Genomic DNA, 57,671 nt, shown 5'->3' on the forward strand with positions numbered 1-57,671 from the left:
TTCAGGATTTTTTAAAACATCTTCAAAATAATACTGTCCAAAACAAGCCAAGGTTTCTTCTTTACTAAACCCCTGTTGTATAGCAAACGAAAACACTTTACATGAACCTTGATTTTTTTCAGCTTCATTGTATAAATCTCCATTTTTAAAGGCAGTGGGTGTAAAATTATATACGTTTTCAATCACTGACATAGTATCAGAAAACTCTACTTTTTCTGGTGTACTTTGTATTGTTTGTTTAAATATGTCTAGTCTCATTTAAAAAAGGTTTTATGCTGCAAAACAAAAGATTAAAACTCATAAAAACTAACCCGTAGTAATTTTTTACAAACTAACATTTATAGTTAAATTTGCACAGCAAAAATTTCAAGAAATGTACAGAACGCATACTTGTGGTGAACTAAGAGCATCGCACATCAATACTGAAGTAACCCTTTCTGGTTGGGTACAAAAATCACGTGATAAAGGTTTTATGATTTGGGTAGATTTACGTGATCGTTACGGAATTACACAGTTAATTTTCGACGAAGAACGTACTTCTAAAGAGTTAATGGATAAAGCAAAGACCTTAGGACGTGAGTTTGTAGTACAAGTAACTGGTAAAGTTATTGAGCGTCAATCTAAAAATGCCAATATTCCAACAGGTGATGTAGAAGTTTTAGTATCAAACTTGGAAATTTTAAACGAAGCTAAGTTACCACCTTTTACTATTGAAGATGAAACTGACGGTGGTGAAGATATTCGTATGAAATATCGTTATTTAGATATCCGTCGTAACCCAGTAAAAAACAGCTTGGTTTTCCGCCATAAAGTATCGATGGAAGTTCGTAAATATTTATCTGACAAAGGATTTATTGATGTAGAAACTCCATATTTAATTAAATCCACTCCAGAAGGAGCACGTGATTTCTTAGTGCCTTCACGTATGAATGCAGGACAATTTTACGCATTACCTCAATCACCACAAACCTTTAAGCAGTTATTAATGGTAGGTGGAATGGATAAATACTTTCAGATTGTTAAATGTTTTAGAGATGAAGATTTACGTGCCGATCGTCAACCAGAATTTACACAGATAGACTGTGAAATGGCGTTTGTTGAGCAAGAAGATATTTTAGAGATTTTCGAAGGAATGACGCGTCATTTACTAAAAGAAATCAACGGAGTTGAAGTGGAAAAATTCCCAAGAATTACGTTTGATGAAGCAATGCGTAAGTATGGAAATGACAAACCAGATATTCGCTTCGGGATGGAATTTGGCGAGTTAAACGAAGTTGCACAACACAAAGACTTTAAAGTATTTAACGATGCTGAGTTGGTAGTAGGAATTGCAGTACCAAGAGGAAACTCATACACTCGTAAAGAAATTGATAAATTAATCGATTGGGTAAAGCGTCCACAAGTAGGAGCTTTAGGAATGGTATATGTTAAATGCAACGAAGATGGAAGCTTTAAATCATCGGTAGATAAATTCTACGATCAAGACGATTTAGCAAAATGGGCTGAAGCTACTGGAGCTAAAGCAGGAGATTTAATCTGTATCCTTTCAGGAAATAAAAATAAAGTTCGCGCACAATTAAGCGCTTTACGTATGGAAATGGCAGAACGTTTAGGTTTACGTAAGTCTGATGAGTTTGCTCCATTGTGGGTAATTGACTTCCCGTTATTAGAGCTAGACGAAGAAACAGGTCATTACCACGCAATGCACCACCCATTTACGTCTCCAAAACCAGGTCAATTAGCATTATTAGACACAGAACCAGGAGCTGTTAAGGCGAACGCTTACGATTTAGTATTAAACGGAAATGAAATTGGTGGAGGTTCTATCAGAATCCACGATAAAGAAACTCAGGCTATCATGTTTAAACACCTAGGATTTACCGAAGAAGAAGCAAAAGCTCAATTCGGATTCTTAATGGATGCTTTCGAATACGGAGCGCCACCACACGGAGGATTAGCTTTTGGCTTAGATAGATTGGTAGCTATTTTAGGAGGTCAAGAAACAATTAGAGATTTTATTGCCTTCCCAAAAAACAATTCAGGTCGTGATGTAATGATCGATGCACCTGCAACTATAGACGATGAACAACTACAAGAATTAAGCATCAAACTAGATGTAAAAGCCTAAAAATAAAAACCCTGCAAATTATGCAGGGTTTTTTATTACCTTTAATGTACAAATCGTTACACTTCTTGAAAAAAACTAAACCTCAGAAAAACTAATCAATAATATTATGAAACAAATCGTTTCAAAAAAACTGAATGAACTAGAATCAACTGCTATTTGTGGTAATGACATCAGCTCTTCTGTTTTGTATGTATCTGCTTTAGCAATAGCCTTTGCTGGTCAATATGCTTGGATAACTCTTTTAATTGTATCGGTTGTACTTTTCTTATTTCGGAAAATTTATGGTGAAGTTGTTGGTGCGATGCCTCTAAACGGAGGAGCCTACAATGCTCTATTGAATACGACAAGTAAAATGATGGCCTCATTTGCTGCAACATTAACCATCCTTTCTTATATGGCTACTGCTGTAATTTCTGCCAATGAAGCTATTCATTACCTACATCATTTAATTCCTTCTATGCCTATTATAATAGCAACCATAGGTCTTTTATTATTTTTTGCTTTATTAACTATTGGTGGTATTACCGAATCGGCTAAAGTAGCGGTTGGTATATTTTTATTTCATTTATTATCACTAGTTGTACTAACCTTATTTATTGTATTTTATTTATCTCAAAACGGTATAGATATTCTTTTTAAAAACTGGGGACATCAATCAGAAAACAGTATTTGGTATGCTATATTTTTTGGTTTTGCAGCTTCAATGTTAGGAGTTTCTGGTTTTGAAAGTTCAGCAAATTTTGTTGAAGAACAGCAAAAAGGGGTGTTTCCAAAAACACTAAAAAACATGTGGATAATCGTAAGCATTATCAACCCTTTAATGGCAATTTTTGCTTTATCTCTATTCGCAATTCCTGTATTACAAAGTGCAGATTACCAAAACACTTTACTAGTTCAAATGGGGGATTTTGTTGGTGGTGAATGGGTAGCTGCTATTATTGCTGTTGATGCTTTTTTGGTTTTGAGTGGTGCTGTTTTAACTAGTTTTGTGGGTGTTACAGGACTCTTAGAGCGTATGACTCTAGACCGTATCATGCCTCGATTCTTTTTAAAGAAAAACAAAAGAGGAAGTTCATACCGAATCATTATTTTATTCTTTATTCTAGCAGTTTCTGTATTAATCATAACTAATGGAAATGTAGGTTTACTGGCTGGTGTATATACAATTTCATTTTTATCAGTAATGGCTTTATTTGCCATAGGAAACATTCTATTAAAAATAAGAAGAAACCAATTACCTAGACCAGAAAAAGCTACTTGGGCATCTGTTATTTTAGCTATTATAGCCGTGTCTTCTGCCCTTGTTGGTAACATCTTAATGGATCCTAAAGGCGATTTACCAAGCAACACTGTAGTCTTCTTAGATTATTTTATTCCTACAATTATTTTTGTCATTATTATGCTAAACCGTACGGTTTTACTAAAACTAGTACTACAGGTAATTTATGCAATATTTAATCCATTAAGAAGGTTCGTTTTTAACGTAGATAAAAAAATTACACAAACTGTAAATAAAATAAATGATCAAGAATTTGTGTTTTTTACTAAAGGCGACAATATCGCTACTCTTAACAAAGTAATGTTATACATTATTAGAAATGAACATACTAAAAAAATAAAAATTGTACTGGCTTTAGAAAAAGGGCAAACTATCCCTAAAAACCTACCAAGTGAAATTACATTCTTAGATAAAGAATACCCTGAAATTAAAGTTGATTTTCAAGTAATTGAAGGAAAATTTTGCCCAGAATTAATCAAAGAATTATCCGAAAAATGGAATATCCCAATTAATTTCATGTTTATAGGAGCTCCTAGTGAAAAGTTCCCTTATAAAGTAGAAGAACTAGGCGGTGTACGCTTAATTGTATAATAAATTATTAATAAATTAAAAAGATGGTATTATCTTTATTTATTCATAACTAGGTTTTCATATATCAACTAAGGCTCTGAAGCACAATGCTATCATCAAAAGAAATTTACAAGAAAATACTTGTTTGGAGGTATAAACATATTTCTGAACGTCAATTTATCTATATATTGAGTGTTTTAGTGGGTTTTTTAGCGGGTTTAGGTACGTTAATCTTAAAAAACCTTACTTTCTTTTTCCATAATATTTTGGAAGACGGTCTTATTGAAGAATACCATCATTCACTATACTTTATATTTCCTATTATCGGACTATTTTTAGTGTACGGCATTAAAAAATATGTGATAAAAAAAGATATTGGTCACGGTATTTCTACCACCCTACAATCTATTTCCAAAAAAAACGGAATTATAGAACGTTACAAAATGTATGCGTCACTTATTACCGCACCTATAACTGTTGGTTTTGGAGGATCAGCAGGACTACAAGGACCTGCTGTAAGTACAGGAGCAGCTTTGGGATCTGGAGTAGCACAGCTATTTCATATGAACATGAGAACCCGAATGTTATTAATTGGTTGTGCAACCGCTGGGGCTATGTCGTCTATGTTTAAAGCACCCATTGCTGCTATTATTTTTGCAGTAGAAATTTTCAGTTTAGATATCGCTTTTGCATCCTTAGTTCCGTTATTATTAGCTTCAGTTTCGGCTGTAATAACGTCTTATTTCTTTTTGGGGAAAGATGTATTATTTAGTGTAAAACTACAACAAGCTTTTGAAATTAACGACCTAATGTTTTACGTTGTTCTAGCCATTTTTACAGGTTTTTCATCAGTATATTTTTCAAAAATATATTTCAGAATTACAAATTTTTTCAAAAAATACACTCCTTTTAAACGTTTGGTTTTTGGGGGCATTGCTATTGGTTTAATGCTTTTCTTAATTCCTCCGTTATATGGTGAAGGATATGGAATCATCAATAACCTACTCTCAGAAAATGCTCCTGAAGCATTAAAAAGTATTCACTACAATATCGATTTTGAAAATGTATGGATGGTCATCATTTTTTTGTTAATTATCGGAATTTTTAAAGCGATTGCTATGACCACCACTTTTGCTGCTGGTGGAGTTGGAGGAATCTTCATTCCTACATTAGTAATGGGAAGCACTTTAGGAAACGTGGTTGCAAAAGTCATCAATCAATTTGGATTTGATGTTTCTGAAACCAATTTTACATTGATTGGTATGACAGGCTTAATGGCAGGAGTACTACACGCCCCCTTAACCGCAATTTTCTTAATTGCTGAAATCACGGGAGGTTACGATTTATTCGTTCCTCTTATGTTGGTTGCCGCCGTTTCATTTGCTATCACCAAATATTTTGTGTCAAATTCTATTTATACAATTGAATTAGCCGAACGTGGAGAATTATTTACACATAACAAAGACAAAAATGTGATGATGATGATGAGAATGAGTCAAGTTATTGAGAAAAACTTTGTAAAAATCCATCCTGAAATGAATCTTGGCGACATGCTAAAACAAGCCGTAGCAAAATCGAAACGCAATATTTTTCCCGTGGTTGATGATGAAAACAAATTTATAGGAATTGTTTTGTTGGATGATATCCGTCCTATGATGTTTAATCAGGAATTGTACGAAGCCACCAAAGTGAGAGACATCATGAAAATTGCCCCGGCCATTATTTTTTACAACGATACCACCGAAAAAGTGATGGAAAAATTTAAAGAAAGTGGCGCGTGGAATCTACCCGTAGTTAAAAACGGGGTATATGTTGGCTTTATCTCTAAATCAAAACTACTTTCGGTTTACCGTAAAAAATTATTAGAAGTTACTGTTTAGCTAAAAACTGAACCATTTTATCTGGAAAATCGGTAAAAGCACCATCAATATTTGCTTCAAAAAAGAGTACTTGCATCATTTCTTCAAAAGAAGAAAACTCTTCTAACTGATCAGCTCTAAACGTATACGGATGTATTTGTAACTTGAGTTTATGAGCATCTTCAACTAAGGTTGTGAACTGCCACTTCCCGTCTACTTTTTTATCTAATATTTGTTTGTACCAAGGCCCTAATCCGTCTGCATAGGTTGCAAAGTGTGATAATTGTTTCGTCTCCTCAGGAAACTCAATTAATTGCACTAAAAATAAGTCTGATTGTAATTCAGTACGCACTCGCTCTAACTCTTTTGCATCAAAACACTGAAACATACATTTATCTTTCTTTGTTTTATATCCGTATTCAGAAAGAATATCTAAAGTGATTTTAGCAATATCCTTCCCATTTTCATGATGAAATCTTGGATTCTTTATTTCAGGGTAAATCCCGATATTTTTTCCAGTAGAAGCATTTAATCCCTGAATCAATTCTATTTCTTGTTGTAAAGAGTGAAGTTTAAAATTTCCTTTCCCTTTCGGAAATCGATTCGGGTACACTTGCTCTCCCGTCTTCGTATTGAAACGTTCTGTAACATTTAGTTGCTGCAATTCATCAAAAGTAAAATCAACCACATAAAAACGTCCATCTTCTCTTTTTCTTTCAGGAAATTTTTGGGCAACATCTGTAACATCATCCAACTCAATATCATGAATTACAATAGGAACATCATCTTTACTCAATACCAAATCTTGTTCAATATAATCAGGATTCATTGCATAGGCCATTGCTTTGGCTTCCATAGTATGTTCAGGTAAATATCCTGAAGCTCCTCGATGTGCTATGACTATTTTTGTATTCATATTTTTTGTTTTTTTTACAGGTGTACATCCGAAGAAAATACTAAAAAAAAGAAAGGTACAAATTCGTTTCATTGGTTATAAATAGACTTGAACGGTTAAAGCTATCATTGTAAAAACAGTTAAAATAATTACTAATGGAATTACAAATTTTAACCATTTATCGTATCCTACTTTTACTATGGCCAACGAAGCTAAAATTAACCCTGTAGGATTGATAAAAGCAAACAGACCCATTCCATATTGATAAGCATTTACAATTACTTCTCTACCTACTCCAACCGTATCTGCCAAAGGCGACATAATTGGCATCGTTAACACCGCCATTCCTGATGAACTCGGAATAAAAAATGATAATCCTGAGTAAATAAAAAGCATCACATTTGTGAAAATTCCTTTGGACATTCCTGTGGTAAACTCACTTGCATGTTGTAAGATGGTGTCACTTATCAATCCTTGCTCCATTAACACCGAAACACCACGAGCAATACCAATAATAAAAGCTACTCCTAATAAATCGTTTGCTCCTTTTATAAAAGTCGTCACAAAATTTTCTTCCTTCATTTTTGCTAAGAAACCAATTAAAATAGCTCCGATTAAAAATACCACTGTCATTTCTTCAAACCACCATCCTAAACGAGAAACTCCGTAAATCATAATCACAAAACATATTGCAAAAACAGTTAATATGATACGTAATCTTCCTGTTAATCTGTGTGTATTTGATGTTGAGCTCCCAAAAAGACCTTCTATCATTTCTTTTTGATCATAAATAATTGATTTTGTTGGGTCTTTTTGAACCTTGTTCGCATAACGCAAAATATAAATCACACAAATAATTATTCCTCCGATTAACATTAATAACCTTCCTGTAAAACCTGTTGTCCAATTAATTCCAGCTGCATCTGAAGCGATAATCACACTAAACGGGTTTACTGTTGAACACATAGTGCCAATTGAAGAACCAATATATACACAAGCTAAAGCTACAATTGCATCATATTTTGCTGCTAAAAATATCGGAATTAGAATTGGATAAAAAGCAATGGTTTCTTCAGCTAACCCAAAAGTTGTTCCTCCAACAGCAATTAAGGTAGTTACTACAAAAATTAACCAATATTCTTTTCCCTTCAGTGTTTTTGCTAACCACGAAATACCTGCGTCAAAAGCTCCGGTGAAGTTCATTATTCCTATAATACCTCCTAAAATTAACACAAACAAGATAATATCTGAAGATTGAATAATTCCTTTTATTGGTGATTTAAAAAAATCTAAAAATCCTTGAGGCTTTGGATCTAATTGAGTGTAAGTTCCTGGTACACTAATTGGTTTCGCAATATCTCCATTCGTGAATTTTTCTAACGGAATTTTAATTCCCAAACCTTCCAAGGTTTCTTGGTTTGCGGGCATTGTTTTTTCTTCTTCTAAATGTTTATAAACAAAAGAGTTTCTAGCTTCTTGATACTGCAAAGTATCATACTTACCCGCAGGTATAAACCATGTTAAAATAGCAACAAAACCTGCTATTAATAACAAAATAGTGTGTGGCGTTGGGAATTTTATATTTTTCAATGTGCACTGTTTTATTTGAGCTGTTAAAAATATAAAAAAAGCCAAGAGCTTAATATCTCTTGGCTTTATAATAATTAAAAATAATTATTGAGAACGTCTTTTTTAAAGACTTTGGTTTATTTTCTAGTTTAACATAGAAGCTCTCGCACCTCCTGAAGCAAATAAAGCTCTCATTCTGTTACGTTGACCATCAGTAAACATGTACATACAAGCATCGTTAGTATAGTCCATGTAGTTCATAGTCATGTCAGCAGTTTGACAATTAACTGTTGGATAAGTTGGACATCCGTAGTTTGCACCATCAGAAGATGGAGTATCAGCTACGAAATCGTCTTGACGACATCTTCCGTCTCCCCAAATGTGACGTAAGTTTAAGTAGTGCCCAACCTCATGCGTTGCAGTTCTACCCATGTTATATGGAGCAGAAGAACCTCCTGGTAAGCTTCCTGCTAATAACACAACTCCATCAGTAGCAGAGTTACCTCCTGGGAATTGCGCATATCCTAAGATACCTCCACCTATTTCACATACCCAAATGTTTAAGTGAGTTGAAGGAGTAATTGGAGGATAAGCAGCCTTTACAGCATCGTTAGTTCCCCAAGAAGACTTAGGATCATCATGTCTAAAAGTACCTGCTAATGTAAATTGAATTCCTGTATTTGTTGCATCATTAATAAAATCAGTAGCTCCTGAAGGTAGTTGATTTGTATTTGTACTACTAAAATCATCATTCAACACATTCATTTGTGCTTGAATTTGAGAATTTGTAACACTATTTGAGTTTGGTAAAACAACGTGTACGTATACAGGAATGTTAATAGTACCTAATCCATCTTCGATTGGTAATACATCTACATCGCTACTTCCTGATCCGCCACCTCCTGGCTTACCTTTAGCTGTTGTTAACTTTCTTGTAGCATACTCAATATCATACATTTTCTTGTATAATCCTGGGTTCTCTTTCACTTGTCTGTTTAAAACTCTCATTGAGTGACATTGCTCACTTCCTCCTTTATGAGAAACTTCTTCAGTTTCTACATAGAAATCGCTCATGTCGATTGCTTCTTGATTAGGTACAGCATCGTCTTTTGAGTTTTCCTGACATCCTACTAGTACAGATGCAGCTACAGCTAGTGTTAAAAAAATTCTTTTCATGTTGTGAAAAATTAAAAAAATTAGTTATACAAAAATGCCCCTACGGCATTAATTCTGTTAAAAAAATATAACAAACAAGAATTACATAATTTAAAGTGTTAAATACTTGTTTTATTAATAATATTTTGAAGGGTTTCTTTAACGATGTGCAATATATGATTTTTTTTCAATGCTAAAAAAAAGTTAAAAAAAAGTTAATTTCTTAGGTTTTATCACTTTGGAACATACATTTTTTAACATTATTTAAATGTTAAAATTTAACAACAACAAAGAAAAAACATCAATTTTAAACAATTTAAATCGTGAATATGGCATTTTTAAGAACTAGAAGATATATTTTCTACAATAAAATACATGAATTTAAAATCATCCAAAAAACATATATTTACATTCAGTTATTAAAAAATAATTATGGAAAACTCATTTGAACCAAAAGTGCTTGTAGCACACGTTTCAGAAGCTGACAGAATAGCTTTTTACAAAAAGACATACACACACGTTGCTGGTGGTGTATTATTATTCGTTTTATTTGAATATTTATTTTTACAAAGTGCCACAATTGTTGAATTCGCCTTATCAATGACCCAAGGTTACAAGTGGCTATTATTACTTGGTGGTTTTATGTTAGTTACTAGCTACGCTGAAAGTACCGCTTTAAAAACTTCGGATAAAAACTTGCAATACTTAGCCTATTCAGGGTATGTTTTTGCCCAAGCTTTTATTTTTATACCCTTAATTTACATTGCTATTTCTTATACCAACAACTTTGATATAATAAAACAGGCAGGAATTGTAACACTTGCATTATTTGTTGGAATATCTTCAATTGTATTTATAACAAAAAAAGATTTTTCTTTTATCAGAGCAGGATTGTCTGTTGGATTTTTTATTGCAATAGGATTAATTATTGCTGGAGTTTTATTCGGCTTTAACTTAGGATTATGGTTTTCAGTTGGAATGTGTGTATTAGCAGCTGGTTCTATTTTGTATCAAACATCTAACTTAGTTCATAAATTCTCTACAGATGATTACATTCCTGCTGCACTAGGACTATTTGCTTCTTTGATGCTATTATTCTGGTATGTATTACAAATATTTATGTCAAGAGATTAATAAGAAACTATTATACTAAAAAAGCCTCCATTCGGAGGCTTTTTTTATTCTTATCTAAATTAAGTTCCTTTTAACTTAACATCATCTGTGCTTTCTTAACAGCACTTACCAATACATCAACTTCTTCTTTAGTATTATAAAAAGAAAAAGAAGCTCGTACTGTTCCTGGAATACAATAAAAATCCATAATAGGCTGTGCACAATGGTGTCCTGTACGAACTGCTACTCCTAGTTTATCTAAAATTGCACCAACATCATACGGATGGATTCCTTCTAAATTAAAAGATATTACTGATGTTTTATTAGAAGTACCGTAAATTTTCAATCCATCTATTTTTTCTAATTCTTGGGTTGCATACGATAACAATTCGTTTTCTTGCTTTTCTATGTTATCAAAACCAACTGAATTCATATAATCAATAGCAACTCCAAATGCTATTCCACCACAAATATTAGGTGTCCCAGCTTCAAACTTATGAGGCAATCCAGCGTAAGTAGTTTTTTCAAAAGTTACAGTTTCAATCATTTCTCCTCCTCCTTGGTATGGCGGTAATAACTGTAACAATTCTTCTTTTCCATACAGCATTCCAACACCTGTTGGCCCACACATTTTATGAGCTGAAGCTACATAAAAATCAGCATCTAATGCTTGAACATCTGGTTTTATGTGAGGTACCGCTTGTGCTCCATCAATCAACACATAAGCACCAAATTTATGAGCAGCGTGGATAATTTCTTTTACAGGATTAATTGTTCCCAATGCATTCGACACGTGGTTACAAAAAACTAATTTTGTTTTTGGATTCAATAATTCATGATAAATATCCATTCGTAGCGAACCATCTTCATCCATCGGAATTACTTTTAAAACAGCTCCTCTTTTTTCGCATAACATTTGCCAAGGCACAATGTTAGAATGATGCTCTAAAGCAGATACAATAATCTCATCACCCTCTTGTAAAATAGACGCAAAACCTGATGCCACAATATTAACCCCATGTGTTGTTCCTGATGTTAAAATAATTTCATAAGAATGCTTCGCATTGAAATGTTTTTGAATCTTAATTCTGGCTTCCTCATACTTATCAGTTGCTTCCTGACTTAATGTATGTACACCTCTATGAATATTTGCATTGTAATTAGAATAATAATCAACAATAGCATCAATTACTACCTGAGGTGTTTGCGAAGTTGCTCCGTTATCTAAATACACTAATTTTTTCCCATGTACTTCTCTATTTAAAATAGGAAAATCAGCTCGAATTTTATCTATACTAAACATGTAAAATATCAAATTTAGCACAAAGGTAGGGCTTGCGTTTCAAATACAAACATCAAACAATTAAATTCTTACATTTGCTAGAAACCGTGTTTTTTATGAAAAATTTTAAAAGAATACTTTTACTCGTTGTAATAGCCTTAGCTATTACGATTTATTACAACTATCCAAAGTTAAATATCCTTGCAGGATACTCTGCCAAAAACACTGCTTCATCAGTTTTTCTAGCAGGAAGAAGTTTAGAATTCACCGATGCAAACGACAATAATTTTTCACCTATCAACGTAACTTCTGATGAAATTAATGTTGAAGAAAAATCAGCTACAGGTTCAGTATACGGTTTACTAAAAAGAAAGGCTGTATACAGAGAAGGACTTGGTGCTGTTTTAGTTACAGATGATTTTGACATCACCAAACCTCAACTCACTCCAAAACGTTCTAAACCAGACAATACAACTCCTTTTCCTTACGGAAATGCAGATCATAAAGACACTATTTTCGCTAACATTGATTATACAAAACTAAATGAGACTATTGATACTATTTTTAATGATAGGAATCAAACACGTTCGGTAGTAGTGGTATATAAAAACAAAATTATTGCTGAAAAATACGATACTGGTTTTACCAAAGAATCGAAACAACTAGGTTGGTCTATGACCAAAAGTATTACGGGTACTTTGTTCGGAATTTTAAAATGCCAAGGAAAAGTTGATGTTCAAGAAAACAACTTGTTTTCTGAATGGGAAAACGACAATCGTAAAAATATTACAATTCATAATTTGTTACAAATGAATTCTGGTTTAGAATGGGAAGAGGATTACAATACCATTTCTGACGTTACAAAAATGTTGTTTTTAGAAAAAGACATGACTAAAACACAAGTGCGAAAGCCTTTAATAGGGCAACCTAATGAAACTTGGAATTATTCTTCAGGAACCTCTAACGTGCTTTCTGGTATTTTACGAACAAAATTCGACACACATCAAGAGTATCTTGATTTTTGGTATACTGGTTTAATTGATAAAATTGGCATGAACTCTATGATTGTTGAAACCGATATGAGTAACCATTATGTAGGTTCATCATATGCTTGGGCAACAACGAGAGATTGGGCTAAGCTAGGTTTGTTATACCTACATAATGGAGAGTGGAACGGAGAACATTTGTTTGACAAAGACTGGGTTAACTACGCCACGACACCTACTCCAACTTCAAACGGAGAATATGGCGCTCAAATTTGGTTAAATGCTGAAGGAAAATATCCTGATATTCCTAAAAATATGTATTCTTTTAATGGTTATAAAGGTCAAAATGTATTTATTTTGCCAGATCAAGATTTGGTTGTCGTTCGTACAGGGCTTACCAAAAATGCAGATGTAAATACCTTATTAAAAGGAATTATAAATTCTATTAAACATTAAAACATGAATCCTTTTTATTACGTGCTTTCCATAAACGGATTGCTTTTTTTATTCAGTGTTGTTTTTCATTTTTTCCCTCCGAAAAAAATCAATGCTATTTACGGTTATCGTACTAACAAAACCATGAAAAATGACACTATTTGGCAATTCGCTAATGCGTTTTTTACTAAGGAGTTTATGAAATATTCGGCAATTTCGTTAGTTGCAGCTTTGGTTTTAGCGTACCTATCAAAAGAATTAACATGGCAACCTATGGCAATTATGTTGTTGTCACTAGCTGTATCTGTTATTAAAACCGAACAAGAAATCAATAAGAATTTTGATAAGGACGGAAATAAGAAGTAATAAAACAGTAAAAATTGCATGGATACAAATGAAAAAAATAACTATATTATTGTTCATATCCTTTATAGCATGCAATAACTCAAAACCATTAAAAATCTACCAAGGTGAGGTTTACATAAAATTAGTCGATGTAGGTAGCTTATATGGGGCTCCAAAAAATGTTATTGAGAAAATTAAAAATTCCTCTAAAGATTCGATTTATGATAAAAAACACAAAGATACTAATGCTAAATACTTTGAGAACCTAATTAATTACGGTTTAATAGACAGACCTTATTTTAAACTCAAGTTTTCTAAAGATGAAATAGTAAATGTTTTTACTAATGAGATTAATTACAAAAAAGTTAACCCCATAATAGATAGTTTAAACCGCGACACTGAAAAGATTATAATAAAATTTAAGGGAGTTAAAAAAGATAAAAGTATTTATTATACAGAAGATATAATTTCTATAAATAAAGTTTCGGGAAAAACAGATTGGGAAAAATAAATTTCTTTGACTATTTAAAAACATCTATCAATTATGAAAATTCTGATAACATTTTTTTTAATCACTTTATCTACTTCTTGCAATCAGGATAATAAGATAATCACGAATAATAACATAGGAAACTACAACCTAAAACATATTTAAAAGATAAAAATTACAATAAAGAGATATTTGATATTACTGTAAATGCTGATGATATAATTACTTCTATTATTATTCGTTCTAATACTTATAAAACCCAAGAAGGCTTTGGGGTGGGAACTAATTTTAATCAACTAAAAAAAGGCACAAAGCAATGGGTATCAAAAGATTTAAGTTTAAACAAAGGTTCTATGGTTATTGGCAGTGTTGGAAACGCTATTATTTATGATAATATACTATTTGTAGATACAAACAATGATGATATAACCGACTTTGTTTGGATAACAACAAACTCTTAAAAAAACTCATCAAGATGTTTTAGCTAAAAGACCTTGATATTTTTGTAAAAACATCAAGGTCTATTTTTCAACTCATACGTGTCTTTTTTATTGACCTCTTAATTGATTATTTTTTATACTCTTCTTTTAACAGAGTAATATCATCTATTATTTTTTGCATATTTTCTTTTTTGGTTCCATCATACGAACCTCTAATACGACCTTCTTTATCTATTAACACAAAGTTTTCGGTGTGAACCCAATCACTCTCTCCTCCATCGCCTTCATCTAACACTGCAAAATAATGTTTGCGTGCTAAATTATAAATATGCTTTTTTTCACCTGTGGTTACATTCCATTTCCCATCAATCACTCCTTTTTCAGTAGCATATTTTCGTAATTGTGGTACACTATCCATAACTGGAGTAACAGAATGCGATAAAAACATAATATCATCATCATTCTTATAATGCTCTTGCAACTCACTCATATTATATGCCATCGCAATACATATTGTTTGGCAACGTGTAAAAAAGAAATCTGCTATATATATTTTGTCTTTATAATCAGCATTGGTGATGGTATCTCCATTTTGATTAATCAATTTAAAATCTCCTACTTTATGGTTTTTGGTTCTATTTCTTACAGAAGCATCAACTAGTTTTGGATTGATATCTGCCGGATTATAAATAGGTAATTTTGTATCAACCTTTACTAAATGATAAAATACAGGAACTCCAATAGCACTAAAAATAAGTATAAAAATTAAGGTGCTTTTTGATTTTTTAAAGAATTTAACATCCACAGTACTAAAATTTTCAACAAAAATACGACTAAAAATACAGGCTTTAATGCAGCAACACTAAAAAGTTTGTTAAAACAAAAGCGCAAGTCAATTACAAACTTTTAGAACTGTACTTAAAAACGTACATTTGTCAGATTTTAAATTTAGACGAACACCATTTATGGAAATTTTAATAAAAGCATCACAATTTATTTTAAGCTTATCGCTCCTAATTGTTTTACATGAATTAGGACACTTTATTCCAGCAAAATTATTTAAAACTCGTGTAGAAAAATTCTACCTGTTTTTCGATTATAAATTCTCTTTATTTAAAAAGAAGGTTGGTGAAACAGTTTATGGTATTGGTTGGATTCCGTTAGGTGGTTACGTTAAGATTGCAGGAATGATTGATGAAAGCATGGATACTGAGCAAATGCAAAAACCTGCACAACCATGGGAATTTCGCTCTAAACCTGCATGGCAACGTTTAATTATTATGCTAGGTGGAGTTATTGTAAACTTTATACTAGGTATTTTAATTTACATCTGTTTAATGTGGGCGTATGGTGAAAAATACCTTCCGAATGATAGCTTAAAAGATGGTGTTTGGGTACAAGATCAATTAGGTAAAGACTTAGGTTTAGAAACGGGAGATAAAATCTTAACAATTGACGGACAAAAAATTGAGAAATTTGGAGAACTTCCTTTAGGATTTATTAATGGTCATAATTATACGATAGAAAGAAACGGAACTGTTCTTGAAAAAGAAATTCCAACAGATTTTATCTCAAAATTAGTTGACAGAGGTAAAGATGCTGGTGCTTTTATAAGTTATAGACAACCTTTTGTAATTGCTCAAGTTCCAGAAGATTCTCCTAACAGTAAAAGTGGTTTACAGAAAAAGGATATTGTAACTTCTATTAATGGAACACCAATAACCTATTTTGATCAGGCTCAAATTGAATTAGACAAAAACAAAGGTCAAAAAATAAATATTACCGTTAAAAGAAACAACCAAAACGTAACTCTTCCTGTAAAAGTAACTGAAGAGGCAAAATTAGGTGTTAGTATAGCTGGTTTGTCTTTACCAGATTTAGAAAGATTAGGGTATTACACTTTAGCTGAAAGAAGTTATTCTTTTGGAGAAGCTATTCCTGCAGGAACAAATAAAGCTTGGACAACCTTAACCAACTATATTAAGCAAATGAAAAAGATTTTAAATCCGAGTACAGGTGCTTATAAAGGTTTAGGTGGGTTTATTTCTATCGGAAGTATATTCCCTTCAGAATTTAGCTGGGAAACATTCTGGAATATTACAGCGTTTTTATCAATCATGTTAGGATTCATGAATTTATTACCTATTCCTGCTTTAGATGGTGGTCACGTAGTATTTACTTTATGGGAAATGATTACTGGTAAAAAGCCAGGGGACAAATTCTTAGAGTATGCTCAAATCACAGGGTTTATCTTATTAATAGCATTATTACTATTTGCTAACGGAAACGATATATTTAGGTTGTTTAAGTAAACCTAATAAACAATACAAAATAAAAAAGCATCGTACTCAAGTAGTACGATGCTTTTTTATTTATGCTATATTTTAACTTTGCTTGATTACTTATTTAAGTTTTCAGCTGCACGACGTTCTAACTCTGCTTGAAACTCTTCCATAACTGGTTTTACAGTACTTTCCGGTATGTCTGCAACTTTAATATACATCAACCCGTCAATAGCATTATTAAACTTCGGATCTACGTTAAAAGCTACTAATCGCGCATTTTGCTTTACATACTTCTTAATTAAAACAGGAATACGTAATTCTCCTGGTTCAAGTTCATCAATCAATTTATCGAACTTTTGCATATCTGCTTCTGTAGCATCAAAAACAAAGTCTTTATCGGCGTCTTTCAACTTCACCTTAAATTCTTTCTTTGGATGAATGTATTGTGCCACATACGGATCGTAGTAATGTGACTTCATAAACTCAATCATCAGCGATTTTGAAAACTCAGAAAACTGGTTACTAATACTTACTCCTCCCATTAAATATTTATGCTCTGGGTAACGTAACGTAACGTGCACAATACCTTTCCATAATAAGAATAATGGCATTGGTTTTTGTTGGTACTCTTTAATGATAAAAGCACGCCCCATTTCAATGGTTTTTTCCATCATTGGGTATAACTCAGGTTCAATTCTAAACAACGTGTGAATGTAAAAACCATTTACACCATGCTTTTTAAAGATATCTTTTCCTAAGCCCATTCTATAAGCTCCAACCAACTTCTTTTGTTCGTTATCCCACAAAAATAAATGGTGATAGTATTTATCAAACCTATCTAAATCAATTGGCTTGTTAGTTCCTTCTCCAACCTCTCTAAAGGTAATTTCGCGTAAACGACCTACTTCATGTAAAATATTAGGAATCTCTTTTGCTGTTGCAAAAAACACTTCATAGTTTTTACTTTCTAACAACCTGCTTCCTTTCTCACGCAAAGCATCTACTTCTTTTATAAATAGCTCTGGCGACTTTTGAGAAGTAATATTTTTAGCTTTCTTCGGAATTTTAAGGTTTTGTGTTGATAAAATCTTTTGAGAAGCTTTCTCATATGGATTCGCCAACATGTACGTTTTTCTACGTAAAAACTGATAAAACTCTGGAATTTCAGGATAAGCATCTTGGTCTTTTACTGATATTGGCTTACCAATCCTTACTTTTATAACTCTATTTTTTTGAGATAATAATTCCGATGGAAGTTTTGCTGTTCTTAGCGTATCACTAATTTTAGATAACGTATAAAACAACTGGCTATTCTTGGCATGAAAATAAATAGGTATTACAGGTACTTTCGCCTTTTTTATTAAACGAACAGCTCCTTGCTCCCATTCTTTATCAACCATTAACTTTCCATCACGATACGTAGATACTTCCCCTGCAGGAAAAAGCCCTAAAGGTTTTCCTTCTTTTAAATGCAGTAAAGCATTTTTAATTCCAGCAACACTCGATTTTGCATCCTTATGATTTTCAAAAGGATTTACTGGCATTACATAAGGCTTTAACGGCTCTATTCTGTGTAGCAAAAAGTTGGCGATTATCTTATAATCATCTCTATGCTCTAATAAAAGCTTTAATAACAAGATACCATCTATTCCTCCTAACGGATGATTAGAAATGGTTATAAACGGTCCTTCTTTTGGAATACGTTTTAAATCTTCTTCAGGAATTTCAAACTCTATCTGAAACTCATCAAGCAAACCATTTAAAAAAGGTAAATCTTTTTTATGCTTGTGCTTGTTATAAACTTCATTAGCTTTTGAAATTCGTAGAACTTTCATCAGCAACCATCCTGAAAACGTTCCGAAAACCCCGAACTTATCAGCCCCTATTGCTTTTGCAACTTCTTTAGGTGTTACTAATCCCATACACAGTTATCAATTGACATAACTGCAAATATAAATCATTTTTTGCTAGCTTTAAACGTTTTCTTGAATCACTAATTGCGCCGTTTCTGTATTAATCTGTCGAATGATAGATTTTCCTCGCTTTCTAATAGTTTCTATCGCTTCATCATCGAAATGACGGATGGTAAACAACGTTGTATCTTCGTAAGCTTTAATCTTATACGCTCCTTTTAAATCATTATAAAAATCTTTAAAATGATTGTACTTGTCTTCAATACAAACAGAAAAACTAATAGCAGAATTTTGAATTAAGTTTACTTTTAATTTGTATTCGTGTAATTTTTTAAAAACATCACTGATATTATCTTCTACCATAAATGAAAAATCTTTTGCAGAGATTGCTACTAAAATTTGATTTTTCTTTACAATGTAACATGGTATTTCTGGAGTTATTTTTTTACCTCTACCAACGCAAGTACCCGATTTTGTAACATCTTCAAACGATCGTACAAACAATGGAATATTTTTTTGCTCTAAGGGTTGAATAGTTTTCGGGTGAATTACCGATGCTCCATAAAACGCCATTTCAATAGCTTCGGTATACGAGATTTCTTTTAACAAAGCTGTTTCCGAAAACACTCTAGGGTCTGCGTTTAATACTCCTTGAACATCTTTCCAAATAGTAACACTATCAGCATCCAAACAATAGGCAAAAATACCCGCGGTATAATCAGAACCTTCTCTACCCAGCGTTGTTGTTTGTTCTCCAAAACCTCCTAAGAATCCTTGGGTTATATTCAATTGAGAAGTATCAACTTTATCTTGAATTTGTTGTTGGGTTTTCCCCCAATCAATCTTAGCATCACGGTAATTACCATCAGTCTTAATTAATTCTCTTACATCTAACCATTGATTGTTAACTCCTATTTCAGACAAATATGCACTTACAATAGTTGTTGATAATAACTCACCAAAACCAACCATTTGGTCATATACAAAATTGTAATCTTTAGAAGTATTTCGCACCATAAATCCACTCAGCTCGCCAAATAAATGATTTACCTTGTGGTATATCTCGTGATTTGGAGTGAATAAATCATTCATCATTTGTTGATGGAAGTTCTCAACAAAACTTAAAGCTTCTTCAAAATCTTCCTTCTTATAAAAATAACCATCGACCAAACGTTCAAAAGCATTGGTCATTTTTCCCATGGCAGAAATTACTACTAACGTATTTTCTATTCCTTCATGTTGCAATACTTTTGCAACATTTTTCACTCCACTCGCATCTTTTACTGATGCTCCTCCAAACTTAAATATTCTCATTACAAAATTGTTGTAAGTTTTGTTCATTCATATGGCATACTCTCCACTCTTCATACACTGTTGCTCCAGTACCTCTATAAAAATCTACAGCACCTGTATTCCAATCTAACACTTCCCAAGCTACTCTTTTGCATCCATTTTCATAAGCATACTTTAGTACAGAAGTGTACAGTGCTTTTCCTGCTCCAATACCTCTTTTAGATTGTGTTACCATTAAATCTTCTAGGTGAATTGCCTTTCCTTTCCATGTCGAATAGCGTTCGTAAAACAAAGCCATCCCTATAATTTTATTATCCTCTTCAGCTACAAAAGTTTTAAACTTTGGCGCATCTGAAAAACCATCTTTAATTAAATCTTCAACTGAAATCTCAACTGCATCTGGTTCTTTTTCAAAAACAGCTAGCTCCACTATTAAATCTAAAATAGCTTGTGCGTCTTTCTGTTCTCCTACTCTAATAATAAAACTCATTTCTTAATTTTTGGGTAAAGATACTTTTCTTAAAATATTCTATTAAAACAAATAAAAAATTAAAACACATCATATTTTTTTGTTGAAAATTTTAAATTACTAAATAAAAGTTGGCATCTTTGTACGCACAACACAAAAATTTGACATGAGTAACAAGCATATGACGCTGGGTGAGTTTATCATCAGCAAACAAAAAGACTTTAAATATTCTTCTGGTGAATTATCTCGTTTAATAAACTCTATTCGTCTTGCTGCCAAAGTAGTAAATCACGAAATTAGGAAGGCAGGATTGGTAGACATTACTGGAGCTGCTGGAGATATTAATGTACAAGGTGAGGCGCAGCAAAAACTAGATGTTTTAGCTAATGATTTATTCAAACAAACACTAATTAACCGTGAAATTGTTTGTGGTATTGCCAGTGAAGAGGAAGACGACTTTGTAATTGTTGAAGGAAACAATAAAGCCAACGAAAATAAATATGTGTTGTTAATGGATCCTTTAGATGGGTCATCTAACATTGATGTAAACGTATCTGTTGGTACCATTTTTTCTATTTACAGAAGAATTTCTCCTGTAGGAACTCCAGTTACTAAAGAAGACTTTTTACAAAAAGGTAGCGAGCAAGTAGCTGCTGGTTATGTAGCTTACGGAACTTCAACTATGTTAGTTTTTACTACTGGTAATGGTGTTAACGGATTTACGTTAAATCCAGCTATCGGAACTTTTTACTTATCACACCCAAACATGAGTTATCCTGAGATTGGTAGAATTTACTCAGTAAGTGAAGGATATTTTACGCATTTCCAGGAAGGAATGAAACGTTTTTTGATTCACTGTAAAGAATTAAACGAAGCAGATAACCGTCCGTACACGGCTCGTTATATTGGATCGTTAGTTTCAGATTTCCATAGAAATATGATTAAAGGTGGTGTATATATTTACCCTGCTACAGCCATCACTCCTAAAGGAAAATTACGTTTATTATACGAATGTAATCCTATGGCGTTTATTTGTGAGCAAGCTGGTGGAAAGGCTTCTGATGGATTTACTCGTATCATGGACATTAAACCAACCGAGTTACACCAACGTGTTCCTTTTTACTGCGGAAGTATACAAATGGTAGAAAAAGCTGAAGAGTTTATGAGTGAATTTTCTGCTGATGATAAACCAAACTATTAATCGTGGTAAAATGGCTTGTAATATTAATCTGTTTAATATTAGCAATAGGTTCTTTTTTTAAAGATAAAAACCTAGCTATTAACATACATGACACGTATTTTGTTATGAGTTATTGGCATTTAGCTATTATTATTTCAAAAATAATAGGAGTTATTACCTTACTACTATTCATCAAGTCAAAAATTAAATAATAGTTATTATTTATACTTAAATAAATTATCCATAAGGCAAACAGTTGTTTGCCTTATTTTTTTGGGTTAAATTTACATTCAGAAAAACGAAAAATTTAACCTTTTTAAAAACAAATAATTATGGCTTTCGAATTACCAGAATTAGGATATGCTTACGACGCTTTAGAACCAAATATAGATGCTAGAACTATGGAGATTCACCATACTAAGCACCACCAAGGATATACAAACAACTTAAATAATGCTATTGCAGGTACTGATTTAGAAGGAAAATCTATCGAAGATATTTTAACTAATTTAGACATGAGTAATGCTGCTGTTCGTAATAATGGAGGTGGGTTTTATAACCACTCTTTATTTTGGACAGTAATGAACCCAGAAGATAGAGGGTATTTAACAGGTGAGTTAAGAGATGCTATTGAAGCTGAGTTCGGATCGAAAGAAGCGTTTATCGATGCTTTTTCTAAAGCAGCAGCTACACAATTTGGTTCAGGATGGGCTTGGTTATGTGTACACAAAGGAGGAAAAGTAGAAATTTGCTCTACTCCTAACCAAGACAACCCATTAATGCCAGGTGTTACTTGTGGCGGAACTCCTATTTTAGGATTAGATGTTTGGGAACACGCTTACTACTTAAACTACCAAAACCGTCGTCCTGACTATATTGAGGCTTTCTTTAATGTAGTTAACTGGAACGAAGTAGAAAGAAGATACGCAGAAGCTAAATAATTTTACCTTTTGTACAATAAAAAAACCGGAGTACGTGTACTTCGGTTTTTTTTGTTTTTATTTTTAATAGCCTTTCTACTTTGAAAGCGCTTGTTCTAAATCAGCCAATAAATCATCTATATCTTCTACCCCAACACTCAAGCGAATTAAAGAATCGGTAATTCCTATTTTTAAACGATCCGCTTCAGGAATAGATGCATGCGTCATCGTTACTGGATGACTTACCAAGCTTTCTACTCCTCCTAGTGATTCTGCTAACGTAAATATTTTAGTGTTTTCTAAAAAAGTTAAAGCTGCTTGTTTACTTTCATCTTTCAATCTAAAAGAAACCATACCTCCAAAATCATACATTTGTTTTTTGGCTATTTCATGATTTGGATGATTCTCTAATCCTGGATAAAATACCTCTCCTACTTTTGGATGTTCTGATAAATATTTAGCTACTGCTTTCCCATTTTCACAATGACGCTGCATACGTAAATGCAAGGTTTTTACTCCACGAAGTGCCAAAAATGAATCCATAGGTCCTGCAATAGCGCCCACAGCAAACTGAATAAAGTGTAGTTCTTCTGCTAGTTTAGCATCTTTAACCATTAAAGCTCCCATCACCAAATCGGAATGCCCACCTAAATATTTAGTTGCTGAATGCATTACAATATCAACTCCTAAATCTAACGGACGCTGTAAATACGGTGTTGCAAAAGTGTTATCTACCGCTACTACAATAGCCGGTTTTTTATTTTTCACTGCTTTGGTTATTTCCTCTATATCCGCAATTTTCATTAACGGATTCGTGGGTGTTTCTATCCAAATCAGTTTTGTTTTTTCTGAAATTGCATTAACTACATTGACAACTTCATTCATGTCAACATACTGAAACTTCAATCCATATTTTTCAAACATGTTGGTAAACATTCGATAGGTTCCCCCATAAATATCATCGCCTGCAATAACCTCATCACCTGGATTTAATGTGCGAAGCACACAATCAATAGCCGATAAACCAGAAGAAAAAGCAAATCCGTGTGTTCCATTTTCAAGAGAAGCAAATGCATTTTCTAAGGCGGTACGTGTAGGGTTTGCTGAACGTGAATACGCATAGCCTTTGTTCACTCCCGGACTCGACTGTGCATAAGTTGACGTTTGAAAAATTGGAGGCATTACTGCTCCTGTAGCTTCTTCGTGCTCTTGCCCTCCGTGTATGGCTTTGGTATTAAACTTCATTTACTTGTATTTGCTGTTTTTCTTCAGAGTTAATTCGGTATACAAATAGCCATTATACCAATTTTGTTAAAGTCATTATAATACCTAAATGCATTCCTTCATGTAAATTATTAAATGCAATAGCACTTTCAATAGAATCAATTACAAAACCTGTGCTAGTTTCATATTTTTCGTATTCTGTAAAAATTCCTGCTTCAAAATCTTCTTGTAATGTATCTGGTAAACCAAGTAATAACTCTTTTACTTCCTCAAATTCTTCTTCGGTAAATTCTTTCGTTGGAAAAGTTCCTTTTCTATACTCTTCAATTAATTCATCTGGAGCTAAACAATTTAATCCTGATAATTTGTAATGTAATAACTGCTGTGTTACAACTAAATGAGCAACATTCCATGCAATATTGTTATTAAACCCTTCTGGAATTGTATGTAATTGCTCTGATGTTAATCCTTCTATTCTTTTTATAACTAATTCTCTTGATCTTTTTAAAACTTCAAATTGTTTGTTCATTTTTCTACTTATTTTAGCTATTTCAAAGATACCTATTTAACCATGAAAACCTGTATTGAGTATTTATTATTTAATGGTTAAAACTAATGTCTTAAAAACATAATACAATGAAGAAAGTTTATTTTTTACAAACTTGTGATACTTGCCGAAGAATTTTAAAAGAAGTGAATCTTGATGGATTTGAAAAGCAAGAAATAAAAACCCAACCAATTACTGTTGCTCAGTTAGAAGAAATGCGTGCTATGACAGATAGTTATGAGAGTTTATTTAACAAAAGAGCAAAATTGTACAAAGAAATGGATTTGAAAAATCAAAATGTTACTGAAGCTGATTATCGTCAGTATATTTTAGATGAATACACGTTTTTAAAACGTCCTGTTTTTATTGTTGATAACCAAATTTTTATTGGGAACAGTAAGAAAGTAGTAGAAAGCTTAAAAGCTATACTTGACTAAATAAAAACTCCGACAAAAATTGTCGGAGTTTTCTATATAATCAAGGTTAGATTTACTAAATTTCCCTTCAACTTCGCTCAGAGAACTTAGAAGTATTTTAATTTGAAGCAATACTTTTATTTTTTGTAGATGCTTCTACCATAGCTGATAATTCATCCATTGTAAGGTTGGTTTTAATTCCTAATAAAACTAACTCATCTGTATTATCATGAACATTAACAATAATTTCTTTAATACGATCTTTACTTTCTCTAAAATACACCGTAACTCTTTCTTTACCGTCTTTTACTCTAACTAAAGTTTTTAATTTATTTTTTCTAGCAAACTTTTGAAAGTCTTTTTGAACAGAAACCATGTTGTTATTAAACACCATGATTTTATAGTTTTTAGATTTCTTTAAAAACACTCCAAATTCATCAGTGTCTTCATCAGAGATAAACATGTTAGCAAAAAAACTAGGAATATTTAAAGATACTTCAGCTTTGTCTTTATTAGATTGATAGAATTCTTTAAAGTTTTGTTCTTGTGCAAAAGCAGTACTTAATATAAAAAGGCAAAAAAAGATAGTTACAATTCGTTTCATAATAATAGTGTTTTAAATGAAGACGACGCTAATAAGAATTTGTTACAAACAAAAAAGCCTTAACTTATTCAGTTAAGACTTTTTAGTTGGCCCACAAGGACTCGAACCTTGAATATCGGTACCAAAAACCGGTGTGTTACCATTACACCATGGGCCAATGTTTACAGTGCAAATATAAAAACAAACTTTTATATTTAGAAATCATTAAACACTTTTTATAAAAAAATCCTCACGAAGTTCGTAAGGATTTTGTTGGCCTACAAGGACTCGAACCTTGAATATCGGTACCAAAAACCGGTGTGTTACCATTACACCATAGGCCAATTGCTTATTGCGGGTGCAAATATAAAACAAAGTTTTATTTCAACAAATTTTTTATACTTTTTTTTGTTTACTTCTTTTTAAACCTCTAAAACTTCATTTAACAGAACTTTATACTGGAGGTTATTTTAGAGAAACCGTTAAAATTATATTTTTGTTTTCAACGAAAAAATCATTAGTAATTAATACATTCGTACTTTATATCTAGATAAAAAACTATGACTGAGCCTAACTATAAAAAGTGGAACATCATTTTAGGATGGGTTTCATTTGCAATAGCACTAATTACCTACACCCTAACCTTAGAACCTACAGTAAGTTCATGGGATTGTGGTGAATATATAGCAACCGCAGTAAATTTAGAGGTAGGACATCCACCTGGAGCTCCTTTATTTCAAATGCTAGGTGCTTTTTTTGCTATGTTTACTAGCGATCCTAGTCAACTAGCTAAAATGGTAAACTTTATGTCTGCTTTAGCCAGTGCCTTCACTATTTTATTTATGTTCTGGACCATTACTAGTTTAGCTAGAAAAATGGCAATAAAAAATGGGAAATTTAGTAAAAATGAAGCTATTGCTGTATTAGGTAGTGGTTTAGTAGGAGCTTTAGCTTATACTTTTTCTGATAGTTTTTGGTTTAGTGCTGTTGAAGGTGAAGTGTATGCCATGTCTTCTTTCTTAATGGCTCTACTATTTTGGTTAGGTTTACGCTGGGAAAGTGAGTTAAATACTCCTAGAGGAAATAAATGGTTAGTTTTAATAAGTTTTGTGGTAGGGTTATCTTTTGGTGTACACATCTTATCATTGCTTGTTATTCCTTCAATCGTTTTAGTATATTTCTTTAAAACCTATAAGAACATTAATGTAAAAACAACAGCTATTGCAACCTTAGTGGCAATTTTAGTATTAGCTTTTGTGTTTAAGTTTTTATTCCCTTTCACTTTAAAGTTCTTTAGTGCGTCTGAATTATTTTTTATTAATCAGATAGGCTTACCATATAACACAGGAACCATTATTGCCGGATTAGTATTGATAGGATTATTCTTTTACGGATTAAAATACACGCGTAAAAAAAATATGGTTACTGCAAACACCTTAGTGCTTTCTGTATTATTTATCATGATTGGATTCTCGTCTTGGTTAATGTTACCTATTCGTGCTAATGCTGACACGATTATCAACGAAAACAATCCTTCAAGTGCGCGTGAATTGTTAGCATACTACAACCGTGAACAATACGGTGATGCTAATGTTTTTTATGACAATTACTACTCTGTTGCTTTTGACAGAGAACAAGATGCAGAAAACCCATATAAAGATGACAAACCTAAATATGAAAAAATAGATGGAAAGTATGTTATTGTAAACAGATACAAAAACGTACTTCCTAACTATTCTAGTAAACACAAAGGATTCATTCCTCGTATGGTTAATCCTGCTTCGGAGCAACAATACAAAAGCATTGCTGGAATTCCTGCTCGAAGTAAAAGGCGCCCAACCTTTTTAGAAAACATAAAGTTTATGGTCGACTATCAATTTGGCTATATGTACGGGCGTTATTTTATGTGGAATTTTGTAGGTCGTCAAAACGATATTCAAGGACATTTGGATGTTGAAAACGGAAATTGGTTAAGCGGTATTAATTTTATTGATGAAGCCCGCTTAGGTTCACAACAAAACCTTCCTGATGATGTAAAAAACAACAAAGGACGTAACACTTACTTCTTTTTACCTTTTATTTTAGGTCTTATTGGTTTGTTGTATCAACTCAATAGAGATAAGAAGAGTTTTTATGTGTTAACCTTGTTTTTCTTATTTACAGGGCTCGCCATTATATTTTACACCAACCCAAAACCATTTGAACCACGTGAACGTGATTATGCAGTAGTTGGTTCGTTTTATGTTTTTGCTATTTGGATTGGTTTCGGAGTACTTGCCTTATATGATTACTTTAAAAAGTATGCTAGTAAAAAGGTAGTTGCTATTGCTGTTTCAGTGGTTTCACTGCTAGCTGTTCCTACTTTAATGGGCTTCCAAAACTGGGACGATCACGATAGATCTGACCGTTATTTAGCACAATTAAATGCACAAACTTATTTAGAAAGTTGTGATCCAAATGCTATTATTTTCACCATTGGTGATAACGATACATTCCCTCTATGGTATATGCAACAAGTTGAAGGTGTACGTAGAGATATTAAAGTTGTAAACACAAGTCTTTTTCAAACAGATTGGTATATAGATCAAATGAAAAAGAAAACGTATACAGCCGATCCTATTCCATCACAATTAACGCACGATCAGTATAAGTACGGAACATTAGATATGGCGTACCACTATCCTATTCCGCAATTAAAAGATTCTGTTCTTTCTATTAGTGACTTTATGCGTTGGATAGCTAGTGATAACGACGCTACCTATTTAGATGCTGGAGATGGTGCTAAAGAAAAATTCTATCCAACCAATAAAATCCGTATTCCTGTTAATAAAGAAAATGCGTTAAAAACAGGGCTAGTAGCAGCAAAAGACGCTGATAAAATGGTAGATTATATTGATATTACTGTTGATGATAGAGGCTTATCAAAAGCACGTTTATTAATGCTAGACATCTTAAACAATTTCGATTGGAAACGCCCTCTTTATTTCACAGGTGGTGCCAATGCTGATGAAGAATACATTTGGTTGAAAGATTATTTACAGCTAGATGGAATGTCTTACAAACTAGTTCCTATTAAAACTTCTAATGAAGGACAATCTATTTTTGAAATGGGACGTATCGACCCAGAAAAAATGTATGCTAATGTTAAAAAATGGGATTGGAAAACTATTAATAATGGAGAAATTTATTTAGACGAGCAAAGTAAACGTAACGCTATTTCATTACGTAATAACTTAATTCGTTTATCGGAAGAATTTTTACAAAAAGGTGATTCTGTAAATGCAAAAGACGTGTTAGATTTATCCTTACACAAAATGCCTATTAGAAGTTTTGATCACTATAATTTCTCTTTAGGATATCCAGAATTGTACTACCGTATTGGTGACATTGATAAAGCTCGTGAAACTGCTGAAACATTGATTGACATTTTTCAACAAAAACTACAATATTATATTACTTTTAAACCTAAAGATCTTTACCTTGTAGAAGATAACATACAAACGAATTTATACATGTATCAAAACATTATTCAGCAAATTGTACGTTATGACAAAGATGAAGAATACGGTAAAAAAGCATTCCAAGACTATATGGTTCACGAAAGATTCTTTAGAGCTCCTACCGAAGAAGAGTTAGAACTAGAACAATTAGACTCTATAAAACCTTAATTAATGAGGTTCTATTTTATAAAAACGCCACGTATACTTAAACGTTTATTTGCTAAGTATACGTGGTCTTTTTTTTCTGATAGAAAAGAAATCTTTCTAACTTTTGATGATGGACCTATCCCAGAAGTAACAGAGTTTGTACTTGATCAACTTAAACAATTTAATGCGAAAGCCACTTTTTTTTGTATAGGTGACAACATACAAAAACACCCGGCTGTTTTTTCAAGAATAGTTAAGGAAGGACATTCGGTAGGCAATCACACTTTTAATCACTTAAACGGCTGGAAAAATAGTGATACGACTTATATTGAAAACACTAGTAAATGTGAAAGCTTATTACCACGTCAAAAAACAAAATCATTTCGTCCTCCGTATGGAAAAATAAAAAGAAAACAAGCCAAACAACTTCTTGCCAACGGTTATAAAATTATTATGTGGGATGTATTGTCAGCAGATTTTGATCCGACTATCACAAAAAAAGAATGTTTAAAAAACGTACTTAATAACACACAAAACGGAAGTATCATCGTTTTTCACGATAGCATAAAAGCTAGTGAAAAGCTATACTATGCACTACCAAAAATACTTCGAGAATTTTCGGAAAGAGGTTACGAATTTAAGGCGATTAATTAAACGTATTGCTGCACCAAACCAATTAACGTGTTTGCATCTTGCTCACCTGTTTGACGCCACTTCATTTCCCCATTTTTATAAATCATAAATGTAGGATTTCCCTTTACACGCAAAGCTTCAGCAAGAATTTCATTCTTTTTAATATCAATTTTGATAACCTTAGCTTTATCACCCAAAGCAGCAGCAACATCACGAAGTGTGTCTAAACTAGGTTCAAACTCACTCCAATCTGCATAAAAATCAATTAACACAGGCTTGTTAATACTTATAATTTCACCAAACTTTGTCATCTTTTGCATAAGTTTAATCAGTAAAGAGCCTAAAATTACTAATTTTTTGTTAGGTAAATATTATTTTATCCTTAAAAAATACTGAAAATCAGGCTTTTTTTAACTCTATTACAGTAATTTCCGGCCAAATACCTACTCTTCCAGGAAAAGCATGGTATCCGAACCCTCTATTTACGTTAATATACCTACCAAACTCTTCATATAATCCAGCCCATTGCTTATACACATATTTTGAGGGGCTCCATTTAAACCAACCTGGGATTTCAATTCCAAATTGTAACCCGTGTGTATGTCCGCTTAGTGTAAGTTGATAGTTATGTTCATCTTTCTTTACCATGTGTTCCCAATGACTAGGATCATGGGAAAGTAAAATCTTAAAATCATCTTGTTTTACCCCTTCAGAAGCTTTTGCTAAATCTCCTTTTTTACTAAAACGACCTTTCCCCCAGTTTTCTACACCTATCAAAGCGATTTTTTGCCCGTCTTTTTCAATATAACGGTTTTCATTTAATAATAAATCAAACCCTATTTTTGGATGAATATCTTTAATAGCATCAAAGTTTGCTTTTTTATCTTTTGGACTTTTCCAATCTGAATAATCACCATAATCATGGTTACCTAAAACGGAAAACTTACCTTCAGGAGCCTTTAATTGAGAAAAAACAGAGACCCAATCATCCATTTCATGAGCAAAATTATTTACAATGTCTCCTGTAAACAAAATCATGTCTGATTGTTGCTCATTAATTAAATCTACTCCATATTGAATTTTCTCTTGGTTGTCAAAACTTCCAGAATGAATATCGGTGATATGAGAAATGGTAAAACCATCAAAAGCTTCGGGTAAATCTTTAAAGCTTAATTGATACTTTAATACTTTGTAATTGTATTTCCCTTTAACCATACCATATAGCATACTTGCAAAAGGTAATGCAGCCAACCCTAAGGCAACCTTTGACACAAAAGCTCTTCTTCCTGCCAAATCTTTGGTTTCTTCCTTAGAAAAAAAAGAAATCCCTTTTTGAACTAGTCTCACAACATCTTCACCAAACATCAGTAATAATACCACTAATTTTGGCACCAAAACTAGTAAAAGCAATCCCACAGCCCATTGAAACTTAATTGTTTGTCCAGAGCCTCTATCTGATGTAAGAATTACATAGAAAAAATTCGTATATACCAACAAGCTTACAAACAACCAACTATACTGTACAATTTTACTTTTAGTAAGTGTTTTTATTGCCTGAAACGCATAAGTTTCGAGCAGAATAATAATTGCTGTTACTATAATAAGTGTTATTACCCAACGAGACATTTACTTCATTTTTAAGGATAAACAAAGATACAGCGAATCTTAAAATTGGTTTTTAACATCTTGTTAAAGTTTTGTAGCTTTACCTTCAAAATTCTTACGAAGAAACATTATTGCCTTTTTACCGTAAACAAATAGGTGTCAACAAATTAATTCAACAGACTCAATATACAACATGGCAGATCAAAAACGACTTTTTCTACTCGATGCATATGCACTAATTTTTAGAGGTTATTATGCTTTCATTAAAAATCCGAGAATCAACTCTAAAGGTTTAGATACTTCTGCTATTATGGGGTTTACAAACTCTTTAATGGACGTAATTAAACGAGAAAAACCAGATTATTTAGCAGTATGTTTCGATAAAGGAGGTAGTACTGACCGTGTTGAAGCTTTCGAACACTACAAAGCTAACCGACAAGAAACACCAGAGGCTATTCGTTTAGCAGTTCCTTATATTGAAAAAATATTGGAAGCAATGAATATTCCTGCCATTGTAAAAGAAGGATATGAAGCCGATGATATTATTGGAACACTGGCCAAAAAAGCCGAAAAAGTAGGCTTACAAACCTATATGGTAACTCCTGATAAGGATTTTGCTCAGCTAGTTTCTGATAACATTTTTATGTACCGTCCGCCTCGTATGGGAAATGGATACGAAAAATGGGGTATTGAAGAGGTAAAAGCCAAGTTTGAAGTTGAAGATCCATTACAGGTGATTGACTTTTTAGGTATGATGGGAGATTCTGTTGATAACATCCCTGGGTTGCCTGGTGTGGGTGAAAAAACAGCTAAAAAGTTTATTGCTGCTTATGGTTCTATGGAAGGGTTGCTTGCTAACACTCATGAGTTAAAAGGCAAAATGAAAGAAAAGATTGAAGCCAATGCTGAACTTGGTATGCTTTCGAAACAATTAGCTACTATCATGTTAGATGTTCCTGTAGAATTGGAATTAGATAAACTGATTTTTGAGCAACCTAATATTGAAGCTACCAAAGAAATTTTCACCGATTTAGAATTCCGTCGTTTAACTGAAAACTTCTTAAAAACATTTGCTTCTCCAGAAGAAAACCTAGCAAACACCTCTTCAGCTGAAAAACCAAAAGCTACGAAAACAAGTACTTCTGGACAATTCGATTTATTTGCAACTCCAGGTAGTGGAAATACTTTCGAAGAAACCAATATCAACGGATTTAAAACCATTGAAAATACCAATCATTTTTACCAATTAGTAAACTCACCTCTTTCAAGAAAACTTTTATTAGAAAAGTTATTACAACAAAACTCTGTTTGTTTTGACACCGAAACAACAGGTTTAAAAGCCTTAGAAGTGGAATTGATAGGTATTGCTTTTTCTTGGGAAATTGGTAAAGGGTACTATGTTGTTTTTCCAGAAAATCAAGAAGAAACTAAAACTATTTTAGAAGAATTTCGTCCATTTTTTGAAGCAGAGAATATTGAAAAAATAGGTCATAATTTAAAATACGACATCAAAGTACTGTCAAATTATAACATGCCTGTAAAAGGTAACTTATTCGACACCATGATAGCACATTACCTTATCAATCCAGATATGCGTCATAACATGGATGTACTTTCAGAGACGTATTTAAACTACCAACCTGTTTCTATTACAGAGTTAATTGGTAAAAAAGGTAAAAATCAACTTTCTATGCGTGAAGTTGAATTGCCAAAACAAACTGAATATGCTGTTGAGGATGCTGATGTAACTTATCAGTTAAAAGAACATTTTTCTAAGGAATTAGAAAGCGGAAACGTTACCAAACTGTTCAACGAAGTTGAAACTCCTTTGGTATCTGTATTATCAGCTATGGAAATTGAAGGAATTAACTTAGATACTGACTTTTTAAAGTCCCTATCGGTAGAGTTAACCAAAGATATTCAACAATTAGAGCAAAATATTTACCAGCAAGCAGGTGAAGAATTTAACATTGCTTCTCCAAAGCAATTAGGCCCTATCTTGTTTGATAAATTAAAATTAGTTGATAAACCTAAAAAAACAAAAACAGGACAATATTCTACTGCGGAAGATGTGCTTTCTTACTTAGCTAAAGACCATCAGATAGTGTCAGATATTTTAGAATATCGTCAATATAAAAAATTACAAAGTACCTATGTTGATGCGCTTCCTAACGAAATCAATCCAAAAACAGGAAGAGTACACACAGTATATGCACAAGCAGTGGCTGCTACTGGACGTTTAAGCTCAAACAACCCTAACTTACAAAATATTCCTATCCGTACAAAACGCGGACAAGAAGTGCGTAAAGCTTTCATCCCAAGAAATGAAAATTATGTATTGTTAGCAGCAGATTATAGTCAGATAGAATTACGAATCATTGCGGCTTTAAGTGAAGAAGAAACCATGATTAAAGCCTTTCAGCACGGTGAAGATATTCATGCTTCAACTGCTGCAAAAGTGTTTAATGTTCCTATTGAAGAAGTAACTCGTGAACAACGTAGTAATGCTAAAACAGTAAACTTCGGAATTATTTATGGAGTTTCTGCCTTTGGATTGAGCAATCAAACCGACTTAACTCGCTCGGAAGCTAAAGAATTGATTGACACATACTATGCAACCTACCCTAAATTGAGAAGTTACATTGCCGAACAAGTAGATTTTGCTCGTGAACACGGATATGTAGAAACTATTTTAGGACGTCGTCGTTATTTAAAAGATATCAATTCTCGTAATGCTATTGTTCGTGGTGCTGCGGAAAGAAATGCCGTAAATGCGCCTATTCAAGGTTCAGCTGCAGATATTATTAAACTTGCCATGATTAACATTTACAAGCGATTTGAGCAAGAAAACTTCAAATCAAAAATGTTATTACAAGTACATGATGAATTGGTTTTTGATGCACATAAAGACGAGTTAGACGTTATAAAACCCATTATTAAACAAGAAATGGAAAACGCTTTTAAAATGAGTGTTCCGTTAGATGTTGAAATTGATACAGGGGCAAATTGGTTAGAGGCGCACTAACACCAACCTCAAAATAACACAAGTATTTTTTCGAAAAGTGCTTGTGTTATTTAATTACAAAAACTTCATTTTGTACTACCCAGTTAGCCCTTAACTTAAGTTCTGTTCCGTAATAAATAATTTGCTCTGGTTGTTTACGTTCTAAGAAATTACCCGTATCCCACACACGGTTATTATTTTTATCAATAATAGCTCTTATAGCATATTCTTTGGGTTCTAACAGGGTAAACTCTATTTTTTTTGATTCTGAAAGATACACTGTTTCTTTCACCTCATCTTTTACCAATAATTGAATAATTACTGGGTATGGTGTTTCCTTTTTAACATCTAATACTATACCTCCATAATCATCCACTGCACGAGTTGTAAACTTGTAATTTAACGTATCGTTGGTAGTTTCGTAAATATCTATAATTCCTTGCGGTAATCCTTTAAAAATGTAACCAAATTTAGGTTTCTTCTCAAACAAGATGGCTAGTTTGTTAATCGATTGCTTTTTTAATTCAAACGCTACCTCAACAGTATCTTTATCTATTAAGGAAAACTTGGATTTATCAATAGAAACAATCGGGTTGTTCGTCTGAATAAACATTGTGTCTTTTAAATGTAAAACACTACCTACATTTGATGACACTGATAAAGAGTCAATCTGTTTTTTTCTTAAAAAGACAGTAACTGTATCTTTAAAGTTTAGGTTATTTACAATAAAGTTTAGCGAATCTCTTTCAATCGGGGTATACCAATAGTTTAGTGTATCCTTATCTTTTTCAAACTGAGAAAATGATTTAAAATCTTGTGGAACTTCAGAAAGTAGTTCAATATTCATATCACTCTGCTTTCCTTCAAATCCAAATTGAATTTTTCCTTTAGTTACTTCTTTCCCTCTTTTAAATTCATACAGTTGAATTTCTTTAAAAAAACGAATTGGCTTGTTTATAATACTATCAGCAGGTAATGTAATCGTGTCTGTTACAAAACCTATTTTATCATTTTTACTACTAAAAATATAGTCGTTTGCTTGCTCTTTTAAAGCAAGCATTAAATATTTCCCTTCACGTAAATTACTAAACTCAAAGTTTGTAGAATCTAACGTACTGGTTACATAGTTTGGTTTTTGTTTGTAAATAATTGAGTCGTTGTAAACACTGTCTAACTTATACAATAACACACTTACTTCCTTTACTTCTTTATTATCAAAAGCATCAGTAACAGATCCCTTTATTCTTAACGAATCAATATAGCTCCCTGTAGAAAACACATACTTAAAACTCTCTAATTTGTTGTTTTCATTATTATCTTGAACTGCATTTCCGAAGTTAAACGTGTACGTTGTATTAGGCTGTAGAGTATCTAATATTTTTATATTGATATATTTGCTCGGAGTTCCTTGAGGAGTAATTAGTGGTGGATTTTTCATCGGAGGAGATACCACTAATTGTTTTTGTAAATCTTTTAAAACAATATACTCATCGAAGTAAATACGAATATTATCTTCTTTAAAATGAATGGTTTCGTATGGCGGATTTGCAGTAACCATAATGGGTGCTGTTTCATCTTTTGGCCCTCCTTCGGGTCTTCCTTTACGTGCACAACTACTAATGATAAAAGCAAAAAGTGTTATTAAAATAAGATGTTTATTTTTCACAAACTGATGGTTTTAAATCCAATTTCAAAAGTAGTAAATTAAGATGGAAAGTTATTATGCTTTTTGAGTATACGCCATGGTAGCAACACTAATGGTTATGTTTTTCGTTTTTAATAATTCGTTTGCACAAGCTTCTATCGTTGCTCCAGTAGTAATCACATCATCAATCAATAAAACATGCTTATTTTCAAAAATTGTTGTGTTTGCTAATTTGAATTTTGTTTTGCTGTCAGAAAAACGTTCAAACCGCTGCTTTAATGTTTGTGTTTTAGTTGTTGAGTATCTAATAAGCACGTTTGATTTATATTCAACACCAAGAATTTTGCTTAATGTTTCTCCAAACAACGTTACTTGATTATAACCTCTCTTCCTCTGTTTTTTAGGATGTAGTGGAACAGGGACAATATAATCTATGCCCTTAAAAACATTGGCTTCTACTAAATTATATCCAAACCACTCACCTATGAACCCTCCTATTTGTGGTTGATTTTTATATTTTAATTGATGAATTATTTTTTGTGTAATTCCATCTTTTTGATAATATAAAAACGAACGTACATCTTCTATAGGAACTCTACCATAAAAAGTTGACATTAATGTAACATTTATATGCTCATTATCGTCTATAATTGGTAGATCATTTTTACAAAATGTACAAAGAAATTTTTCATTTTGAAGTAATGCTATTTCACAATTTATACATAAATTGGGATAGAATACATAAAATATGTCTTTTAAAAATTGCATCTTTACAAGCCTTTTTTAACAGAAAGATACAAAAAGTAACAGAAAACGATATTTTGAGCACTAAATTTAATTTTTTTAAAGAAGCAGTAAAAAACTACAAAACATCAGGTACGATTATTCCTAGCTCAAGGTATTTGGCTAATAAAATGCTAAAAGAGATTGATTTTACTACTGCGAAAGTAATTGTAGAACTAGGCCCTGGTAATGGAGCTATAACTCATCATATTTTAAACAAAATAAACTCCAATACTATATTAATTTGTTTTGAAATTAATGATGCTTTTTATCAAGAGTTACAAAAGATAAAACACCCTCAACTAATAGTTCTAAAAGCTTCTGCTGAAAAAATTAAAACTGAACTTGAAAAGTTAGGCTACACTAAAGCAGATTATATTATTTCTAGTTTGCCCTTAACTATTATTCCGAAAGAAATTTCTCATGCTATTTTAGTTAAGAATTATAATTTTCTTGCCACCAACGGAGCTTTTATTCAATACCAATACAGTTTAACTTATTACAAGAAATTAAAAGATGTTTTTGGTAACGATATTGACCTAAGTTTTGAACCTTTAAACTTTCCACCTGCATTTATTTACAAATGTGTTAAAAAATAAATAGTATATTAGCACAAAACACAATTATGCATCATCCCCACTAAAAATGATGATCCCTTCAAAAATAAAAAACAATGGCTTTGCTGCCTTTTTGATTCTATTAGTGGTTGTTATAGGAGTTCTTTCCTATCAAAACGCTAGAGATTATTCTGAATTAAAAGCCGTTTTCGAATTAGATAAAGAAGAATTAGAGCAAGAACTTACTACTATTATAGAAGACTACAAGCAAGCTAGTTATAAGAAAAATGAATATTCTTTAAGGTTAAAAGACGAATTAGAAAAAGTTGTTCAACTAAGAGATTCTGTTAAAAACTTAAAAGAAGCAGATTACAGATTTATACGATACTATAGAAAAAGAACAAAAATTCTTATAGAAGAAAACCATAAGCTTTTTGAAAAAATAAACTACCTCAGTAGCATAAACGATGAGTTGCTTTCAAAAAATGATAGTGTTAATCAAGCATTACTTTTTAAAGAACACCAAAACACAAAACTATTTAGTATAAATAATCAGCTAAACAAAGAACGTCAAGTTTTAAAAGAAAAAGTCGCCATTGCTGAAGTTATCGAAATATCTACAATTAAAGCTGAAGCTCTTAAAAAACGGAAAAATGGAAAATATACTTCTACAACAAGATCAGAAAAAGTAAATGCTTTTAAAATAGAGTTCGATTTGTTAGAAAATAAAGTAGCATCACCAGGACCTAAAGAAGTGCATATTCAAATTACTGATAATAACAATAATGTTGTTGCTCCTATAAAAGAACCATGTTCACATAACAGTAAAAAGATACAATGTAGTGATGTTTTTATAACCGATTATAACAATAGCCAAATATCAATAGTATCATTTGTAAATATAAATAACAAAATTAATGCTGGTGTGTACCACATTAATACCTTTGTAAATAATATTAATGTAGGCAACAATTCATTAGCTTTAAAATAAAAAAATTAACCTCAAAATAGATAGAAAATACATAATATAAATTCAATTCCCCTAAAATCATGACTCATCAAAAAATGAAGAATACGCTAATTATTATATTAGCTATCCTAACTCTTTTCCTAATTTTTTATGCTCAACAAAAATCAAGCGAAAACAAAACACTTAACAACATTTTCTTAGAAGAAAAAGCCGATTTACAGCAAGATCTTGACGAAATGATTAAAGATTATACAGATGTTGTTGTAGGTAAAAAACGTTTAGCTGATAGATTAGAAATAGAGCTAACAAAAATGAAAAGTTTAAGAGACTCTATTAAAGATTTAAAATCTGACAATTTCAATTTAATCCGAAAATACCGAAGAAGAATTGCAACCCTAGAGCGCGAAAACAAAAAGTTATTTATTCAAATAGATTCTTTAAACAGTGCTAACGAAGCCTTAACTCAAGAAAATGTTATTGCTAATGAAATTTTACAACAAAAAGATAGTGTAAATGAAAATTTAGCAGAAAAAAATAAAGAACTAGAAGCTAAAGTAGCTATTGGAGGTATTATTAAAACAAGTCCTGTTAAAGCAGTTGCAATGAAAGAACGTAGTAGCGGAAAACTTACCTCAACCTCTAGATCTAATAGAACTGATGCCTTTCGAATAAATTTTGATTTATTAGAAAACCCTATCACTTCTGCTGGAGAAAAAAGAGTATACATTCAAATTACTGATGAAAACAAAAATGTAATTGCTCCGAAAGGAAAATTTAGTTTAAAAACTGGTGTTAAAATTCAATACACCGATTCACTCGAAGTAAATTACGATAACAATCGCTTAAGCTTAGTTTCTTTAGTATTGGTTAATCGTGACGATATTAAAAAAGGTACTTACGTTATAAGTGCATTTGTAGACGGAGTATACTCTGGAAACACTAAAATCAAGCTTAAATAAAACAATAATTACTTACAATATTTTAACAAAAGTGAAGAGTTAACTAAATTCTTCACTTTTTTCTTTTTCAATACCCTAAGTTCAAATCCTTATTCTATTTTTGCAATATGGCAAAACAAGAAGATCAATTTAAAAAAGTTTTATCGCACGCTAAAGAATATGGTTATGTATTCCAATCATCTGAAATTTATGACGGATTAAGTGCGGTATATGATTATGCTCAAAACGGAGTAGAGTTAAAGAAAAATATTCGAAACTATTGGTGGAAAGCAATGGTGCAAATGCATGAAAATATTGTAGGTATTGATGCTTCAATATTAATGCATCCAACTACTTGGAAAGCTTCTGGTCACGTCGATGCTTTTAACGATCCATTAATTGACAATAAAGACTCAAAAAAACGATATAGAGCTGATGTTTTAGTAGAAGATTACTGTGCTAAAATTGAAGCTAAAATTGATAAAGAAGTAGCCAAGGCTGCAAAACGTTTTGGTGATGCTTTCAACAAAGAAGAGTTTATATCAACAAACGGAAGAGTTTTAGGTTATCAAGAAAAAATTGACACTATTCTTAGCCGATTAGCTAAATCATTAGAAAATGAAGATTTAGCTGATGTAAAAGCCTTAATTGAAGAGTTAGAAATTGCTGATCCGTTAACTGGTTCTAAAAACTGGACAGAAGTAAAGCAATTCAACTTAATGTTTGGCACTCAATTAGGAGCTTCTGCAGATAGCGCTATGCAAGTATATTTACGTCCTGAAACGGCTCAAGGAATTTTTGTAAATTTCTTAAACGTACAAAAAACTGGACGTATGAAAATTCCTTTCGGAATTGCACAAACAGGTAAAGCCTTCCGTAACGAAATTGTTGCACGTCAGTTTATATTTAGAATGCGTGAATTTGAGCAAATGGAAATGCAGTTTTTTGTAAAACCAGGAACTCAAAAAGAATGGTACGAAAAATGGAAAGAAACACGTTTAAAATGGCATTTGTCATTAGGAATGGGTGCTGACAACTATCGCTTTCATGACCATGAAAAATTAGCGCATTATGCCGATGCTGCTGCTGATATTGAGTTTAAATTTCCATTCGGATTTAAAGAATTAGAAGGAATTCACTCGCGTACCGACTTTGATTTAAAAGCACATGAAGAATTTTCTGGAAAGAAATTACAATATTTTGATCCTGAAGAAAACAAAAACTATGTACCATACGTAGTAGAAACTTCTATCGGTTTAGACAGAATGTTCTTAGCTGTTTTCTCTAACTCTTTACAAGAAGAAGAATTAGAAAACGGTACTACTAGAACAGTATTAAAATTACCTGCTGTTTTAGCACCGACTAAAGCGGCTATTTTACCATTAGTTAAAAAAGACGGATTACCAGAAATAGCTCGTAAAATTGTAGATGATTTAAAATGGGATTTCAATGTTTCTTATGATGACAAAGACGCTGTAGGTAGAAGATATCGTCGTCAAGATGCTGCAGGAACTCCTTTCTGTATTACTGTTGATCATGACACTTTAGAAGACAATACTGTTACTATTCGTCATAGAGATACAATGGAGCAAAAACGTGTTAAAATAGAAGAATTAAGCAACATTATTAATCAAGAGGTAAATGTACGTTCTTGGTTACAAAAAATGGAAGTATAGTCTTTTAAAACTATAAAACAAAAATCCTAAGCCTAACCGTTTAGGATTTTTATTTTTGCATTAGAAAACTATTTCAAACGAAAAGAACAGATGAAAACATTACTTAAAATATTATTTGTCATTTTTTTACTATGGATAATTGTTGGAGCCTACCTTTTAAACACTGAACACCCCAAAGGTCAAGTTGTAATGGGCTTAGGCGTTTTATACATGTCTTTTGTATTAATGCCTATATTTATATACTATAGATACAAAGATGGTAAGTATAAAAAATACATTATTAATTCTGATAAGAACAAAAAAAAAGCTGAGGATTAATCCTCAGCTTTTTCATTTATACAATTTCTTTTTATTGTAACATAGGTGAGTAGTTTGTTGGGTAATCTACTGCTTTTGCTAAACCATCTTTAGCATCTTTAAAATTAGAACCATATGTTTTATCAATAGCTAATAACATTTGGTTAGCCATTAAGGCATATCCTCTAGCAGTTAAATGAATTCCATCTAAACTCACTAAACCTCCAGTTGCTAAACTCGTATTTAAGTTATAGTCTCCAAACTCTAAACCTGTAGTTGAAGCTTTTTCTAAAAGGGCTTTCAAATCAACAAAAGCCAATCCCTTTGCTTCCGCCATTGCTTTTATTGTAGCATTGTATCCATCTGTAGCTGTTTTGATTTCTGCTTGTTCTTGTGGAGTTAATACCCACTTATCTCCAAGAGGCAGAGAAATACCTTCTACAGAAAACATTCCCGCTAACTGTTGTGGTAAACCTTGAGACATTAAAAAACCAACTGAATCAGTATTAACCTCACCTATTATAGCACTACTTGGTAACACTAATAAATCTGCTTCTGTTGCTTGTCTTGCTTGCCCATAATAAGCTCCTAACAATCCTGCAACTTTTTGCAAAGTAGTATTATCTGTTGGTAAGCCAAAGCTTGCTACAAAAGAAGGAAAAGTAGGACTCCCTAAAAAAACCTGTATCATTTCTTCTCCAATATATGGTAAAGACTCATCTTTAATAACTACTGCACTCGCTGCATCTGTTGCAAAAACTATTGAACGCTCTGATACCCCTAAGAATTCGAAAGCTCCATTAATTGCTCCAAAAACATTATTTAACACTGGTATCTGCGCTGCAAATTCTTCATTTGAAGGGTCTAATGGTGCGTAAGGCACAGTTGTAAAATGTGGTAATGTTGTAATATAAGGTAAATTTGCTACTACTCCTTTAGCATCTGAAGTTGGTGCTAAAGTATTAATAATAGCGCCAAATACTTGCTCGAAAACTGGTTGCGGAGTGATTTCTCCAGCAGCACCTCCTGCAACAGCATAATCTAACACATCATTCCCCCCTATTTCAGATAAAGTGAAAAAAGTTGGTTGTTTAGATGCTATTTCAGCTAATAAAGTAGATTGAGCAGGACTCATTCTAACAAAATAAGGATTCGCTGTAGCTGGTTCTACCTGTAACCCAGCAGAGCTACCATAACCTGGGGCTAAAAAGTGAAAACTTTTTACTCCTGGAATTCCATAGTTACTAAAACTTGTTGCATTTGTTGCTGGATAACCCGCTATAGTTGTTGGTGTTTTATCAAGCCCTGTTGGTAACCCTGTTGTAGCATCAAAATAATATCTTGGATCTAAAACAACTTCACCTGTTACTGGATGAATCATTCCACCAACATTGTCTTCCATTAAAGGCTGGTTAAAATCTCCACCTCCTACCATAGCAAATTTGCTTGCTAAAATATTTGGAAAAGAATGTTGTTGCCCAATCTTGAACAAAGCTCCGTCTGAATACCCAGCTGTAAAAGAACCTCCCACTGCGATATAATTAGAAAAATCTACACTTCCCGCACTTAGAGCTATATTATTTTCTACTTCTGCTTCTGCTTTAATTTCTGGTAAGGTATTATCTACATCACAGGCAGCAAAACCTAAAAATAACGCAGATAAAAAAGTATATTTTATTGTGTTTTTCATTGTTTCTTTTTTTAGTTGTTGATAGTCCATGAAATGTAGTATTGAGAACCAACAGCTCCTACTCCTGGAGCACTTAAGTATTCTTTTCCTGTTAAGTTAGAACCTCCTACTTTGAATATTGATTTAATTGATGGAATAGAGTAGTTAACTTGAGCATCAAGAACTGTTCTGTCTTCAATTGTTCCTTCTAAGAAAGATGACTCCCAATAAAATTCATCTTGCCAACGTAAGTTAACATTGAATCCGAAGTTTTCAAATAAACTTGTGTGTCCAAATTGTAATTTAACTTTATGCTCTGGCGTATTAAACCCTGCTTCAAAATCTGGATCTGAAGCTTGGTCAAAATCAAGCTTAGACCATGTATAGTTTAATCCAAGATCAAATCCGTTAAGAACTTTTGTGCTTAAGCCTAATCCTAAACCGTATGAGCTAATATCTGCAGTAGAGTTTGTTCTAAAACCTACACCTGCATAATCTCCATTTTGTAAAGCTAATAAAGCTAATTCTCCTTGTGTTACATTTGGAATACCACTTGGCTCTGTACTTCCTACTTTTCCGTAAAAAGGAACTGCTATGTTTTTAACAGAAATAAAATCATTATAATCGTTATAGTAAGCACTTAAATCAATACCTAATTTATTTTCTCCTGTTGAGATTGCTCCACGATACCCTACTTCAAAAGATGTTACTTTTTCAGGTTTTACTAAATCAAAATTTGACTTTTGATATGTTCCTTCATCAATTGATTTTGCAGAAAAAGCATTAGTATATGCATCTCTACCCGTATATGTAGTTGTAGTTGAACCTAAGATTGCTGCTCCTGTTGGACTTAAATCTATTGGTGCAGAGGTAAATCTATCTAAGTTATCTTCGGCTGTACCTATTAAAGTTCCTCCTCCTGTATCTAAACCAATATATTGGTCTTGTGTTGTTGGATTACGGAAACCTGTTTGGAAAGATGCTCTGAAGTTATGGTTTTTCATTTCTCCTGCCGCATACGCTAACGATAAACGAGGTGAAACATTTCCATCAAAATTCATTGCTTTATCATAACGTGCAGATGCAGTTAACTTTAAACGATCATCTATCATTTTCTTTTGAATTTGTGTATATACACCAAATTCATCATAATCAATTGGTCCATCATTATCTGTATAAATTGTCCCAAATGAATTTAAGCTATACTGTCTGTAAGAACCTCCTACTTGTACTTCTGCCCAGTCGATATAATCACGTAAATTTAAGTTACCATCCACATGATACAATTGTGTATTGTCTTTAAATTTAGATCCTGTTTTTAAATCTGGATCACTAGTAACTTTATCAAAAGCTGCTTTAAACTCAGGTGTTCCTGGAATATAACGCCCAGTATCTGCTGCTTCTCTTGCTGCTTGATGCATTTGTTTCTCAGACAATCCTTGTGGATTTCCAGCTAACATAATATCTGCATAGGTTTGAATATAATCTCCGAACCAATCTTCATTAGATTTCCATTGCTTGTTTAAGTTGATTGCTGTAAAACGCGTATCGTAAGAATCTCCTGCGTCTTCACCTGTATAATATCCTCTTACAAAGAAGTTTTTACCTCTAACCTCTAACTTATGTTGCTCCATAAAGAAGTTAGCTATATTATATCTATTTTGTCCTTGATATATAGTATTTCCTCTACCGAATTTAGAATTCCAAATAATTTCTACACGGTCATTTCCTAAAGGGCGGAAATGTAATGCTCCTCCAAACTTCATGCTTTTTGCTTCATTACTCATCAAGTCAACTTCGTTATAACCTGTTCTAGTAACTCTCACGTCTGGAATAATCCCTAAACCTGAAGCTGTTCTTATATTTGTTCCTACTTCATCTCCGTAAACGTTTACACCGTCATAATCAATGGCAGAGTCTGCATCTCCTTCTCTTCTAAAACCTGCTTTGTATGTACCACCAACTCCTGATGTATTTCTATAATCTGTTGCGTGCCACTCTTCTCCTTTTAGGTAAGAAATGGTTGCTTTAGCTGCGAAATAGTCGTTAAATGTATGAGCCATACGCATACTAACATCGTAAAACTTATTATCTCCTGCTGCTTCTTGACTTGTTAAGCCACTTTTAACTACTGCACTAATTCCTTGCTCGTTAAATGGGTTTTTACTACGCATTAACATAATACCGTTAAATGCATTGGCACCATATAATGCAGAAGCTGCTCCTGGTAAAATCTCTACACTCTTCACATCTAATTCAGACAATCCTAATAAATTTCCTAATGAAAAGTTTAATGCAGGTGAAGAGTTATCCATACCATCTACTAACTGAACAAAACGCTCATTTGCAAATGCAGCAAAACCACGAGTGTTAACAGATTTAAATGTTAAACTACTTGTATTAATATCAACTCCTTTTAAGTTTTCTAAACCGTCATAAAAAGATGGAGCTGAAGTATTTTTAATTTCTCTAATATCAAAACGCTCAATTGTTACAGGTGATTCCATAACACGTTCTGGAGTTCTAGAAGCTGATACTACCACCTCATCTAATGAAGTAGCATTTTCGGTTAAACTAACCTCAACAACTTGATTGTTTTTAGTTATTTCAACTGTTTGTGTTTGATACCCTAAAGAAGATATTTCAATAGTAAACGGCGGGTTATCTGTTACTGTCATTGTAAACTTACCGTCAAAATCAGTAGAAGTCCCTACTGCTTTTCTTGAAACCTTAATGTTTGCTCCTGGAATAGGTTCACCTAAAGATACATCTTTAACTGTACCTGTAATGGTAGTTTGAGCAACCATTATTGCCGTGCCAAATAGCACAAATGCAACAAGTAATAGTTTTTTCATCATAATGTAAAATAATTTGTTAACTGCTTTGCAAAATACAATTTTTTTTCATTTACGAAATATACCGCGTTCTTTTTTACTATTTTATTAAATTATTAGATATTTTTTTTACTAAATCTGAATTTTAGATTTTATTCTTGAAATATTATTTATCCTCTTATACAAATTGTATTTTTGCCTAAATTTATTCGTAACCTTGGAAATTACACATTCTATTTTTGACTTCACCCCTACTCAAAAAACAATAGTTACCATTGGTACTTTCGATGGCGTGCACATTGGGCATCAAAAGATTATTGAAAAACTAGTGCATGAAGCAAAGTCTAGTGGAAAAAAATCAGTATTACTTACCTTTTTTCCACATCCTAGAATGGTGTTACAAAAAGACATTTCTATCAAATTGATTAATACGATTGAGGAACGTGCACAACATCTTGAAAAATTGGGGTTAGACTATTTAATTATTCACCCTTTTAGTAAAGAATTTTCAAGACTTACTGCTTTAGATTTTGTTCGAGATGTTCTAGTGAATCAACTTAACATTTCTAAATTAATTATCGGTTATGATCATCACTTCGGAAAAAACAGAGAAGGAAACATTGAACAACTAACCGAATATTCGCATTTATACGATTTTATAGTGGAAGAAATTCCTGCTCAAGATATTGACGAAGTTTCGGTAAGCTCAACTAAAATTAGAAAAGCGCTTTCTGAAGGACATTTAAAAACCGCCAACAACTATTTAGGATATAATTTTTCTCTTACAGGAAAAGTAGTGAACGGAAAACAGTTAGGTGGAAAAATAGGGTTTCCAACAGCTAATATTGATGTTCCTGAAGATTATAAATTGATTCCTAAAACAGGCGTTTATGTTGTAAAATCTACCATAGAAAATAATTCTGTTTACGGAATGATGAATATTGGGAATCGTCCTACTGTTGATGGCGAGTATCAAACCATTGAAGTTCACTTTTTCGATTTCAATCAAAACTTATATGACAAAGAGTTAACTATTGAATTGTTATACTTCTTAAGAGACGAACAAAAGTTCGATTCTGTTCCTGATTTAATATCACAACTCAAAAAAGACAAAGAAACTTCTTTAAACTACCTTAAAACAATTAGCCTCTAGCATTGCTTAAGTCTGTCGCATCTTTTATCTTTGCTTTTCTTAAAAAATTAAAAAGATGTTACAGGTTCAGTTTATTAGAGAAAACAAACAAACTGTTTTAGACGGATTAGCAAAACGTAATTTTGCTGATGCCGAAACAATTATTGAAGAAGTATTAACTGCTGATGAGACGCGTAGAGCTACACAAGTTTCTTTAGATAATGTTTTAGCTGAATCGAACAAAATATCCAAAGAGATTGGAGGTCTTTTTAAGTCTGGTAAAGTTGAAGAAGCAAATCAACTTAAAACAAAAACAGGTGAATTAAAGGAGCAATCTAAACAATTAACAGAAGAATTAAACTCTGCTGCTGATAAGTTAAACGAATTGTTATACCAAATTCCTAACATTCCGCATGCTTCAGTAAAAGCTGGGAAAAATGAAGAGGACAATGAAGAAGTATTTAAAGAAGGAATTATTCCTGATTTAGGAGAAAACGCATTACCTCATTGGGAATTAGCTAAGAAATACGACATCATCGATTTTGATTTGGGTGCAAAAATTACAGGTGCTGGTTTTCCTGTATATAAAGGGAAAGGGGCTCGTTTACAACGTGCTTTAATAAACTATTTTTTAGATAAAAATACGGCTGCAGGTTACAATGAAGTACAAGTTCCTCATTTAGTAAATGAAGCTTCAGGTTTTGGTACGGGTCAGTTACCTGATAAAGAAGGACAAATGTACCACGTAACTGGTGATAACTTATACTTAATTCCAACGGCAGAAGTTCCAGTAACAAATATGTTTAGAGATGAAATCGTACAAGAAAGTGATTTACCAATTACAGTAACTGGTTACACTCCTTGTTTTCGTCGTGAAGCTGGAAGCTACGGAGCACATGTTCGCGGATTAAATCGTTTACACCAATTTGATAAAGTAGAAATTGTTCGTGTTGAGCATCCTGACAATTCATACAATGCTTTAAACGGAATGGTAGAACACATTAAAGAAATTTTACGTGAATTAAAATTACCATATCGTATTTTACGTTTATGTGGGGGTGATACAGGATTTACTTCTGCTTTAACGTTCGATTTCGAATTATATTCAACCGCTCAAGAGCGTTGGTTAGAAATTAGTTCTGCTTCAAACTTTGAAACTTTTCAAGCAAATCGCTTAAAGTTACGTTTTAAAAATAAAGAAGGAAAAAGTCAATTAGTACACACTTTAAATGGAAGTTCTTTAGCTTTACCTCGTGTGCTTGCTGGTATTTTAGAGAACTATCAAACTGAAAACGGAATTAAAATTCCTGAAGTATTGGTTCCTTACTGTGGTTTTGATATGATTGATTAATCAATCTTCAATATAAAAATGAAAAAATCCCAAGCCTCAATTACGAGACTTGGGATTTTTAATTAATCAATCCCCATTGAAAAAAAATATGTTTAGTTGGCAACTACCGCTACCATTAATCTCTTGTATTTATTCATTTCTAGCAGTGCTTCAAAATATTGAGTTATTTGACCTTTTCTCATAAACTCATTTGCATTCTGCTTTGCTATCTCGTATTGTGTAGTAAAGTTTTTCATAATTTACATTGTTTAGTTGTTTTACTAATAAGACAAAGTTCGTGCCAAAATGTTACAATCCTTTTCAAAAAAGCACCTCTTTTAATAGTATTTTAACAATTATGTTCAGTATTTTTGATAAATGAAAAGAGCCGTTATTCTATTTAATTTACTGATATTTAGTTTGTTTTGTCACGCACAGCAAAACGAATTTATCATTGCTGAAAATTATTTTAGAAATAATGAATATGAAAAAGCAATTCAGTTATATAAAGAGTTATACAACCAAAGTCCTTATAATACTACTTATTTAGAAAGATTAATTACTTGCTACCAAGAAACTGAACAATTTACAGTAGCTGAAGATCTTCTTTTTCAAAAGTTAAAAGAAAAACCAAATTTAGCATACCTACATGTTGTTCTTGGTCACAATTTTGAACGTCAAGAAAAAATAGACACTGCAAACAAACACTATCAATTAGCAATACAGTCCATTAATAACAAGGCTAATTACGGGGCTTTAATTGCTGGTATGTTTAAAAATTATAGCAAACTAGATTTGGCTATTGAAACCTTTCAAAAGATAATGGATATAAATCCGAAAGCTAATTATGGTTTTCAAATGGCTCAAATTTATGGTGAGAAAGGTGATTTTAAACAAATGTTCGAATCATACATCGATTTGGTTGATAAGAACGAAGGCTACCTCAACAATGTTAAACGCTATGCTGGCAAATACTTAACTGATGATAGCGAGGATGAAAATAATATTCTGTTCAAAAAAGCTTTATTAAAAAGATCTATAAGCAACCCCAAAGACATATGGAACGATCTACTTTCTTGGTTATTTATTAGACAAAAACAATACAGCAAAGCACTTATTCAAAGCAAAGCATTATTTGCTAGAGATCCTGATAATTTAAATAGAATTAATGAAGTTGGTAAATTAGCTTTGGAAAATAAAGACTACGAAACCGCGAAAGAATGTTTTGATCTTATCATAGAAAACACCAATTATCCAAGAGATAAGTTTGCTGCAATAAACAACAATCTGAGAATAGCTATAGATACAAATCAACCAGACATAGAACAACGTTTTGATGCTATTTTTAAAGAATACGGTATAAATTCAAAAACATTATTCACCCAAATAGCTTATGCCGATTATTTAACCTTTACCAAAAACACCCCTGAAGAAGCTGAAGTTATTCTACAAAAATCTTTAGATTTTTCTAACTCAAGGTTTATAAAAGCTTCTATAAAACTAAAATTAGGAGATGTTTTAGTGTACATGGGTAAATTCAATAAAGCCCTCATTTATTATTCACAGGTACAAACATCATTTAAAAATCATAATATTGGGCAAGAAGCTCGTTTTAAAGTAGCTCAAGCATCTTACTTTAAAAATGATTTTAAATGGGCTAAAGCACAACTAAAAGTTTTAAAAGGTTCAGCATCTCAACTTATTGCCAACGATGCAGCAAACCTGTTTTTAACTATTTCAGACAACGAACCTAAAGACAGTATATCTTCTGGATTGAAAGAATATGCTAAAGCCGATTTGTTAGCTTTTCAGAATAAAAACGACAAAGCTATTGTTGTTTTAAGTGAAATTATTACAACTTATAGAGGACAAGCTATTGAAGACGAAGCCTTGTTTAAACAAGCTCAGTTATTTATTAAAAAGAAGCTATTTGATGAAGCTATTTTAAATTATGCTAAAATCATAGCCTTAGATAAAAAAGGAATTTATGTTGATGATGTATATTACTACATGGCAGAATTATACAACAACGAATTAAATAACCCTGAAAAGGCTAAAGAATACTATCAAAAGATTATTTTTGACCACCCTTCGAGCATCTATTTAGTAGAAGCTCGTAAAAAGTTCAGAAAACTAAGAGGAGACGATGTTAATTAAAGCAACAATCTTATTGTTTATCAACCAAGTAAAGCTTGTTTAATAAATTAATTCATCTCTCACTAAATTATAAAAGATGTACATATACAACGTAACCGTAAATATAGACGAAAGTATCCACGCCGAATGGTTAATTTGGATTGAAAACCATATCCCAGAAATGTTAGCAACGGGGCATTTTATCAGTGCAAAAATGACGCAAGTACTAGTTGAAGAAGAAATGGGAGGAATTACATACTCTATTCAATATACCGCAAGAACTCGTGAAGATTTGGACAACTATTATAAATATAGTGCAGACAAATTACGCAACGATGGATTAAAAAAGTTTGCAGATAAAATGCTAGCATTCCGCACAGAACTGAAAGTGGTGAATGAGTTTTACCCTACAGTAAATAGCAACTAAGATGCAAGAAAAAATCTATCAAAAGAAAAAACTACTTATCATAGTAGGAATACTCATAGCAACTTTAGGTGGAGTTATGGGATATTACACTTATGACAATAACCCTTGGGAAACCATTAGTGGAGTAATTAGTGGGATAGGTTTTGGACTAACATTTATAGCGTTAACAATAAAACCACCAACCAAATAGATATAATAAAAAATGACCGTAAGAGCTAAAAAACATTTAGGACAGCATTTTTTGAACGATGAAAACATTGCAAAAAAAATAGCTGATACTTTAACCGAAAACGGATACGAAAATGTATTAGAAATCGGTCCTGGAATGGGGGTTTTAACAAAGTATTTATTAGAAAAAAAGCCTAAAGTTACCGTAATGGAACTTGATTCGGAATCTGTAGTTTATTTACAAGACACCTTTCCTGTTGAACATATTAAACTAGACACCTCAAAAGAAAAATTTAATATCATTGAAGGTGATTTCTTAAAAAAGGACTTTACAGAAATATTTAACAAACAACAAGTAGCTATTATAGGAAACTTTCCTTACAATATTTCATCACAAATTGTTTTTAAGGCGATTGAAAACAGAGAGTATGTTCCAGAGTTTTCAGGAATGTTTCAAAAAGAAGTTGCTCAACGAATTGCTGAAAAAGAAGGGAGTAAAACTTACGGAATATTATCAGTATTAACACAAGCTTTTTACGATGCTGAGTATTTATTTACAGTTCCTCCTTCTGTATTCAATCCACCGCCAAAGGTAGATTCTGGAGTTATTAGACTTATCAGAAAAGAAAACTATACGCTTCCTGTAGATGAGAAATTGTTTTTTAGAGTGGTAAAAACTGCCTTTAATCAACGAAGAAAAATGCTTCGTTCTAGTTTAAAATCTTTCAATCTTTCGGATACCTTAAAAGAAGAACCTATATTTGCGATGCGTCCCGAGCAATTATCGGTACAAAAATTCATAGAATTGACACAAAAAATAGCTCAAGACAATAGTTAAAAGCTTATTTTTAAGTTAGTTTTAGAATATTCAACTCTCTATTATCGGCTAAAATCGTAAACGATGGCATTAGAAATTACGAAAGACTTACTAGAGCGCGTAGAAGATCTTATACAAAATCAGAAAGATAAATCGCTTTCTAAATTTTTCTCAGACTTCCACCATGCAGATATTGCAGAAGTATTAGATGAATTGTCTTTTGATGATGCTGTATATATCATTCGATTACTAGACAGTGAAACCACTTCAGAAGTATTAATGGATGTTGATGAGGAGGTTCGTGAAAACATTCTTGAACAACTTTCTGCTAAAGAAATTGCCGAAGAAATTGATGAATTAGATACCGATGATGCTGCCGATGTCATCGCTGAACTTCCAGAAGAGCGTAAACAAGAGGTAATTCAACAAATTGAAGACCGTGAACACGCCAAAGAAATTGTTGAATTATTACGTTACGACGAAGATTCTGCTGGGGGATTAATGGCTAAAGAGCTTGTAAAGGTTAATGAAAACTGGAATGTACTTACCTGTGTTAAAAAAATGCGTTTGCAAGCAGAAGAAGTAACCAGAGTACACTCTATTTACGTAGTAGACGATGAAGGGAAGCTGAAAGGGCGTTTGTCTTTAAAAGACCTTTTAATGGCGTCTACCCGTGCTAAAATATCAGATGTTTATATTCCTAAAGTAGATTTTGTTCATGTTCATGATAAAGCAGAAGAAGTTGCTAATATTATGAGTAAATATGACCTTGAAGCAATTCCTGTTGTTGATGAATTAGGTGTTTTAGTAGGAAGAATTACTATTGATGATATTGTTGATGTAATTAAAGAAGAGGCTGAAAAAGATTACCAATTAGCCGCAGGTATTACCCAAGACGTAGATTCTGAAGATAGTATTTTTGCCCTAACCAAGGCACGTTTACCTTGGTTATTCTTAGGAATGGTTGGAGGGCTAAGTGCTGCTAGTATTATGGGAGTTTTTCAAGATGCTATGGAAAAAAGTCCTATTCTCTTTTTATTTACACCGCTAATTGCGGCGATGGCTGGTAATGTAGGTGTACAATCATCAGCAATTATTGTACAAGGTTTAGCTAACGATGGAATTAAAGGTTCTATTTGGAATCGTTTATTAAAAGAAATTTCATTAGCAATGCTTAATGGTGCAATTCTAGCTGTTTTACTATTTTCTTTTGTATGGATAACTAAAGGAGATTTTCAGGTAGCTTTAGCTATTGCTTCTTCTCTATTTTCAGTTATTATTGTCGCTGGTTTGGTTGGCACCTCTATTCCGTTAATTTTAGATAAATATGGAATAGATCCTGCTATTGCAACAGGACCTTTTATTACAACTAGTAATGATATTTTTGGAATTCTAATTTACTTTTCAATAGCCAAAATGATTATTGGTTTTTAATCGCAGAATTATAAACAATTAATTGATTGTTAGACGGATATATCAAAAACATTAAAAACAGCTCCCTTAAATACTTAGCAATCTTGCCCGTAGTTTAATCTATAGATTCTACTTTTTCAATCAAATTATCTATTTTTTCATCTGGAATAAAGCCTTTCAACATCAGGAAAGCTCCGAAAACAATAAGTAATACTCCCATTCCGCGTTTTATACGATAAATAACCAAAGGGGTTAACCTGCTTTTTAATTGTTTTGCTAAAAGTATCTTTCCTAAATCGGTAATGGCATATCCTGCTATTACAGTACCAAAATACCAAACCAAGTATTTAGGGTTCATATCATAAGTAGGACCAATAACCACAATTAACCCTAACCAAAATGCCAACACTCCAATATTAATAAAGTTTAAAAAGAACCCTTTTAGCAACAGTTTTAGATAATTATTGCTTTCTGGTAAAACAACATCAGGAGCTTCTACTTCCTTCTTATTATTTTTATCTAAATAAGTAATTAATCCGTAAACAATTAGCACCAATCCGCCAATAAGAAATAACCGTGGATCGTCTTTTATTTTTTCTAACAAACTTCTACTTCCAAAGTAGGCAATTAGCATAAAAGAAATATCTCCTAAAATTACACCTATATCAAAGGCAATAGCTGCTCGAGCACCTTTTAAAATACTTGTTTTTATTAGCATAAAAAACACTGGCCCTATCATAAAAGCCATAAAAACACCTACTAAAAAAGCATTTTTAAAATCGTAGAAATCCATAATTATAAAGTTACGACTTACTAAACATCGTCAAAATCTACCACAATCTTCTGAGTTGTCGGATGTGCTTGACAAGTAAGAATTAATCCTTCTTCTAATTCTTCGTCTGTTAAAATTGAGTTTTTCGCCATTACCGCTTCTCCTTCGGTAACTTTAGCAATACAACTGCTACAAACTCCTCCTTGACAAGAATAAGGAGCGTCTAATTTATGATGCAAAGAGGCTGCTAAAACCGTATCTGTTTTCTCCATCATAAAAGTATGCTCTTCATCATCTAATAGTACAGTGATTTCAGATTTTCCATCAGGAATATTTAATGCCGCTTCCTCATCTGAAACACTTGCAGTAAACAATTCAAAATTGATATTTCTTTCATCAAACCCATCTTCTTGAAGTGTAGTAGAAACTGTTTGAATCATTTCTTCTGGCCCACATAAGTACACCGAATCAAAAGAAATATCTTTATGAACATTCTTTACAAAGTAATTTACAAGTCCTTTGTCAATTCTACCAAACTTAGTATTAGTTTTAACCTCTTGGCTAAATACATAGTGCAAATTTAATTGAGAAGGATGCTTTTCAGCCAACTCATTTAATTCATCGTAAAAAATAGTACTCTCAGCTTTCTTGTTTCCAAAAACCAAGGTAATTGTTGAAGTTGGTTCATTTTCTAACACAGCTTTTACCATTGATAAAACTGGTGTTATACCACTTCCTGCTGCAAATGCTAAATAGTTTTTTTGCGCTTGCGGTTCAATAATAAACTTTCCTTCAGGTTCAGAAATTTCTAAAAAAGTATTCTCTTTTAATTTCGTAGTAGCATAGGTTGAAAATTTTCCATGATCAACAGCTTTTACCGCTACTTTTATTTGTTTACTGTTAGGTGAAGCACAAATAGAATAAGCTCTTCTTATCTCCTTATCATCTAAATTGGCTTTTATGGTAATATATTGTCCTGCAATAAAAGTGTAATTACTTGCTAACTCAGCAGGTACATCAAATAAGATAGAAACAGCATCTGTCGTTTCTTTTATTATTTTTTCAATACGTAGTTTGTGAAATGTAGACATTTATTCATTTTATAAGGATTACAAAAATAAGAAACTCAGCACGAACAAAAGTTAGGGTTTTTACAAAAAGTATACCTAAGATTTTTATACATAAGAAAATTATGTATATTTGCATACCTAAGTTTCTTAGGTAAAATTTCGAACTTATGGGAAATCAGAAATTATATAAAGGATCATTACAAACTATTATTTTGAAACTACTAGCTCAGAATGATAAAATGTACGGATATGAAATCACGCAAAAAGTAAAAGAACTTACCAAAGGTGAATTAAAAATCACAGAAGGGGCTTTGTATCCTGCCCTACACAAACTTGAAGCTGAAGGCTTGTTAGACGTTGAAGTTGCTAAGGTTGGAAATCGTTTACGTAAATATTATAAGCTTACCGAAAACGGTACAAAAGAAACTGCAAATCGTCTTTCAGAAATGCAAGAATTTTTGAATACCATGCAACAATTGGTAAACCCTAAGTTTAGTTTGGAGTAATTTTTTTAGCTATGGAATTAACAAAAGAACAAATACAAGAAATTGACAACTATATCAATGCTTGTGGTATTAAATTTTATGATGTAAAAGCTGAATTAGTAGACCATTTTGCTTCAATTTTAGAAGAGCGCCTAGAAATAGAACCTAAATTAGATATTCATAAAACTATTATAGAAGAACATAAAAAATTTAGTGACCAAGGATTTAAAAAACTATTAAAAACAAAAACTGATACTGTTCACAAACGCTTTTATAAGCTGACTTTTTTACACTTAAAATCATTTTTTAAATTACCTAAACTCATAATAACAATTGCTATTTTTTATCTACTTAAAGAATTAATGAACCTCTTTGAAAACAAAGAACATTTCTTCAATTTACTTAGTGGAATTGGTCTTTTAATTATAGCACAATTGTTCATTCGTGTAACTACTAACATTGGAAGTAAAAAAGATAAATTTCTTGTTCTGAACAAGTCAGATATGTTTTTAAATCTTATAAATTCTCTTTTTATCATTTTTAACAGTAGTGTTACTTTCAGAAGTGATCAAAGTTTTACTGAAAACAATTATAATTTAATTCATTTAGGAATATTTGTTTTATTACTGCTTTTTTATTGGTCTGGTGAATATATCTTTTATCAAAATAAACAAACCATAAAAAAACAGTATCCTAACGTATTGGTATAAGCTATGGAATTAACAAAAGAACAAATACAAAAAATAGATCTCTTTTTAGAAGGAATAGGAATTGAATATATAGATATCCGATTTGAGATGGTAGATCATATTGCTACTGAAATTGAAAATAACATTGAAGATATAAATGCTTTTTTTAAATATAATGGCTTTCAAACTCCTTTCATAAAATATATGCTTAGCAGAAAAAAGGAATACTTCGAAAGCTATAAAAAACAAAAAAGAAAAGCTTTTTGGTTTAACATAAAAAGAACACTTGTTGCTGTTTTTAAAGAATCTATAAAACCTATTAACTTTATAGCTATTTTACTCTTTTTATTTGCTATTAATCTCTTGGAAAACTTTAACCTAAAATACGCCAGCGAAATTGTCTTTGTTTCTTTTTTTCTTAGTTTCTTTTATTTTACGATAAGGTTTAATCAGTTTAAAAAGAAATTTGGTGCCATTAAAATTATTCATGCTTATGCATCCATTTTTATGTTCAACTACATTGTCTCTTTTCACTTTCCTGGAATTACCCCTATCTTTAGTGAAGGTAGTTATTCACCTTTTCTTCTATATAAATGCTTTACAGCTCTAATTATTAATTTTTTAGTCTTTAAGTGCTTTCTAAATGAAAAAACAAATATTCAAAAACGCCTTAAAAATTTAGCTTGATTACTATGGAATTAACAAAAGAACAAATACAGTATATCGAAAATCGATTAATTAAAGACGGTGTAAAATACTGGGATATCCGTATTGAAATGTTAGACCATATTGTTTCTGATATAGAAAGAAATGCTAATACAAAAAACTTTGATTCTGAGCTTCAAAGAGCATTAAAAAATGCTAATTGGGACAAAAGTCTGGTTGATATTAATCAGGAAGCATTAAAAAATATAAATAGAAAATATAGAACTCAATTTCATAAAGAAATTTTGCTCCTTTTAAAGAATGCCAAGTATATATTCTTTTTAATCACTTTTTGTTTTAACCATTATTTATTATCTAAAAATTTAAATTTCAAAACTTTTGATAGGATTAATATTATTCTTTTTCTTTTCCCTATCATTTTTTATTTAGTTTTTGCTATAAAAGCATGGACTAAAAAATATGGTAAATCTGCAAACTTACTTTATGGCATGTTTTATTTTTCATTTTCGTTTTTAATACTTCAAATGATTCCTCAATTTATGAGAGATACTTCATATGAAAATAAAATTTTAATGTGGTTAATTTTAATTCCAATTTATTACACAATGTCTTTTTCAGGGTATAGGTTATGTAAAAAAACCATAACAAAAATTGAAATAATGAAAAAAGAATTAGCGATATGAAACTAACCGACCAACACATAGAACAATTGTACAAGTTTACACGTCAACATTTTGTTGAGCATTATGATGTACAAACCGAGTTAGTAGATCATCTAGCTAACGATATTGAACAAATTTGGGAGAAAAATCCAACGCTGACTTTCGAACAAGCCCGAGATACCTCATTTAAAAAATTTGGTGTGTTTGGTTTTATGAATGTCGTTGAAGAAAAACAAAAACAAATGAATAAAAAGTACAGAAAAATTATTT

Annotated in this window: 53 protein-coding genes and 2 tRNA genes (2 of these 55 cut by a window edge); 32 read left to right on the plus strand and 23 right to left on the minus strand. The window is 32.1% G+C overall.

The annotated features are described in order from the left end of the window. Positions 1 to 258 carry the 5' portion of a HopJ type III effector protein gene (locus C8N26_RS01850; RefSeq protein WP_120185779.1) on the minus strand. It extends 87 nt beyond the left edge of the window, so the window shows 258 of its 345 coding nt (coding positions 1–258); the start codon lies at positions 256 to 258; its stop codon lies beyond the left edge, outside the window. A 115-nt stretch (positions 259 to 373) separates the two neighbouring features. Here C8N26_RS01850 and aspS point away from each other — a divergent pair, with 115 nt between their 5' ends. The 3 genes from aspS to C8N26_RS01865 all read left to right on the plus strand — a co-directional run bounded on the left by aspS (position 374) and on the right by C8N26_RS01865 (position 5,857). Beyond that, a complete protein-coding gene (aspS, locus tag C8N26_RS01855) occupies positions 374 to 2,128 on the plus strand; it encodes an aspartate--tRNA ligase (protein WP_120185780.1) in 1,755 nt (584 codons plus the stop codon). 106 nt (positions 2,129 to 2,234) lie between these two features. Then, entirely contained in the window at positions 2,235 to 3,998 is a 1,764-nt protein-coding gene (locus C8N26_RS01860) for an APC family permease (protein ID WP_120185781.1), read from the plus strand. An 86-nt stretch (positions 3,999 to 4,084) separates the two neighbouring features. Continuing rightward, positions 4,085 to 5,857: a chloride channel protein gene (locus tag C8N26_RS01865; RefSeq protein ID WP_120185782.1), complete on the plus strand. Its 1,773-nt coding sequence runs from the start codon at positions 4,085 to 4,087 to the stop codon at positions 5,855 to 5,857. Here the strand turns inward: C8N26_RS01865 and glpQ are convergent. From glpQ to C8N26_RS01880, 3 genes are all read right to left on the minus strand, one after another. Next, a complete protein-coding gene (glpQ, locus tag C8N26_RS01870; protein WP_120185783.1) occupies positions 5,847 to 6,824 on the minus strand; it encodes a glycerophosphodiester phosphodiesterase in 978 nt (325 codons plus the stop codon). The genes C8N26_RS01865 and glpQ overlap by 11 nt on opposite strands. A gap of 3 nt (positions 6,825 to 6,827) precedes the next feature. After that, a complete protein-coding gene (locus tag C8N26_RS01875; protein ID WP_120185784.1) occupies positions 6,828 to 8,321 on the minus strand; it encodes a YfcC family protein in 1,494 nt (497 codons plus the stop codon). A gap of 123 nt (positions 8,322 to 8,444) precedes the next feature. Next, entirely contained in the window at positions 8,445 to 9,476 is a 1,032-nt protein-coding gene (locus C8N26_RS01880) for a zinc metalloprotease (protein WP_120185785.1), read from the minus strand. Between the two features lie 411 nt (positions 9,477 to 9,887). Between C8N26_RS01880 and C8N26_RS01885 the strand changes: the two genes are divergently transcribed. After that, positions 9,888 to 10,589 (plus strand): Bax inhibitor-1/YccA family protein, encoded by a 702-nt coding sequence (locus C8N26_RS01885; protein WP_028891478.1) that lies wholly within the window; start codon positions 9,888 to 9,890, stop codon positions 10,587 to 10,589. 70 nt (positions 10,590 to 10,659) lie between these two features. On the opposite strand, the gene C8N26_RS01890 is transcribed toward C8N26_RS01885, so the two are convergent. Then, positions 10,660 to 11,871 (minus strand): aminotransferase class V-fold PLP-dependent enzyme, encoded by a 1,212-nt coding sequence (locus C8N26_RS01890; protein ID WP_120185786.1) that lies wholly within the window; start codon positions 11,869 to 11,871, stop codon positions 10,660 to 10,662. A gap of 95 nt (positions 11,872 to 11,966) precedes the next feature. Between C8N26_RS01890 and C8N26_RS01895 the strand changes: the two genes are divergently transcribed. The 4 genes from C8N26_RS01895 (at position 11,967) to C8N26_RS01910 (ending at position 14,567) form a co-directional block, all read left to right on the plus strand. After that, positions 11,967 to 13,292: a serine hydrolase domain-containing protein gene (locus tag C8N26_RS01895; protein ID WP_120185787.1), complete on the plus strand. Its 1,326-nt coding sequence runs from the start codon at positions 11,967 to 11,969 to the stop codon at positions 13,290 to 13,292. A 3-nt stretch (positions 13,293 to 13,295) separates the two neighbouring features. Next, complete coding sequence (locus tag C8N26_RS01900) at positions 13,296 to 13,637, plus strand: SdpI family protein (protein WP_120185788.1); 342 nt, start codon at positions 13,296 to 13,298, stop codon at positions 13,635 to 13,637. 28 nt (positions 13,638 to 13,665) lie between these two features. Beyond that, complete coding sequence (locus tag C8N26_RS01905) at positions 13,666 to 14,127, plus strand: hypothetical protein (RefSeq protein ID WP_147418471.1); 462 nt, start codon at positions 13,666 to 13,668, stop codon at positions 14,125 to 14,127. Between the two features lie 254 nt (positions 14,128 to 14,381). Then, a complete protein-coding gene (locus tag C8N26_RS01910; protein WP_120185790.1) occupies positions 14,382 to 14,567 on the plus strand; it encodes a hypothetical protein in 186 nt (61 codons plus the stop codon). A gap of 106 nt (positions 14,568 to 14,673) precedes the next feature. Here the strand turns inward: C8N26_RS01910 and C8N26_RS01915 are convergent, their stop codons facing one another. Next, positions 14,674 to 15,351, minus strand: coding sequence for an SCO family protein (locus tag C8N26_RS01915; protein WP_120185791.1), 678 nt, complete (start codon positions 15,349 to 15,351; stop codon positions 14,674 to 14,676). A 160-nt stretch (positions 15,352 to 15,511) separates the two neighbouring features. Here C8N26_RS01915 and rseP point away from each other — a divergent pair, with 160 nt between their 5' ends. Further along, entirely contained in the window at positions 15,512 to 16,858 is a 1,347-nt protein-coding gene (gene rseP / locus C8N26_RS01920; RefSeq protein ID WP_120185792.1) for an RIP metalloprotease RseP, read from the plus strand. Positions 16,859 to 16,944: 86 nt separating this feature from the next. Here rseP and C8N26_RS01925 read toward each other — a convergent pair whose 3' ends face one another. The 3 genes from C8N26_RS01925 to C8N26_RS01935 are packed head-to-tail and all read right to left on the minus strand — an operon-like array spanning position 16,945 to position 20,527. Then, a complete protein-coding gene (locus C8N26_RS01925) occupies positions 16,945 to 18,753 on the minus strand; it encodes a GNAT family N-acyltransferase (RefSeq protein ID WP_028891484.1) in 1,809 nt (602 codons plus the stop codon). A gap of 51 nt (positions 18,754 to 18,804) precedes the next feature. After that, the gene (locus C8N26_RS01930; RefSeq protein ID WP_120185793.1) at positions 18,805 to 20,058 is read right to left on the minus strand and encodes an aspartate kinase; all 1,254 of its coding nucleotides are present in this window, start codon (positions 20,056 to 20,058) and stop codon (positions 18,805 to 18,807) included. Next, positions 20,045 to 20,527 carry a GNAT family N-acetyltransferase gene (locus C8N26_RS01935; RefSeq protein WP_120185794.1) on the minus strand — a complete coding sequence of 161 codons (483 nt, stop codon included), beginning with the start codon at positions 20,525 to 20,527 and terminating at the stop codon, positions 20,045 to 20,047. Before C8N26_RS01935 ends, C8N26_RS01930 begins: the two co-directional genes overlap by 14 nt. A 145-nt stretch (positions 20,528 to 20,672) precedes the next feature. On the opposite strand from C8N26_RS01935, the gene fbp reads away from it, so the two are divergent. Continuing rightward, the gene (gene fbp / locus C8N26_RS01940) at positions 20,673 to 21,707 is read left to right on the plus strand and encodes a class 1 fructose-bisphosphatase (protein ID WP_120185795.1); all 1,035 of its coding nucleotides are present in this window, start codon (positions 20,673 to 20,675) and stop codon (positions 21,705 to 21,707) included. Positions 21,708 to 22,018: 311 nt separating this feature from the next. Then, positions 22,019 to 22,627 carry a superoxide dismutase gene (locus tag C8N26_RS01950; RefSeq protein ID WP_028891489.1) on the plus strand — a complete coding sequence of 203 codons (609 nt, stop codon included), beginning with the start codon at positions 22,019 to 22,021 and terminating at the stop codon, positions 22,625 to 22,627. Positions 22,628 to 22,702: 75 nt separating this feature from the next. On the opposite strand, the gene C8N26_RS01955 is transcribed toward C8N26_RS01950, so the two are convergent. Beyond that, positions 22,703 to 23,851: a cystathionine gamma-synthase gene (locus tag C8N26_RS01955; protein ID WP_120185797.1), complete on the minus strand. Its 1,149-nt coding sequence runs from the start codon at positions 23,849 to 23,851 to the stop codon at positions 22,703 to 22,705. A 52-nt stretch (positions 23,852 to 23,903) separates the two neighbouring features. Beyond that, positions 23,904 to 24,359: a DinB family protein gene (locus C8N26_RS01960; RefSeq protein WP_028891491.1), complete on the minus strand. Its 456-nt coding sequence runs from the start codon at positions 24,357 to 24,359 to the stop codon at positions 23,904 to 23,906. 107 nt (positions 24,360 to 24,466) lie between these two features. Between C8N26_RS01960 and C8N26_RS01965 the strand changes: the two genes are divergently transcribed. Then, positions 24,467 to 24,814, plus strand: coding sequence for an arsenate reductase family protein (locus C8N26_RS01965; protein ID WP_120185798.1), 348 nt, complete (start codon positions 24,467 to 24,469; stop codon positions 24,812 to 24,814). A gap of 97 nt (positions 24,815 to 24,911) precedes the next feature. On the opposite strand, the gene C8N26_RS01970 is transcribed toward C8N26_RS01965, so the two are convergent. The 3 genes from C8N26_RS01970 to C8N26_RS01980 form a co-directional block, all read right to left on the minus strand. Then, complete coding sequence (locus C8N26_RS01970) at positions 24,912 to 25,397, minus strand: DUF4252 domain-containing protein (protein ID WP_028891493.1); 486 nt, start codon at positions 25,395 to 25,397, stop codon at positions 24,912 to 24,914. A gap of 86 nt (positions 25,398 to 25,483) precedes the next feature. Beyond that, positions 25,484 to 25,554, minus strand: a tRNA-Gln gene (locus C8N26_RS01975). A gap of 95 nt (positions 25,555 to 25,649) precedes the next feature. After that, positions 25,650 to 25,720, minus strand: a tRNA-Gln gene (locus tag C8N26_RS01980). Positions 25,721 to 25,936: 216 nt separating this feature from the next. Here C8N26_RS01980 and C8N26_RS01985 point away from each other — a divergent pair. Both C8N26_RS01985 and C8N26_RS01990 read left to right on the plus strand, forming a co-directional pair. Then, positions 25,937 to 29,044, plus strand: coding sequence for a glycosyltransferase family 117 protein (locus tag C8N26_RS01985; protein ID WP_120185799.1), 3,108 nt, complete (start codon positions 25,937 to 25,939; stop codon positions 29,042 to 29,044). 3 nt (positions 29,045 to 29,047) lie between these two features. Then, complete coding sequence (locus tag C8N26_RS01990) at positions 29,048 to 29,677, plus strand: polysaccharide deacetylase family protein (protein ID WP_120185800.1); 630 nt, start codon at positions 29,048 to 29,050, stop codon at positions 29,675 to 29,677. On the opposite strand, the gene C8N26_RS01995 is transcribed toward C8N26_RS01990, so the two are convergent. Next, on the minus strand, positions 29,674 to 29,967 hold the full coding sequence (locus C8N26_RS01995) for a thioredoxin family protein (protein WP_028891495.1): 294 nt from the start codon (positions 29,965 to 29,967) through the stop codon (positions 29,674 to 29,676). The genes C8N26_RS01990 and C8N26_RS01995 overlap by 4 nt on opposite strands. 88 nt (positions 29,968 to 30,055) lie before the next feature. Further along, positions 30,056 to 31,282, minus strand: a complete 1,227-nt coding sequence (locus C8N26_RS02000; RefSeq protein ID WP_120185801.1) for a metallophosphoesterase — start codon at positions 31,280 to 31,282, stop codon at positions 30,056 to 30,058. A gap of 172 nt (positions 31,283 to 31,454) precedes the next feature. On the opposite strand from C8N26_RS02000, the gene polA reads away from it, so the two are divergent. Further along, entirely contained in the window at positions 31,455 to 34,286 is a 2,832-nt protein-coding gene (gene polA / locus C8N26_RS02005; protein ID WP_120185802.1) for a DNA polymerase I, read from the plus strand. Positions 34,287 to 34,332: 46 nt separating this feature from the next. Here the strand turns inward: polA and C8N26_RS02010 are convergent, their stop codons facing one another. Then, positions 34,333 to 35,931: an Ig-like domain-containing protein gene (locus tag C8N26_RS02010; RefSeq protein ID WP_120185803.1), complete on the minus strand. Its 1,599-nt coding sequence runs from the start codon at positions 35,929 to 35,931 to the stop codon at positions 34,333 to 34,335. 54 nt (positions 35,932 to 35,985) lie between these two features. Then, positions 35,986 to 36,525, minus strand: coding sequence for a ComF family protein (locus C8N26_RS02015; RefSeq protein WP_245962511.1), 540 nt, complete (start codon positions 36,523 to 36,525; stop codon positions 35,986 to 35,988). A 56-nt stretch (positions 36,526 to 36,581) separates the two neighbouring features. On the opposite strand from C8N26_RS02015, the gene C8N26_RS02020 reads away from it, so the two are divergent. The 5 genes from C8N26_RS02020 (at position 36,582) to C8N26_RS02040 (ending at position 41,152) form a co-directional block, all read left to right on the plus strand. After that, entirely contained in the window at positions 36,582 to 37,292 is a 711-nt protein-coding gene (locus tag C8N26_RS02020) for a class I SAM-dependent methyltransferase (protein ID WP_245962512.1), read from the plus strand. A gap of 46 nt (positions 37,293 to 37,338) precedes the next feature. After that, positions 37,339 to 38,241 (plus strand): hypothetical protein, encoded by a 903-nt coding sequence (locus tag C8N26_RS02025; RefSeq protein ID WP_120185805.1) that lies wholly within the window; start codon positions 37,339 to 37,341, stop codon positions 38,239 to 38,241. 74 nt (positions 38,242 to 38,315) lie between these two features. Next, positions 38,316 to 39,179 (plus strand): hypothetical protein, encoded by an 864-nt coding sequence (locus C8N26_RS02030; protein ID WP_147418472.1) that lies wholly within the window; start codon positions 38,316 to 38,318, stop codon positions 39,177 to 39,179. A 107-nt stretch (positions 39,180 to 39,286) separates the two neighbouring features. Next, positions 39,287 to 40,834 (plus strand): glycine--tRNA ligase, encoded by a 1,548-nt coding sequence (locus C8N26_RS02035; protein ID WP_120185806.1) that lies wholly within the window; start codon positions 39,287 to 39,289, stop codon positions 40,832 to 40,834. 90 nt (positions 40,835 to 40,924) lie between these two features. Then, positions 40,925 to 41,152 (plus strand): hypothetical protein, encoded by a 228-nt coding sequence (locus C8N26_RS02040; protein WP_120185807.1) that lies wholly within the window; start codon positions 40,925 to 40,927, stop codon positions 41,150 to 41,152. A gap of 31 nt (positions 41,153 to 41,183) precedes the next feature. Here the strand turns inward: C8N26_RS02040 and C8N26_RS02045 are convergent, their stop codons facing one another. Together C8N26_RS02045 and C8N26_RS02050 are read right to left on the minus strand one after the other, a co-directional pair. Next, positions 41,184 to 42,821: an SGNH/GDSL hydrolase family protein gene (locus C8N26_RS02045; RefSeq protein WP_120186069.1), complete on the minus strand. Its 1,638-nt coding sequence runs from the start codon at positions 42,819 to 42,821 to the stop codon at positions 41,184 to 41,186. Positions 42,822 to 42,832: 11 nt separating this feature from the next. Then, entirely contained in the window at positions 42,833 to 45,658 is a 2,826-nt protein-coding gene (locus tag C8N26_RS02050) for a TonB-dependent receptor (protein ID WP_120185808.1), read from the minus strand. A gap of 193 nt (positions 45,659 to 45,851) precedes the next feature. Between C8N26_RS02050 and C8N26_RS02055 the strand changes: the two genes are divergently transcribed. Both C8N26_RS02055 and serS read left to right on the plus strand, forming a co-directional pair. Next, a complete protein-coding gene (locus tag C8N26_RS02055) occupies positions 45,852 to 46,787 on the plus strand; it encodes a bifunctional riboflavin kinase/FAD synthetase (RefSeq protein ID WP_120185809.1) in 936 nt (311 codons plus the stop codon). A gap of 55 nt (positions 46,788 to 46,842) precedes the next feature. Then, entirely contained in the window at positions 46,843 to 48,117 is a 1,275-nt protein-coding gene (gene serS, locus C8N26_RS02060) for a serine--tRNA ligase (protein ID WP_120185810.1), read from the plus strand. A 92-nt stretch (positions 48,118 to 48,209) separates the two neighbouring features. Here serS and C8N26_RS13450 read toward each other — a convergent pair whose 3' ends face one another. Next, on the minus strand, positions 48,210 to 48,353 hold the full coding sequence (locus C8N26_RS13450; RefSeq protein WP_166627718.1) for a hypothetical protein: 144 nt from the start codon (positions 48,351 to 48,353) through the stop codon (positions 48,210 to 48,212). A 121-nt stretch (positions 48,354 to 48,474) separates the two neighbouring features. On the opposite strand from C8N26_RS13450, the gene C8N26_RS02065 reads away from it, so the two are divergent. From C8N26_RS02065 to mgtE, 5 genes are all read left to right on the plus strand, one after another. After that, positions 48,475 to 50,253, plus strand: a complete 1,779-nt coding sequence (locus C8N26_RS02065; RefSeq protein WP_120185811.1) for a tetratricopeptide repeat protein — start codon at positions 48,475 to 48,477, stop codon at positions 50,251 to 50,253. Between the two features lie 76 nt (positions 50,254 to 50,329). Next, positions 50,330 to 50,659, plus strand: a complete 330-nt coding sequence (locus C8N26_RS02070; protein ID WP_120185812.1) for a DUF4286 family protein — start codon at positions 50,330 to 50,332, stop codon at positions 50,657 to 50,659. A 1-nt stretch (position 50,660) separates the two neighbouring features. Further along, a complete protein-coding gene (locus C8N26_RS02075; RefSeq protein ID WP_120185813.1) occupies positions 50,661 to 50,849 on the plus strand; it encodes a hypothetical protein in 189 nt (62 codons plus the stop codon). A 12-nt stretch (positions 50,850 to 50,861) separates the two neighbouring features. Next, positions 50,862 to 51,665 carry a 16S rRNA (adenine(1518)-N(6)/adenine(1519)-N(6))-dimethyltransferase RsmA gene (rsmA, locus tag C8N26_RS02080; RefSeq protein WP_028891511.1) on the plus strand — a complete coding sequence of 268 codons (804 nt, stop codon included), beginning with the start codon at positions 50,862 to 50,864 and terminating at the stop codon, positions 51,663 to 51,665. 63 nt (positions 51,666 to 51,728) lie between these two features. Next, on the plus strand, positions 51,729 to 53,078 hold the full coding sequence (gene mgtE, locus C8N26_RS02085) for a magnesium transporter (RefSeq protein ID WP_120185814.1): 1,350 nt from the start codon (positions 51,729 to 51,731) through the stop codon (positions 53,076 to 53,078). A 94-nt stretch (positions 53,079 to 53,172) separates the two neighbouring features. Here the strand turns inward: mgtE and C8N26_RS02090 are convergent, their stop codons facing one another. Both C8N26_RS02090 and C8N26_RS02095 read right to left on the minus strand, forming a co-directional pair. After that, on the minus strand, positions 53,173 to 53,850 hold the full coding sequence (locus tag C8N26_RS02090) for a LysE family translocator (protein ID WP_028891513.1): 678 nt from the start codon (positions 53,848 to 53,850) through the stop codon (positions 53,173 to 53,175). A gap of 20 nt (positions 53,851 to 53,870) precedes the next feature. After that, the gene (locus tag C8N26_RS02095; RefSeq protein ID WP_028891514.1) at positions 53,871 to 54,920 is read right to left on the minus strand and encodes a ferredoxin--NADP reductase; all 1,050 of its coding nucleotides are present in this window, start codon (positions 54,918 to 54,920) and stop codon (positions 53,871 to 53,873) included. 146 nt (positions 54,921 to 55,066) lie between these two features. On the opposite strand from C8N26_RS02095, the gene C8N26_RS02100 reads away from it, so the two are divergent. The 5 genes in view from C8N26_RS02100 to C8N26_RS02120 are tightly spaced (at most 11 nt apart) and all read left to right on the plus strand, a layout consistent with a single transcriptional unit that may run on beyond the window. Continuing rightward, positions 55,067 to 55,405: a PadR family transcriptional regulator gene (locus C8N26_RS02100; RefSeq protein ID WP_028891515.1), complete on the plus strand. Its 339-nt coding sequence runs from the start codon at positions 55,067 to 55,069 to the stop codon at positions 55,403 to 55,405. An 11-nt stretch (positions 55,406 to 55,416) separates the two neighbouring features. Continuing rightward, the gene (locus C8N26_RS02105) at positions 55,417 to 56,094 is read left to right on the plus strand and encodes a hypothetical protein (RefSeq protein ID WP_028891516.1); all 678 of its coding nucleotides are present in this window, start codon (positions 55,417 to 55,419) and stop codon (positions 56,092 to 56,094) included. Positions 56,095 to 56,097: 3 nt separating this feature from the next. Beyond that, on the plus strand, positions 56,098 to 56,760 hold the full coding sequence (locus C8N26_RS02110; protein ID WP_120185815.1) for a hypothetical protein: 663 nt from the start codon (positions 56,098 to 56,100) through the stop codon (positions 56,758 to 56,760). A 5-nt stretch (positions 56,761 to 56,765) separates the two neighbouring features. After that, positions 56,766 to 57,422 (plus strand): hypothetical protein, encoded by a 657-nt coding sequence (locus C8N26_RS02115; protein WP_120185816.1) that lies wholly within the window; start codon positions 56,766 to 56,768, stop codon positions 57,420 to 57,422. Then, a protein-coding gene (locus C8N26_RS02120) for a hypothetical protein (protein WP_120185817.1) crosses the window boundary here: on the plus strand, positions 57,419 to 57,671 show its 5' end (the start). 446 nt of this gene lie beyond the right edge of the window; 253 of the gene's 699 nt are visible here — the first part of the coding sequence; it begins with the start codon at positions 57,419 to 57,421; its stop codon lies beyond the right edge, outside the window. Before C8N26_RS02115 ends, C8N26_RS02120 begins: the two co-directional genes overlap by 4 nt.

Origin of the sequence: Tenacibaculum lutimaris, assembly GCF_003610735.1 — a bacterium.
Lineage (GTDB): Bacteria > Bacteroidota > Bacteroidia > Flavobacteriales > Flavobacteriaceae > Polaribacter > Polaribacter lutimaris.

Bases quoted from the DNA above. Each gene is read 5' to 3' on its own strand.
- C8N26_RS01930 (WP_120185793.1), bottom strand. From the start codon at position 20,058: ATGAGAATATTTAAGTTTGGAGGAGCATCAGTAAAAGATGCGAGTGGA.
- C8N26_RS02075 (WP_120185813.1), top strand. From the start codon at position 50,661: ATGCAAGAAAAAATCTATCAAAAGAAAAAACTACTTATCATAGTAGGA.
- C8N26_RS02105 (WP_028891516.1), top strand. From the start codon at position 55,417: ATGGAATTAACAAAAGAACAAATACAAGAAATTGACAACTATATCAAT.
- C8N26_RS01865 (WP_120185782.1), top strand. From the start codon at position 4,085: ATGCTATCATCAAAAGAAATTTACAAGAAAATACTTGTTTGGAGGTAT.
- C8N26_RS02030 (WP_147418472.1), top strand. From the start codon at position 38,316: ATGAAGAATACGCTAATTATTATATTAGCTATCCTAACTCTTTTCCTA.
- C8N26_RS01935 (WP_120185794.1), bottom strand. From the start codon at position 20,527: ATGAGTTTTATTATTAGAGTAGGAGAACAGAAAGACGCACAAGCTATT.
- serS (WP_120185810.1), top strand. From the start codon at position 46,843: ATGTTACAGGTTCAGTTTATTAGAGAAAACAAACAAACTGTTTTAGAC.
- C8N26_RS01905 (WP_147418471.1), top strand. From the start codon at position 13,666: ATGAAAAAAATAACTATATTATTGTTCATATCCTTTATAGCATGCAAT.
- glpQ (WP_120185783.1), bottom strand. From the start codon at position 6,824: ATGAAACGAATTTGTACCTTTCTTTTTTTTAGTATTTTCTTCGGATGT.
- C8N26_RS02040 (WP_120185807.1), top strand. From the start codon at position 40,925: ATGAAAACATTACTTAAAATATTATTTGTCATTTTTTTACTATGGATA.
- C8N26_RS01950 (WP_028891489.1), top strand. From the start codon at position 22,019: ATGGCTTTCGAATTACCAGAATTAGGATATGCTTACGACGCTTTAGAA.
- C8N26_RS01860 (WP_120185781.1), top strand. From the start codon at position 2,235: ATGAAACAAATCGTTTCAAAAAAACTGAATGAACTAGAATCAACTGCT.
- C8N26_RS01970 (WP_028891493.1), bottom strand. From the start codon at position 25,397: ATGAAACGAATTGTAACTATCTTTTTTTGCCTTTTTATATTAAGTACT.
- C8N26_RS01900 (WP_120185788.1), top strand. From the start codon at position 13,296: ATGAATCCTTTTTATTACGTGCTTTCCATAAACGGATTGCTTTTTTTA.
- C8N26_RS01960 (WP_028891491.1), bottom strand. From the start codon at position 24,359: ATGAACAAACAATTTGAAGTTTTAAAAAGATCAAGAGAATTAGTTATA.
- C8N26_RS02020 (WP_245962512.1), top strand. From the start codon at position 36,582: ATGTACAAAGAAATTTTTCATTTTGAAGTAATGCTATTTCACAATTTA.
- rseP (WP_120185792.1), top strand. From the start codon at position 15,512: ATGGAAATTTTAATAAAAGCATCACAATTTATTTTAAGCTTATCGCTC.
- fbp (WP_120185795.1), top strand. From the start codon at position 20,673: ATGAGTAACAAGCATATGACGCTGGGTGAGTTTATCATCAGCAAACAA.
- C8N26_RS02045 (WP_120186069.1), bottom strand. From the start codon at position 42,821: ATGAAAAACACAATAAAATATACTTTTTTATCTGCGTTATTTTTAGGT.
- C8N26_RS02100 (WP_028891515.1), top strand. From the start codon at position 55,067: ATGGGAAATCAGAAATTATATAAAGGATCATTACAAACTATTATTTTG.
- rsmA (WP_028891511.1), top strand. From the start codon at position 50,862: ATGACCGTAAGAGCTAAAAAACATTTAGGACAGCATTTTTTGAACGAT.
- C8N26_RS01885 (WP_028891478.1), top strand. From the start codon at position 9,888: ATGGAAAACTCATTTGAACCAAAAGTGCTTGTAGCACACGTTTCAGAA.
- C8N26_RS02065 (WP_120185811.1), top strand. From the start codon at position 48,475: ATGAAAAGAGCCGTTATTCTATTTAATTTACTGATATTTAGTTTGTTT.
- mgtE (WP_120185814.1), top strand. From the start codon at position 51,729: ATGGCATTAGAAATTACGAAAGACTTACTAGAGCGCGTAGAAGATCTT.
- C8N26_RS01890 (WP_120185786.1), bottom strand. From the start codon at position 11,871: ATGTTTAGTATAGATAAAATTCGAGCTGATTTTCCTATTTTAAATAGA.
- C8N26_RS01955 (WP_120185797.1), bottom strand. From the start codon at position 23,851: ATGAAGTTTAATACCAAAGCCATACACGGAGGGCAAGAGCACGAAGAA.
- C8N26_RS02050 (WP_120185808.1), bottom strand. From the start codon at position 45,658: ATGATGAAAAAACTATTACTTGTTGCATTTGTGCTATTTGGCACGGCA.
- aspS (WP_120185780.1), top strand. From the start codon at position 374: ATGTACAGAACGCATACTTGTGGTGAACTAAGAGCATCGCACATCAAT.
- C8N26_RS02035 (WP_120185806.1), top strand. From the start codon at position 39,287: ATGGCAAAACAAGAAGATCAATTTAAAAAAGTTTTATCGCACGCTAAA.
- C8N26_RS02070 (WP_120185812.1), top strand. From the start codon at position 50,330: ATGTACATATACAACGTAACCGTAAATATAGACGAAAGTATCCACGCC.
- C8N26_RS01925 (WP_028891484.1), bottom strand. From the start codon at position 18,753: ATGGGATTAGTAACACCTAAAGAAGTTGCAAAAGCAATAGGGGCTGAT.
- C8N26_RS02025 (WP_120185805.1), top strand. From the start codon at position 37,339: ATGATGATCCCTTCAAAAATAAAAAACAATGGCTTTGCTGCCTTTTTG.
- polA (WP_120185802.1), top strand. From the start codon at position 31,455: ATGGCAGATCAAAAACGACTTTTTCTACTCGATGCATATGCACTAATT.
- C8N26_RS01880 (WP_120185785.1), bottom strand. From the start codon at position 9,476: ATGAAAAGAATTTTTTTAACACTAGCTGTAGCTGCATCTGTACTAGTA.
- C8N26_RS01990 (WP_120185800.1), top strand. From the start codon at position 29,048: ATGAGGTTCTATTTTATAAAAACGCCACGTATACTTAAACGTTTATTT.
- C8N26_RS02090 (WP_028891513.1), bottom strand. From the start codon at position 53,850: ATGGATTTCTACGATTTTAAAAATGCTTTTTTAGTAGGTGTTTTTATG.
- C8N26_RS02000 (WP_120185801.1), bottom strand. From the start codon at position 31,282: ATGTCTCGTTGGGTAATAACACTTATTATAGTAACAGCAATTATTATT.
- C8N26_RS01965 (WP_120185798.1), top strand. From the start codon at position 24,467: ATGAAGAAAGTTTATTTTTTACAAACTTGTGATACTTGCCGAAGAATT.
- C8N26_RS01985 (WP_120185799.1), top strand. From the start codon at position 25,937: ATGACTGAGCCTAACTATAAAAAGTGGAACATCATTTTAGGATGGGTT.
- C8N26_RS13450 (WP_166627718.1), bottom strand. From the start codon at position 48,353: ATGAAAAACTTTACTACACAATACGAGATAGCAAAGCAGAATGCAAAT.
- C8N26_RS02110 (WP_120185815.1), top strand. From the start codon at position 56,098: ATGGAATTAACAAAAGAACAAATACAAAAAATAGATCTCTTTTTAGAA.
- C8N26_RS02015 (WP_245962511.1), bottom strand. From the start codon at position 36,525: ATGTCAACTTTTTATGGTAGAGTTCCTATAGAAGATGTACGTTCGTTT.
- C8N26_RS01895 (WP_120185787.1), top strand. From the start codon at position 11,967: ATGAAAAATTTTAAAAGAATACTTTTACTCGTTGTAATAGCCTTAGCT.
- C8N26_RS01995 (WP_028891495.1), bottom strand. From the start codon at position 29,967: ATGACAAAGTTTGGTGAAATTATAAGTATTAACAAGCCTGTGTTAATT.
- C8N26_RS02095 (WP_028891514.1), bottom strand. From the start codon at position 54,920: ATGTCTACATTTCACAAACTACGTATTGAAAAAATAATAAAAGAAACG.
- C8N26_RS02115 (WP_120185816.1), top strand. From the start codon at position 56,766: ATGGAATTAACAAAAGAACAAATACAGTATATCGAAAATCGATTAATT.